At 67.6% G+C, this 57,671-nt stretch carries 36 protein-coding genes and 1 pseudogene (1 of these 37 cut by a window edge); 31 read left to right on the top strand and 6 right to left on the bottom strand.

Features of this window, described 5'->3' with window-relative positions; translation table 11 throughout:
- Positions 1-807, bottom strand: partial view of an acyl-CoA carboxylase subunit beta gene (locus tag ACFVVC_RS13585; protein WP_387453992.1) — the 5' portion only. Its footprint begins 777 nt before the window's first position; the window shows 807 of its 1,584 coding nt (coding positions 1-807); its start codon is at positions 805-807; its stop codon lies off the left edge, out of view.
- Positions 808-1,022: 215 nt separating this feature from the next.
- Between ACFVVC_RS13585 and ACFVVC_RS13580 the strand changes: the two genes are divergently transcribed.
- From ACFVVC_RS13580 to ACFVVC_RS13485, 20 genes and pseudogenes are all read left to right on the top strand, one after another.
- A complete protein-coding gene (locus tag ACFVVC_RS13580; protein WP_387453989.1) occupies positions 1,023-1,910 on the top strand; it encodes an SDR family oxidoreductase in 888 nt (295 codons plus the stop codon).
- 109 nt (positions 1,911-2,019) lie between these two features.
- Positions 2,020-2,928: a biotin--[acetyl-CoA-carboxylase] ligase gene (locus ACFVVC_RS13575; protein ID WP_387453986.1), complete on the top strand. Its 909-nt coding sequence runs from the start codon at positions 2,020-2,022 to the stop codon at positions 2,926-2,928.
- Positions 2,921-3,512: pseudogene (locus ACFVVC_RS13570) on the top strand (PH domain-containing protein). Before ACFVVC_RS13575 ends, ACFVVC_RS13570 begins: the two are co-directional and overlap by 8 nt.
- Complete coding sequence (locus tag ACFVVC_RS13565) at positions 3,502-4,641, top strand: adenylate/guanylate cyclase domain-containing protein (protein WP_387453983.1); 1,140 nt, start codon at positions 3,502-3,504, stop codon at positions 4,639-4,641. Before ACFVVC_RS13570 ends, ACFVVC_RS13565 begins: the two are co-directional and overlap by 11 nt.
- A 143-nt stretch (positions 4,642-4,784) precedes the next feature.
- Positions 4,785-10,958: an Ig-like domain-containing protein gene (locus ACFVVC_RS13560; protein ID WP_387453980.1), complete on the top strand. Its 6,174-nt coding sequence runs from the start codon at positions 4,785-4,787 to the stop codon at positions 10,956-10,958.
- Positions 10,959-11,127: 169 nt separating this feature from the next.
- The gene (locus tag ACFVVC_RS13555) at positions 11,128-17,232 is read left to right on the top strand and encodes an Ig-like domain-containing protein (protein WP_387453977.1); all 6,105 of its coding nucleotides are present in this window, start codon (positions 11,128-11,130) and stop codon (positions 17,230-17,232) included.
- A gap of 81 nt (positions 17,233-17,313) precedes the next feature.
- Positions 17,314-18,285 carry an AAA family ATPase gene (locus ACFVVC_RS13550; protein WP_387453975.1) on the top strand — a complete coding sequence of 324 codons (972 nt, stop codon included), beginning with the start codon at positions 17,314-17,316 and terminating at the stop codon, positions 18,283-18,285.
- A 74-nt stretch (positions 18,286-18,359) separates the two neighbouring features.
- Entirely contained in the window at positions 18,360-19,703 is a 1,344-nt protein-coding gene (locus ACFVVC_RS13545) for a DUF58 domain-containing protein (RefSeq protein ID WP_387453973.1), read from the top strand.
- Complete coding sequence (locus ACFVVC_RS13540; RefSeq protein ID WP_387453971.1) at positions 19,700-22,282, top strand: transglutaminase family protein; 2,583 nt, start codon at positions 19,700-19,702, stop codon at positions 22,280-22,282. The genes ACFVVC_RS13545 and ACFVVC_RS13540 overlap by 4 nt, the downstream gene beginning before the upstream one ends.
- The gene (locus ACFVVC_RS13535) at positions 22,279-23,877 is read left to right on the top strand and encodes an RDD family protein (protein WP_387453969.1); all 1,599 of its coding nucleotides are present in this window, start codon (positions 22,279-22,281) and stop codon (positions 23,875-23,877) included. Before ACFVVC_RS13540 ends, ACFVVC_RS13535 begins: the two co-directional genes overlap by 4 nt.
- Entirely contained in the window at positions 23,874-24,809 is a 936-nt protein-coding gene (locus tag ACFVVC_RS13530) for a PP2C family protein-serine/threonine phosphatase (RefSeq protein WP_387453967.1), read from the top strand. The genes ACFVVC_RS13535 and ACFVVC_RS13530 overlap by 4 nt, the downstream gene beginning before the upstream one ends.
- The gene (locus ACFVVC_RS13525) at positions 24,796-26,853 is read left to right on the top strand and encodes an FHA domain-containing protein (protein ID WP_387453964.1); all 2,058 of its coding nucleotides are present in this window, start codon (positions 24,796-24,798) and stop codon (positions 26,851-26,853) included. The genes ACFVVC_RS13530 and ACFVVC_RS13525 overlap by 14 nt, the downstream gene beginning before the upstream one ends.
- Complete coding sequence (locus tag ACFVVC_RS13520; RefSeq protein ID WP_387453961.1) at positions 26,850-28,604, top strand: serine/threonine-protein kinase; 1,755 nt, start codon at positions 26,850-26,852, stop codon at positions 28,602-28,604. Before ACFVVC_RS13525 ends, ACFVVC_RS13520 begins: the two co-directional genes overlap by 4 nt.
- Positions 28,605-28,692: 88 nt before the next feature.
- Positions 28,693-29,397, top strand: coding sequence for a hypothetical protein (locus ACFVVC_RS13515; RefSeq protein WP_018763009.1), 705 nt, complete (start codon positions 28,693-28,695; stop codon positions 29,395-29,397).
- Positions 29,394-33,839 (top strand): FtsK/SpoIIIE domain-containing protein, encoded by a 4,446-nt coding sequence (locus tag ACFVVC_RS13510; protein ID WP_387453957.1) that lies wholly within the window; start codon positions 29,394-29,396, stop codon positions 33,837-33,839. The genes ACFVVC_RS13515 and ACFVVC_RS13510 overlap by 4 nt, the downstream gene beginning before the upstream one ends.
- A 122-nt stretch (positions 33,840-33,961) precedes the next feature.
- A complete protein-coding gene (locus ACFVVC_RS13505) occupies positions 33,962-34,585 on the top strand; it encodes a hypothetical protein (RefSeq protein ID WP_387453955.1) in 624 nt (207 codons plus the stop codon).
- A 148-nt stretch (positions 34,586-34,733) separates the two neighbouring features.
- Positions 34,734-37,049: an NAD-dependent DNA ligase LigA gene (ligA, locus tag ACFVVC_RS13500; protein ID WP_387454134.1), complete on the top strand. Its 2,316-nt coding sequence runs from the start codon at positions 34,734-34,736 to the stop codon at positions 37,047-37,049.
- Positions 37,046-37,855, top strand: a complete 810-nt coding sequence (locus ACFVVC_RS13495; protein WP_387453952.1) for an inositol monophosphatase family protein — start codon at positions 37,046-37,048, stop codon at positions 37,853-37,855. Before ligA ends, ACFVVC_RS13495 begins: the two co-directional genes overlap by 4 nt.
- Before the next feature lie 134 nt (positions 37,856-37,989).
- The gene (locus ACFVVC_RS13490) at positions 37,990-38,493 is read left to right on the top strand and encodes a GNAT family N-acetyltransferase (protein WP_387453949.1); all 504 of its coding nucleotides are present in this window, start codon (positions 37,990-37,992) and stop codon (positions 38,491-38,493) included.
- A gap of 47 nt (positions 38,494-38,540) precedes the next feature.
- On the top strand, positions 38,541-38,921 hold the full coding sequence (locus ACFVVC_RS13485; RefSeq protein WP_387453946.1) for a RidA family protein: 381 nt from the start codon (positions 38,541-38,543) through the stop codon (positions 38,919-38,921).
- 4 nt (positions 38,922-38,925) lie between these two features.
- On the opposite strand, the gene ACFVVC_RS13480 is transcribed toward ACFVVC_RS13485, so the two are convergent.
- Together ACFVVC_RS13480 and ACFVVC_RS13475 are read right to left on the bottom strand one after the other, a co-directional pair.
- A complete protein-coding gene (locus tag ACFVVC_RS13480; RefSeq protein WP_387453943.1) occupies positions 38,926-39,588 on the bottom strand; it encodes a response regulator in 663 nt (220 codons plus the stop codon).
- Positions 39,581-41,350 (bottom strand): ATP-binding protein, encoded by a 1,770-nt coding sequence (locus ACFVVC_RS13475; RefSeq protein ID WP_387453940.1) that lies wholly within the window; start codon positions 41,348-41,350, stop codon positions 39,581-39,583. Before ACFVVC_RS13475 ends, ACFVVC_RS13480 begins: the two co-directional genes overlap by 8 nt.
- Positions 41,351-41,562: 212 nt before the next feature.
- Here ACFVVC_RS13475 and ACFVVC_RS13470 point away from each other — a divergent pair, with 212 nt between their 5' ends.
- The 5 genes from ACFVVC_RS13470 (at position 41,563) to ACFVVC_RS13450 (ending at position 47,417) form a co-directional block, all read left to right on the top strand.
- Positions 41,563-43,065: an SLC13 family permease gene (locus tag ACFVVC_RS13470; protein WP_387453937.1), complete on the top strand. Its 1,503-nt coding sequence runs from the start codon at positions 41,563-41,565 to the stop codon at positions 43,063-43,065.
- A gap of 145 nt (positions 43,066-43,210) precedes the next feature.
- Positions 43,211-43,507 carry an Asp-tRNA(Asn)/Glu-tRNA(Gln) amidotransferase subunit GatC gene (gene gatC / locus ACFVVC_RS13465; RefSeq protein ID WP_018763018.1) on the top strand — a complete coding sequence of 99 codons (297 nt, stop codon included), beginning with the start codon at positions 43,211-43,213 and terminating at the stop codon, positions 43,505-43,507.
- A 2-nt stretch (positions 43,508-43,509) separates the two neighbouring features.
- Positions 43,510-45,081, top strand: a complete 1,572-nt coding sequence (gene gatA, locus ACFVVC_RS13460) for an Asp-tRNA(Asn)/Glu-tRNA(Gln) amidotransferase subunit GatA (protein ID WP_387453933.1) — start codon at positions 43,510-43,512, stop codon at positions 45,079-45,081.
- Complete coding sequence (gatB, locus tag ACFVVC_RS13455; RefSeq protein WP_387453930.1) at positions 45,081-46,589, top strand: Asp-tRNA(Asn)/Glu-tRNA(Gln) amidotransferase subunit GatB; 1,509 nt, start codon at positions 45,081-45,083, stop codon at positions 46,587-46,589. Before gatA ends, gatB begins: the two co-directional genes overlap by 1 nt.
- 225 nt (positions 46,590-46,814) lie before the next feature.
- Positions 46,815-47,417 carry a hypothetical protein gene (locus ACFVVC_RS13450; RefSeq protein ID WP_387453927.1) on the top strand — a complete coding sequence of 201 codons (603 nt, stop codon included), beginning with the start codon at positions 46,815-46,817 and terminating at the stop codon, positions 47,415-47,417.
- A 44-nt stretch (positions 47,418-47,461) separates the two neighbouring features.
- On the opposite strand, the gene ACFVVC_RS13445 is transcribed toward ACFVVC_RS13450, so the two are convergent.
- Positions 47,462-48,373, bottom strand: a complete 912-nt coding sequence (locus tag ACFVVC_RS13445; protein ID WP_387453924.1) for a LysR family transcriptional regulator — start codon at positions 48,371-48,373, stop codon at positions 47,462-47,464.
- A 132-nt stretch (positions 48,374-48,505) separates the two neighbouring features.
- On the opposite strand from ACFVVC_RS13445, the gene tdh reads away from it, so the two are divergent.
- The 6 genes from tdh (at position 48,506) to ACFVVC_RS13415 (ending at position 54,939) form a co-directional block, all read left to right on the top strand.
- Positions 48,506-49,552, top strand: coding sequence for an L-threonine 3-dehydrogenase (gene tdh, locus ACFVVC_RS13440; protein WP_387453921.1), 1,047 nt, complete (start codon positions 48,506-48,508; stop codon positions 49,550-49,552).
- A 9-nt stretch (positions 49,553-49,561) separates the two neighbouring features.
- The gene (locus ACFVVC_RS13435; RefSeq protein ID WP_387453918.1) at positions 49,562-50,758 is read left to right on the top strand and encodes a glycine C-acetyltransferase; all 1,197 of its coding nucleotides are present in this window, start codon (positions 49,562-49,564) and stop codon (positions 50,756-50,758) included.
- A gap of 41 nt (positions 50,759-50,799) precedes the next feature.
- A complete protein-coding gene (locus ACFVVC_RS13430) occupies positions 50,800-51,915 on the top strand; it encodes an NAD(P)/FAD-dependent oxidoreductase (RefSeq protein ID WP_387453915.1) in 1,116 nt (371 codons plus the stop codon).
- Positions 51,916-51,926: 11 nt separating this feature from the next.
- Entirely contained in the window at positions 51,927-53,138 is a 1,212-nt protein-coding gene (gene hutI / locus ACFVVC_RS13425; RefSeq protein ID WP_387453913.1) for an imidazolonepropionase, read from the top strand.
- Positions 53,139-53,236: 98 nt separating this feature from the next.
- Entirely contained in the window at positions 53,237-54,025 is a 789-nt protein-coding gene (locus ACFVVC_RS13420; RefSeq protein WP_387453911.1) for a DeoR/GlpR family DNA-binding transcription regulator, read from the top strand.
- Between the two features lie 134 nt (positions 54,026-54,159).
- Positions 54,160-54,939: a CPBP family intramembrane glutamic endopeptidase gene (locus ACFVVC_RS13415; RefSeq protein ID WP_387453908.1), complete on the top strand. Its 780-nt coding sequence runs from the start codon at positions 54,160-54,162 to the stop codon at positions 54,937-54,939.
- Positions 54,940-54,982: 43 nt separating this feature from the next.
- Here ACFVVC_RS13415 and ACFVVC_RS13410 read toward each other — a convergent pair whose 3' ends face one another.
- Positions 54,983-56,611 carry a DUF222 domain-containing protein gene (locus tag ACFVVC_RS13410; RefSeq protein ID WP_387453905.1) on the bottom strand — a complete coding sequence of 543 codons (1,629 nt, stop codon included), beginning with the start codon at positions 56,609-56,611 and terminating at the stop codon, positions 54,983-54,985.
- 217 nt (positions 56,612-56,828) lie between these two features.
- Entirely contained in the window at positions 56,829-57,467 is a 639-nt protein-coding gene (locus ACFVVC_RS13405) for a VOC family protein (protein WP_026265047.1), read from the bottom strand.
- Between the last annotated feature and the right edge of the window lie 204 nt (positions 57,468-57,671).

The raw sequence follows: 57,671 nt of genomic DNA, 5'->3' as shown, positions 1-57,671 counted from the left end.
CAACTCCTGCTGGTGTCCCAGCACGGGCGCCTCGGAAAGGTTGTTGGAGGGCAGGAAGTCCAGCAGTTCGCGCACGAATTCGATGGCGTCGGTTTCGTCGGAGGCGAGGTAGGTGGACGTTCCGGTGGTGGCGTTGTGCTGCCGGGCACCGCCCAGGGTTTCCATGTCCACGTCTTCGCCCGTGACGGTCTTGATGACGTCGGGGCCGGTGATGAACATGTGTGAGGTTTTGTCCACCATCACCACATAGTCGGTGAGGGCGGGGGAGTAGGCGGCGCCGCCGGCGGAGGGGCCCATGATGAGCGAGATCTGCGGCACCACGCCGGACGCGTGCACGTTGTTGCGGAAGATGTCCGCGAACATGGCCAGGGACGCCACGCCTTCCTGGATGCGGGCACCGCCGCCATCCAGGATCCCCACGACGGGGCAGCCGTTGCGGAGGGCGAATTCCTGGACCTTGACGATCTTTTCGCCGTTGACCTGGCTCAGCGAGCCGCCGTAGACGCTGAAGTCCTGGCTGTAGACGGCCACCAGCCGGCCGTCCACGGTGCCGTAGCCGGAGACCAGGCCGTCGCCCAGCGGCTTCTTCTTTTCCATGCCGAAGGCGGTGGAGCGGTGGACGGCGAGGGCGTCGAATTCAACAAACGAGTCTTCGTCCAACAGCAACTCGATGCGTTCGCGGGCGGTGTTCTTGCCGCGGGAATGCTGCTTTTCGATGGCCTCGGGGCCGGAGGGCTGTGCGGCACGCGCCTGGCGGTCGCGGAAATCTGCGATCTTTCCCGCTGTCGTTGTCAGATCGTGGCTCATCAAGTGTCTCCGGCTCTGTAGCAAGTCAGTTCTGTTGGCTGGCGGTCCGCATTCGCGGGAGCTTTAAGTAGCATCCACACAAAAGACGAACCCTGGTGGCAAGTCTAGTGACGGTTTGTGCGCCCGCAGCTGTAGGGAACCTACAATTTTCTGCCGTTCCAGCACCCTCTCCGCTATGTTACCCGTCAGTAACTTAGTTGGGCTACAGTGTTTCCATGACTTCAAGCGACGAGGCTTTGCAGGCACCCCGGAGCCCCTACCGGGCAGCCGGTTCCCTGGCAGGACGCACCATGCTCATCTCCGGCGGAAGCCGCGGAATCGGCCTGGCCATCGCCAAGAGGGCGGCCCGGGACGGCGCCAACATAGTGCTCTTGGCCAAGACCGGCACGCCCCACCCCAAACTGGCGGGCACGGTTTTTACCGCCGCCGACGAACTGGTGGAGGCCGGCGGCCAGGCGCTGCCCCTGGTGGGCGACGTCCGCCGGGACGAGGACGTGGCCGGAGCCGTGGCCGCAGCCATGGAGCGCTTCGGCGGCATAGACGCCGTCATCAACAACGCCTCGGCGATCGACCTGTCCACCACGGACGCCGTCGACATGAAAAAGTACGACCTCATGCAGGACATCAACGTCCGCGGAACCTTCCTGCTGTCCAAGCTGGCGCTGCCAGCGCTCCGGGCCTCGACACGTGGCCACATCCTGACGCTGTCCCCGCCGCTGAACCTCCACCCCTCCTGGGCGGGGAAGCATCTCGCCTACACCATGGCGAAGTACGGGATGAGCCTGACCACGCTGGGCCTGGCCGAGGAATTGAAGGCCGACGGCGTCCGGGTGAACTCCCTCTGGCCGTGCACCCTGATCGACACGGCCGCCATCCGCAACATGCCCCACGGCTCAACGATGGTGCTGGCCGCGCGGGGCCCGCAGATCATGGCCGACGCAGCCCACGCCATCCTGACCGGAAGCCACCTTGCCGCCGGAGATGCGGAATCGGGCAACTTCTACACGGACGAGCAGGTCCTGGCGGGCGCGGGCGTCACGGATTTCCGGCCCTACAGCCTTGGTGCGCCCGAGGACCAATTGGTTCCGGACATCTTCCTCTAGGTCCGGGTGGGTCCACCCCACTACGGCCGCACTTTCCAACGGGTGGGGTGGACCCGGGGGGAATCTTTGCTGATGGGTAGTCTCCAGCTTCGCTCGGTAGGATTCAGGTATGGATGACACGCACGTACCGGGCGCCCCGCTGAACAGAGGGGACCTGGCCGACCAGCGCTTCCTCTCCGCTACAGGCATCCCCCGGATCGACGTCGTGGACTCGACGGGCTCCACCAATGCCGACCTCCTGCGCGCCGTCACCGTGGAACCTGCAGCCTGGCCGGACCTCTCAGTCCTGACCGCCGAATACCAGACAGCCGCCCGGGGCCGGCTGGACAGGCGCTGGGAAGCGCCGCCGCTGAGCTCGGTGTCCGTCTCAGTAGTGCTGCGTCCCGTCAACGCGGACGGCCGGCCCCTCCCCACCCAGAGCTACTCCTGGTTGTCCCTCATCGCCGCCCTCGCCCTGCGCGAGACCCTGTTGGACACCGCCGGCATCCCGGCCGAACTCAAATGGCCCAACGACGTCCTGGTGCGAGGACGGAAAATCGCCGGCATCCTGGCACAGCTTGGTCCCATGGCTGACGGCAAGGTGCCCCCGGTGGTCCTGGGCACCGGCCTGAACGTCACTTTGCGTGAACGCGAACTCCCGGTCCCCACCGCCACGTCGGTGGCACTCGAAGGCGCCCGGACGACAGACCGCACAGTCCTGCTGAAGAGCTACCTCACCCACTTCGCCACCCTGTACCGCAGTTTCTGCAACGCCGACGGGGACCCCGCAGCCGGGATGGCCGGCGGCCCCTCCCTGCATAAGCGGGTGGAGGCCGTGATGGTCACGCTGGGCAAGCAGGTGCGTGCACAGTTGCCCGGGGACCACGAGATCATTGGCCACGCCTCCCGGCTGGATGAGTACGGCTCCCTGCTGGTGGTGGACCGCGACGCGCGGGAACACGTGGTCACGGCCGGCGACGTGGTGCACCTGCGGCCGTGGACATCACCGGAAGAGCCCGGCCAAGGCGGTTATGCGTAGGAGCCTCCTTCCCGGGGAACAAGTTATTGTCACCACCCGCCCGCAGCCCAGGAAGCTGGCCGGTGCCGCCGCAGCCTTCGTGCTTGCGCCCGCCCTGGCAGCCTTTGCCAGCGCCTGGATCATCCGCGGCGGCGCCGCCCGGGTGGCACCGGTCCTGAACCGGCAATGGACGTCTTGGCTCGTTGCCGGTTGCGTCCTTGCTGCCGCCGCAGTATGGCTGGGCTACTGCCTGCCGCGGCTGCTCCGCTGGCAAGGCACCCGTTACACCCTGACCAGCCAGCGGATGGTGGCCCGGTACGGCATGCTGAACCGGCGCGACCAACAGGTGAACCTGGTATCGGTGCGTAACCTGACCATCCACGAATCCCTGCTTCAGCGCTTGGTGCGCTCAGGGAATATATCCTTGGAAACCGGGCACCAGGGCGTGGTGACCTTTCCGGACGTGCCCGAGGTTGCCCGGTTCCGCGACTTTATCCTCGACGCCATCGGGGAACTGCCGGACACCGAGGCCCTGCCGGGTGCGACGTACTATCCCGCCGGTGATTTTCCGGAGGACACGAGAAGGTGGACGGGATGACCGATGAGGACCAGCAGGAACGCGTCAACAGCATCGATCCCGGCACCGCCGCCATCGACGCCACCGCGGACAGGCACCCGCCCACCGGCGCCATGTCCGCCGAACGCCTCGCCATGAAGGCCCTGGAAGCACGGCTCCTGGGCGGGGAACGCAAGCTCCGTCGTCGTGAAGTGGCCGCCGGCGCGGGCCTCTCCCTCCTCTCCGCCCGCAAACTCTGGCGCGCCCTCGGGTTCCCGAACTTCGGCGACGAGGACGTTGCCTTCACCGAACGCGACCAGGCAGCCCTGTCCACCGTGGTGGACCTGGTCCGCGCCGGTAAGCTCACCGAGGAAGCAGCCATCTCAGTCACGCGCGCCATCGGCCAAATGACGGACCGGATGGTTGTGTGGCAGATCGAGGCCCTCGTGGAGGACATGGTCCACGAGCAGGGCGTCACGGACGCCGTGGCCCGCAAGCGCCTGGTCAACGAACTTCCCGCCCTGGTGGACGCACTCGAGGAAGTGCTGGTGTACTCCTGGCGCCGCCAGCTCAACGCAGGCGTCCAGCGGCTCGCCGTGCGCGCCGAGGCCGGCCTCCAGGCCAGCGAAGAAGGCCGGGAAGGCGACGAGGACGACGCCCCGCTGCCGCTGGCACGCGCCGTTGGCTTCGCCGACTTGGTGTCCTACACCAGCCTGTCACGGCGGATGAACGAAAAAACGCTGGCCCGCCTGGTCCAGCGGTTCGAAAACAAATGCGCCGAAATCATCTCTGTGGGCGGTGGCAGGCTGGTCAAGACCGTGGGCGACGAAGTCCTCTACATCGCCGAAACCCCCGCCGCCGGTGCCGAGATCTCCCTGGCGCTCGCCGAAGCTTTCACCGCCGACGAAATCCTCCCCGAAGCCAGGGTGGCCATGGTGTGGGGAAGGATCCTGTCCCGCCTCGGCGACATCTACGGCCCCACCGTGAACCTGGCGGCCCGCCTGACCACCCTCGCGGACCCGGGAACCGTGCTGGTGGACTCCATGACCGCCTCCGCCCTGGAGCACGACGAGCGGTTCGTCATGATTCCCCAGGACCCGGAAAATGTCCGCGGTTTCGGCGAAATCAAACCCGTCCGCCTCACCCGCGGACGCGGCAAGGGCCTGGTCCTGGACTAAGATCTCCACCCGGCCGCGGGGGCCGGGGGCTGTCCGAAAACAATTTGTCCACTTGTTGGCGGATAGCGGTATGGTTGTGGTGCCCGGGGTCCAGTGCCACCGGCTGCCGGCAGGGGCAGAGAGCTATCGGGGGATAACACTTCATGAAACGTCGCGACCAAACGCGCGCTGAAAACCCTGGTTCCGCCATGCCCTGGAAGCACCGGCTGCTGCGCTCGCGGTGGTTCGCCGGGGCTGCGTTTGGTGTGGTGGTGGCTGTGGTGGTGACGGGTGCGGTGTTGTATCCGGGGTTCAAGACCACTGAGGTTGAGTTGAATGATGGTGGCGTGTGGGTGGTGTCGAAGTCCAAGAACGCTGTTGGGCGGTTGAATTATCCTTCGCGGGTGCTTGATGGTGCGGTGACGCCGGCGTCCACCACGTTTGATGTGTTGCAGCATGCGGGTGAGGTGTTTGTTGACGACGCGACCGGTTCGACGCTGAACCAGGTGTCCCCGGCGAATATGCGCCTGGGTGGGGATAAGCGGTTGCCGGGTTCTGCGGCGGTGAGTTTTGGGGCGCAGACAATTTCGGTGACGGATCCGGGGTCGGGCAAGGTGTGGGCGGTGTCTCCGTCGACGGTGAATGGTTTTGATGAGGAAGCATCGGAGCCTGTGATGGTGGGTTCTGAGGGGATTGTTTCCGCGGTGGGTTCTGATGACCGGATTTATTCGGCGGACCCGAAGTCCGGGGTGGTGTCGGTGACGGGGGTGGATGCCAATGGTGCGGTGACGTCTTCGGAGTCCGGTACCTGGGAGGGGTTGAAGGGTTCCGGGGATCTGCAGATGACGGTGGTGGGGGATAAGCCGGTGGTGTTGGATGCCGCGGCGGGGAACCTGTTTTTGCCCGGCGGTAAGCGGTTGGTGTTGGAGAATGCGCGGGATGCGAAGTTGCAGCAGGCGGGGCCGGGCAGTGATTTTGTTGCCGTTGCGACGCGGAAGGCGTTGTTGAAGCAGCCTCTGGACGGGGCGGCGGCGAAGACGGTCTCGTTCGATGGTGAGGGCGTTCCTGCGGCTCCGGTGCAGTTGGGTGGGTGTGTGCACGCGGCGTGGTCGGGGGCCAACAAGTACGTCCGGGATTGCACCAATGATGCGGATGATAAGAGTGTTGCGGTGCCGAAGGCGAGTGCGTCGCCGTCGTATGTGTTCCGGGTGAACCGGGACCTGGTGGTTTTGAATGATGTGAATTCGGGCAATGTGTGGCTGGTGAACCAGAACATGCAGCTGGTCAACAACTGGGACGACGTCATCCCACCGCAACAGACCTCGGACGACGCCGACAAGGACTCCGCCGATGAGGTGCAGCAGACCGTCCTGCCGGACCGCACCAAACCCAACAACGCCCCCGTGGCCAAACCGGACACCTTCGGCGTGCGCGCCGGCAAGACCACCGTCCTTCCCGTGCTGGACAACGACTCGGACCCCGACGGCGACGTCCTGACCGTCCGCACGCCCGAGCCCCTGAAGTCAGGCCTGCTCGCGCCGATCTACGGCGCTACCGGGTTCCAGGTCAGCGTCGGCGCCGACAAGACGGGCTCCGAGACGTTCAAATACACGGTGGACGACGGCCGCGGCCTTTCCGCCTCCGCGGACGTTACGTTGAACGTCGTCCCGCCAGGGGAGAACTCGGCACCACGGCAAAAGCCCAACCGCAACACCACCCTGGTGGTGCAGGCAGGCAAGGTGGTCAGCCAAAACATCCTCACCGACTGGATCGACCCCGACGGCGACGACCTCTTCGTGGTCGGCGCCAGCGGCAGCGACCCCCGCGACCAAGTCCGGGTCCGGCCTGACGGCCTGCTCAGCTTCCAGGATTCCGGTGCGGAACCGGGGCGCAAAACCGTCACCGTTACCGTCTCGGACGGCCGGTCCACCACCGAGGGCAAGGTCACCGTTGACGTCCGCGCGCCCGGAGCGCTGCCGCCGATCGCCAACGCGGACCAGGTGGTCGCCGTCGCCGGGGTGGATACGGTGATCGCGCCGCTGAAGAACGATTCAGACCCGCAAGGCGGGGCGCTGCGCCTGGCCCAGGTCACCCCGGACGGTAATTCCACCGCCACCATGGGGGCTGACCAGCAAACCTTCACGTTCAGTTCCACCGCCGAGGGCGCGCACTACGTCACCTACCTGGCCACGAACGGACCGGCCAGCGCCCAGCAACTGGTGCGGGTCGACGTCGTGCCTGGCAGCGGCGACGGCGCCCCCGTGGCCGTGCGCGACACTGCGTTGCTGCCCAGCGGCGGCAACGTGCTGGTGGACGTGCTCGGCAATGACTCCGATCCCTCCGGCGGCGTGCTGGTGGTCCAGTCCGTGTCGGCCGCGGACGGCCTGCCCGTCAGCGTATCCGTGCTGGACCATTCCGTAGTCCGGATCACTGACATCCGTGCCCAGGGCCAGCTCACCGTCAAATACACCATCTCCAACGGCAAAGCCTCGGCCACCGGCGAGATCGCGGTGCTGGTGGTCCCCGCCCCGGCGAAACTCCAAGCCCCCCAGGCCAAGCCGGACGAGGCCACGGTCCGTGCCGGGGACGTCGTCACCATCCCCGTGCTGGCCAACGACACCGACCCCAACGGCGGCGCCCTCACCCTTGACCCGCAGCTGGCCCAGCAGCCGGACCCGGCGGACGGGCGCATCTTCACGGCAGGCGGAGCGGTGCGGTTCATCGCCGGCGACGTGCCCAAGACCGTGTACGCGATCTACAAGGTCACCAACGAATCAGGCCAGTCCGACTCCCAGCAGGTCACCATCCGGATCCGGGCCCGCGACGACCAACTCAATACCCGGCCCGAACCAAAGAACCTCACCGCCCGGGTGGTGGCGGGCATGACAGTCCGCATCCCGGTACCCCTCGACGGCGTAGACAGCGACGGCGACTCGGTCCAGCTGACCGGGGTGGACAAAGCCCCCGCCATGGGTACGGCGGTGGTCAAGGACGGCTACCTCGAATTCACCGCGGCGGGCAACGCGGCAGGCACCGACACCTTCACCTACCGGGTCCGGGACCGCATCGGGGCCGAGAACACTGGAACCGTGATCGTCGGCATCGCACCGGCGGAGGCCACCAACCAGAAACCCATCGCGGTTGACGACGCCGTGGATGTCCGGCCGGGACGCAAGATCGCCGTCGAAGCCCTCGCCAACGACTCAGATCCGGACGGGGACCCGATCACCCTGGTGTCCAACGGCTTCGAAGCCCGCCCGGACCTCACCGTGGAGGCAGCCGACGGCGGCAAGGTGCTGCTCACGGCCCCGAATGCTGCCGGCAACGAAAGCGTCAGCTACAAGATCCAGGACGACAAGAAAGCCCAGTCCGGTGCAGTAATCCGGGTGAAAGCCAGCCCTGATGCCGCGCTGAAGGCTCCGGTTGCCAAGGACGATGTGGTCACCCCGGCCGAGACACTGGGAAAGTCCGCCGTCGACGTCCCGGTCCTGAAGAACGATTCAGACCCCGACGGCGTGGCGTCCGAACTCAAGGTCGGCCTGCCAGACGGCAACCCCAACGCCCGCGTCGCCGGCGACGGCACCGTGCGCGTCACGCTGGGGACGGCGGACCAGCTGGTGCCTTACACCGTCACCGACGTTGACGGCCAAAGCGCGACGGCGGTCATTTGGGTGCCGGGGCAGGGCGAGCAGCATCCCAGCCTGTCCAAGACCGAGCCGGTGGAGATTATGTCCGGTAAGGAAATCACCCTCAACCTGGCGGAATATGTCCGCGTGCGGGAAGGCCGCACACCCCGGATCACACAGGTGGACAAGGTCCGCGTCCTGGGCGCTGAACCGGACAACGTGGTGGCCGGAAACGGCAACTCCCTGCGCTACGCCGCCCTCAAGGACTACGTGGGTCCGGGCTCCATCACTTTCGAAGTGACTGATGGCACAGGACCGGACGACCCCGCCGGCCTCAAGTCAACGCTCAGCATCATCACCAAGGTCATCCCGGACCCCAACGCCAACCATCCGCCCACCTTCAGCGGCGCCACCCTCGACGTTCCCGCCGGCGAGTCCGCCACCCTGGACCTCGGCAACCTGGCCAAGGACGTGGACGCCGGCGACCAGGACAAGCTCACCTTCGCGCTCGACGGCTCCCTCCCCGAGGGCTTCACCGCAACAGTGGACAAGGCAAACCTCAAGGTCACCCCCGATTCGGCCCGGGCCGCCGGCTGGAAGGGCAGCATCCCGCTCAAGGTCACCGACGGCCGCTCAGATCCGGTCCGCGCCACCATCACCGCCAGCGTGGTCGCCTCCAACCGTCCGCTGCCCACAGCCAATGAGGACGTGGTGGACAAGGCGAACGCCGGCAAGTCCGAGACCGTCAACGTCCTCGCCAACGACTTCAACCCCTTCCCGGAGACGCCCCTCCGGATCACCTCCGCCACCGTGGAGACCGGCTCGGCCTCAGGGCAGCCCGCCGTGGCGGGGGACTCGATCACCGTCACCCCGGCCAGCGGGTTCAAAGGCGTGATGGTGGTGCGCTACACGATCATGGACAAAACCGGGGACGTATCCCGGCAGACCGACGGCCGCGTCAGGATCACCGTCCGTGACCGGCCCGACGCGCCCTCCGCGCCCACGGCAACGGATGTCCGGAGCCGGACGGCCGTGCTCAAGTGGACACCGCCGTCGGACAACGGCGCGGCGATCACCAAATACACCGTGCACTCCGCCAGCGGCTTCAGCCAGGAGTGTGCCACCACCACCTGCACGCTGACCGGCCTGACCAACGACGTCAAGTACGTCTTCACCGTCACCGCCACGAACGAGGTCAGGGAATCCGACCCCTCGCCGGCCTCCAACGAGATCCGGCCCGACGAAAAGCCGTCACCGCCGGACGCGCCCGCCGTCAAGGCGGGCGACAAGACCATGGACATCACGTGGCCGGCAGCCAAGACCGAGGGCTCGGCCGTCAAGAACTACAACCTGGAGATCTCGCCGCCGCCCGCGAACGGGGCAGCGGTCAAGAACGGCGTGGCCGGACTGAACTACACCTGGCCGGGGCTGACCAACGGCGTCCGGTACAAGGTGCGCGCCCAGGCAGTCAACGAACTCGGCCCCTCGGACTGGAGCCCCTACTCTGCCGAGGACAACCCTGCCGGCGTTCCCGCCGCACCCGCCGCTCCGACGTCGTCCGTGGCCTCCTCGGTGGGAACCTCCAACCAGCTCAAGGTGGACTGGAACGAGCCAAACACCAACGGTGACGCCATCAGGAACTACTACGTCACCATGAGCGGCGGCGGCGGGGCGGCACAAACCCAGATGGTGGCCGGCACCGTCCGGACGGCCAACTTCACCGCCAACAATTCCGAAGCGTCCTACACCTTCACCGTGCAGGCCGAGAACAAGGCCGGCAAGGGCGCAGTCAGTGCGGCGTCCGCCCCGCGCCGCGCCACGGGCAAGCTCGCACAGGTCTCGGGCGTAAGCGCCACGGAGGCCAACACCGGCGGCGCCGGCCGCTCCGTCACCATCGACTTCCGCGAGCTCACCGCCGCCGAACGCAACGGCTCAACGTATGCCGAAGTCAGCTACACCTACCGGGCCAGCACGGGACAGTCAGGGCCAATCAGGCCAGGGCAGACCGTCGGAGGCTTCGCCAACGGCAGTTCCACATCCATCACCGTGATCGCCAACTCTTCGGTGGCCCCCAGTTCCGACGCCAGCACTCCGGCCACCGCCAACCCGTACGGTTCGCCGGGCACCCCGTCGGCCGCCGGGCAGGACGGCGCCGAGAACCAGAAGAACCTGACCCTAAGCTGGGCGTCCCCGGCAGCGGGCAGCCACGACATCGCCTACACCCAGATCAGGATCGACGGCGGCGGCTGGGAACGCGTTGCAGCCTCCGGCAGCCGCACCATCAACACCGCCGGTTTCAACGAGCGGCATTCGATCGACGTGCAGACGGTCAATTCGCGTGGCACCGGTGGCCCGGTCGCGTCCGCCTCCGCGCAGTCGGGTGCCGCCAAGACACGCTGGACCACGCGGCTGGCCGGCGGGATGGACCGCAGCTGCACCGACCTGCCCGGCGCCACGTCATATGACCCGTCGAGAAATACGTGCGATGGCCAAGGCGGCTACGACCGGCCCTGGATGTCGCACCTGGACACGTTCGATGTCATGTGCTGGAAGCCGCACGGCACCACGTACAGCGGCGACGGCCAGTGGTACTACATCATGCGCGGTTCACCGAACGCCACGCGATGGATCCAGTCGCTGCACACCACCCTGGGCTCTCCCGCGCAGAGCGGCGTACCGCTGTGCACGTTCCCAACAGGGGCGACGCCATAGCCGCCGCGGCACCGGGCTGCGGGGCCGGCGGATGTCCGGCTGGGGATAGAGCTCCCCATCGCGGGGTCTTGCGGGGCTTCGGTAGTCTTGGCCCGGGGAAAGAAAGCCTACTGTCTGTCCCGCGAACCGGACCGTATCTGGCAACACAATCTGAGGGAAAAGTAACGCTGTGACAACTCTGCTGGGGAAGCTTGGGCTGACGAAGCGACACAAGAAGGCCGCTGCCGGGGCTGCGTTTGGTGTGGTGGTGGCTGTGGTGGTGACGGGTGCGGTGTTGTATCCGGGGTTTAAGACCACTGAGGTTGAGTTGAATGATGGTGGCGTGTGGGTGGTGTCGAAGTCCAAGAACGCTGTTGGGCGGTTGAATTATCCTTCGCGGGTGCTTGATGGTGCGGTGACGCCGGCGTCAACGACGTTTGATGTGTTGCAGCATGCGGGTGAGGTGTTTGTTGATGATGCGACTGGTTCGACGCTGAACCAGGTGTCCCCGGCGAATATGCGCCTGGGTGGGGATAAGCGGTTGCCGGGTTCTGCTGCGGTGAGTTTTGGGGCGCAGACAATTTCGGTGACGGATCCGGGGTCGGGCAAGGTCTGGGCGGTTTCTCCGTCGACGGTGAATGGTTTTGATGAGGAAGCATCGGAGCCTGTGATGGTGGGTTCTGAGGGGATTGTTTCCGCGGTGGGTTCTGATGACCGGATTTATTCGGCGGACCCGAAGTCCGGGGTGGTGTCGGTGACGGGGGTGGATGCCAATGGTGCGGTGACGTCTTCGGAGTCCGGTACCTGGGAGGGGTTGAAGGGTTCCGGGGATCTGCAGATGACGGTGGTGGGGGATAAGCCGGTGGTGTTGGATGCCGCGGCGGGGAACCTGTTTTTGCCCGGCGGTAAGCGGCTGGTGTTGGAGAATGCGCGGGATGCGAAGTTGCAGCAGGCGGGGCCGGGCAGTGATTTTGTTGCCGTTGCGACGCGGAAGGCGTTGTTGAAGCAGCCTCTGGACGGGGCGGCGGCGAAGACGGTCTCGTTCGATGGTGAGGGCGTTCCTGCGGCTCCGGTGCAGTTGGGTGGGTGTGTGCACGCGGCGTGGTCGGGGGCCAACAAGTACGTCCGGGATTGCACCAATGATGCTGATGACAAGAATGTTGCGGTGCCGAAGGCGAGTGCGTCGCCGTCGTATGTGTTCCGGGTGAACCGGGACCTGGTGGTTTTGAATGATGTGAATTCGGGCAATGTGTGGCTGGTGAACCAGAACATGCAGCTGGTCAACAACTGGGACGACGTCGTCCCGCCCAAGAACCAGTCCGATGACCAGGACCAGGAATCGGCGGACAACAACACCATCAACGTCCTGCCGGACCGCACTAAACCCAACCGGCCACCGGAGACCAAGCCCGACGCCATCGGCGTCCGACCTGGCCGCACCACGATCCTCAGCGTCCTGGACAATGACTCGGACCCCGACGGCGACGTCCTGACCGCCGCCGTGGCGCCGGAAGCCGCACCCAAATCGGGCACGCTCGAAAGCATCTACGGCGGCACTGCCTTCCAGATCACCGTTCCGGCGGATGCCAAACCTGGCACGGAGACCTTCAACTACAGCGCCTCCGACGGCCGCGGGCTCTCCGCCACCGGGCAGGTCACGCTCAGCGTCGTGGGACCCGACGAAAACAGGCCGCCCAAGTTCAAGCGCGGCGAGGACACCACCATGCTGGTGGAACAGGGCAAGACGGTCAGCCAGAACATCCTGACGGACTGGATCGACCCCGACGGCGACGACCTCGTCCTGCTCGACGCGAAGGCCGACAACGACCAGGACCAGGTCAAGGTCCGGCGCGACGGCCTGCTCACCTTCCAGGATTCCGGCGCGACCGCCGGCAAGAAGAACGTCCAAGTCACCATCTGGGACGGCCGTGCCACGGTCACCGGCAAGGTGGTGGTCAACGTCCAGCCACCCGGCGCCCTGGCGCCGGTGGTCAACGCGGACCATGTCACCGCCGTCGTCGGCCAGGACCTGGTCATCTCGCCCTTGAAGAACGACGTCGACCCGAACGGCGGTGCCTTGCGCCTGGCCCAGGTGGAAGCCAACGGACCGGCCGAACTCGGCCCCGTCACCGACGGCGGCACGTTCACGTTCCGCAGCAGCACCCCCGGGCCGGTGTACCTGACGTACATCGCCAGCAACGGGCCGCAGAGCAGCCAGGGGCTGATCCGCGTGGACGTCGAATCCGGCAACGACGGCGGCGATCCCGTCGCGGTCCACGACGTGGCACTGATGCCCACCGGCGGCAGTGTCCTGCTGGACCCCCTGGCCAACGACTCCGACCCCTCCGGCGGCGTCCTGGTGCTGCAGTCCGTCAAAATCCCGGACAACGCCCCGGTATCGGTCAGCGTGATCAACCACAGCGTCCTGCGGATCACTGACATCCTGGGCACCAAGGACCCCCTGCTGTTCGAATACACCATGTCCAACGGCAAGAAGTCCGCCACGGGGAGTGTCTCGGTGGTGCCCGTCCCGGCACCGGCCGTGCTCGAAGCACCCCACCCCAAACCGGACGAGGTGAACGTCCGCGTCAACGACGTCGTCACCATCCCCGTCCTTGACAACGACACGCACCCGCAGGGGCAGGAACTGACCGTGGACCCCGTCCTGCCGCAGGCCGTGGACCCGGCTGACGGCAAGAGCTTCGTCTCCGAGAACACCCTCCGCTTCATTGCCGGCAGCCAGCCCAAGACGGTACGCGCCATCTATAACGCCGTCGATCCGCAGGGCCAGAAGAGTGCCGCCGCGGTTACCATCCACATCCTTCCGCTGGAAGGCGCGGAGAACTCCCGGCCCCAGCCGCGGAACCTCACCGCCCGGGTGGTGGCTGCCGGGACGGTACGGATCCCGGTTCCCTTGGACGGCATCGACCCCGACGGCGACTCGGTCCAGCTCACGGGCATCGACAGCACCCCTGCCATGGGCACTGCCACGGTGGGCAGTAACTTCATCGATTTCACGGCCGCCGGCGACGGCGCCGGAACGGACACGTTCCGCTACAAGGTGGTTGACCGCCAGGGTGCCGTGAACACCGGCACCGTGACGGTGGGCATCGCCCCGCGCGGAGACGTTAACCAGAAACCCACCCCCGTCGACGACGAAGTCCGGGTCCGCCCCGGCCGCCAGATCGCCGTCGACGCCACCGCGAACGACACCGACCCCGACGGCGACCGCATCCGCATCCTGACCGACGGTATAGAGGCCGATCCCGCACTCCAGGCGACGGTCAGCAGGACCAGCGGCCGCATCATCCTCCTGGCCCCGAACGAGGCAGGAACCGTCAACGTGCGCTACACCATCGCCGACGACCGGGACGCCACGGCCCAGGCCACCATCCGCCTGGTGGTCGATAACAACGTGCCCCTGAAGGCGCCGATCGCCCGTGACGACAGGGTGACCTCAGCCCAGGCAATGGGCAAGACCGCCGTCGACGTCCCGGTCCTGAAGAACGACGAGGACCCGGACGGCGTGGGCGAGAACCTCAAGATCAGCACGGAGGCCACCACCGCCAGGCCTGGCGGCAACGGCAACGTCCTGGTTGACCTGACCAAGGATCCCCAGCTCATCCCGTACACCGTGGAAGACGTGGACGGACTGCAGTCCACCGCGGTCATCTGGGTGCCGGGCCTTGGCCAGCAGGTTCCCACCTTGGCCAAGGATGAGGTCATCGAGGTGGTAGCGGGCCAGTCGGTCGACGTAAACCTCAACGAATGGGTGAAGGTCCGCGAGGGCAGGTCGCCCCGGCTGACCCAGGCGGACCGGATCAAGCTCATCGGCGCCGACGGCGGCAACCCCGTGATTGGCGACGGCACCGGCCTGAAGTACACCGCCGGAGCAGACTACGTGGGCCCAGGGTCCTTGACGTTCGAGGTGACCGACGGGACCGGGCCGGACGATCCTGCCGGACTGAAGTCCACCCTGAGCATCCGCACCAAGGTGCTACCGGACCCCAACAAGAACAACCCGCCCGAGCTGCTCGGCTCGGAAGTGGACGTTCCCAAGGGCGACACTGCCAGCACTGACCTGGGCAAGCTGACCTCCGATCCGGACCAGGGCGACCTCGAAAAGATGAAGTATGAACTGGTGGGCGGATCGCCCGGCGGCTTCACCGTAAGCATCGACGGCAAGACCCTCAAGGCCTCGGCGGCGGACTCCACCGCCACCGGGACCAGGGCCGCCGTGCAGGTCAAGGCGAGGGATCCTCGCGGGCTTGAGGCAACGGCCACTTACCAGCTTTCGGTGACCGCCTCCAACCGGCCCAAGCCGGTGGCGAACGACGACGTACAGGACAACGCCGCCGCGGGCAAGCCCGTCACCATCAACGTGCTCGCCAACGATGCCAACCCGTTCCCCGAGACCCCGCTGAAGATCATTGCCGCAAACACCGAGACGGGCAGCGGCAATGTGGGGGTCAACGGCGACTCGGTGACCGTCACGCCGGCGCCCGGTTTCACCGGGACCATGGTGGTGGCCTACACCGTGGAGGACAAGACCGGTGACGCGTCCCGGCACGCCACGGCGCGCATCCGCCTCACCGTCAAGGACAAGCCGGCGGCCCCGACCACGCCGCAGGCGCAGAGCGTGGGTGACCGTACGGCCCTGCTGAACTGGACCGCCCCGGCGGACAGGGGCTCGCCCATCACCAAGTACACGGTGTATGGCGAGGGCGGGTTCCGCCAGGATTGCCCGGCCAACACCTGCACCCTTAACGGCCTGACCAACAACACCACCTACCACTTCCAGGTGACGGCCACGAATGAGTTCGGTGAGTCCGACCGCTCCCCGGCCTCGGCCGATGTCCGGCCGGACGTGAAGCCCGATACTCCCATGGCGCCCTCGCTGGCCTTCGGCGACAAGCAGCTGACCGTCAACTGGACGCAGCCGGCAAGCAAGGGGTCACCGGTGAAGTCCTACGACCTGGAAATCTCGCCGGCACCGGCCGGCCAGAACGCACAGATCCAGAACCTGACGTCCGTCAGCTACGTCTGGAAGGGACTGCAGAACGGGGTCTCCTACAAGGTCAGGGTCCTGGCACGCAATGATGCCAAGGAACCGTCCGAATGGAGCCCCTACTCGGCAGCCGAGGTCCCCGCGGGTGTTCCGGCCACGCCCACCGCCCCGAATGTGTCCCAGGCAACCCCGTTGGGCTCGCAGAGCCAGCTGCGGGTGGTCTGGTCCGCACCCAACAACAACGGCGACGCCGTCTCCTCCTACACCCTGACCACGCTGCGCGGCGGGGCTCCGGTGGCCAGCCAGCAGGTATCCGGCACCTCGCAGAACGTCACCGTTGACAACTCCGAAACGAACTACACCTTCACGGTGTCTGCCACCAACAAGGCAGGGACCGGCGGTACCAGTCCGCAGTCCGCGGCTATCCGGGCGGCCGGCAAGCCGAGCCCGGTGAGCAGCGGCTCCGTCGCGGAGACCGGCACCAGCGGGCAGCTCAAGGTGACCTTCACACCGTTGAGCGAGTCCCAGCGGAACGGCTCCACGGCCAGCGAGATCACCTACTCGTACAACGCCGACGGCAAGAGCGGCCCGATCGCCGCAGGCGGTGGCACCATCGGCGGCATGACCAACGGCCGGGACATCACGGTGACCATCGTGGCGACGTCCACGAAGAACACCATGTCCAGCGACGCGAAGGCCGTCGGCACGGGCAACCCGTATGGGCCGCCGAATGCGCCGGTGCTGAGCGGACAAAGTTCCAACACGCAGCAGGTCCACTGGACCTGGACTACGCCGGCCAACAATGGTCGTGCTATCGACCGCTATGAGGTCAGCTATGAGGGAGGCGGCTGGACGAGCGTCGGCATGGCCACCCGGTATGACCGTGATACGGGTGCCTGGAGCTCCACGAAGAACCTCAAGGTGCGGGCCTGTACCGTCGTGTGCGGTCCTGCAGATTCGGCCAACGCGACGAGCGGCAAAGACCCAACCCCGCCGCCGCCCACGGACTGGAACGTTACGGCCAGCCCGGTGCGCAGCTGCACGGAACCCCGGAAGGGCACGGACAGCTACGTCCCCGGCAACCCGTCCCAGTGCACCGGCGGAGGCATCTGGCTCGACGCCGGTGCCCCGTCCACGGCCGACCGGTACCAGGTCTGGTACAAGACGTCCAACAACCCGAGCGGCATCTGGTACCACCTGAACTCCGGGATGGCCAACGGCAACTGGCTCCGCTGCGACACGTCCAACGTCGGCTGCAACCCACCGGCAGGTATGCCTAACCGCTAGCACCAACCAGCATCACCACGTGGGCCCGGGACTCCCGGGCCCACACGACAACTTTCGACCCATCAAAAGGAAGCACATTTCATGACCATGACCATGGAGCAGGCCGAGTGGTTTGCCGGTACGTTCGAAAAGCTGGTTGCCAACGTGGGGCAGGCGGTGCTGGGCAAGGAACACGTCATCCGGCTGACCTTCACTGCCATGCTGGCGGAGGGCCACGTCTTGTTCGAGGACGCGCCCGGAACGGGCAAGACCTCCCTGGCCCGGGCCCTCGCGGCCACCGTGCAGGGGTCCAACAACCGAATCCAGTTCACCCCTGACCTGCTTCCTTCCGACGTCACCGGCGTGACCATCTACGACCAGAAGACGCAGAAGTTCGAGTTCCACAAGGGCCCGATCTTCAACAACATCGTCCTGGCCGATGAAATCAACCGCGCATCGCCCAAGACCCAGTCCGCGCTGCTTGAGGTCATGGAGGAATCCAGGGTGACGGTAGACGGCGTCACCTATTCCGCGGGCCGGCCTTTCATGGTCATGGCAACCCAGAACCCGATCGAGCAGGCCGGTACCTACCGCCTCCCCGAAGCCCAGCTGGACCGGTTCCTGATCAAGACTTCCATCGGGTACCCGGACCACGCCTCTACGGTCCGGCTGCTGGGCGGCAACAACCTGAAGGACCGCTCCAAGGAACTGTCCGCCGTGATCACCACCCAGGCAGTGGCGGACATGGCGGACCTGGCCGCCACCGCGCACGTGGACACCGCGGTGCTGGAGTACATTTCGCGGCTGTGCGAGGAGACCCGCAGTGCTCCGGAGACCCGGCTGGGCGTGTCCGTGCGCGGTGCGCTGGCCATGGTCCGCGCCGCCAAGGTCTGGGCTGCCTCGCAGGGACGGAACTTCGTCCTGCCGGATGACATCAAGGAACTGGCGCCCGTGGTGTGGACGCACCGGTTCGTCATGGATCCCGAGGCTGAGTTCTCCGGCGCCACCGCCGAGGCCGTCCTGACCAGGATCCTGTCCGACGTCGCCGCCCCGCAGCAGCGCACCAACGCCTGACCGGCCCGGCGCGCAGCGAACGGCTGCACGCGGGCCTCCGTTCCTTTCCACCGCAACAACGAAGGCACACCCACATGTCCGACGGCACGTCCAGCGGCACCCCGTTGACCCGGCTCGCGGAGCGGATCCAGCTCCTTTTCCACCGGAACGGCCGCCCCACCCGCCTGCACCCGGCAGCAGTGTGGTCTGAAGCCAGCAACACGGTCCTCCTTGCCCTCACCCCGGCCTGGCGGACCATCCGGACCACCTGGCTGAAATACGTTTGGCCGGTGGTGTCCGTGGTCAGCATCCTGGGCTGGTCCGTCCTGGCAGCCTCCGTCCTGCTGTGGATCACCGGCCAGGCGTTCGGCTGGCAGGAAGCCACGGCAGCCGCCATCGCCGCCTTCGCCATGTTCGTGATCGCGGTGGCTTTTATCCTGGGCCAGTCCTCCTACGGCGTGGTCCTGGACCTTGCCCGGACCCGCGTGGCGGTGGGGGACAGCGCCGTCGGAAGCATCGCCGTCTCCAACACCTCCGCCCGGCCGTTGCTGCCCGCTGCCCTGGAACTTCCGGTGGGCAGCACCACCGCCGTGTTCCACCTGCCACGGATGAAGCCGGGCCAGGTCCACGAGGACCTCTTCACCATCCCCACCGCACGGCGCGCCGTCATCGTGGTGGGACCGGTCCGCTCCGTCCGGGCCGACCCGCTGCACCTCCTGCGCCGCCAGGTCCTCTGGACCGAGCCGGAGGACCTGTTCGTGCATCCGCGGACCGTAGCCCTGGCCGGTTCGGCGGCGGGCTTCATCCGCGACCTTGAGGGCATGCCCACCACGGACCTGTCCAGCGCCGACGTCTCCTTCCACGCCCTGCGCGACTACGTGCCCGGGGACGACCGCAGGCACATCCACTGGAAGACCACCGCCCGGACCGGCAAGCTGATGGTGCGCCAGTTCGAGGAGACCCGCCGCGCCCACCTGGCCATCTCGCTGTCCATCAACACAGAGGAATACGCCTCCGAGAACGAATTCGAGCTGGCCATCTCGGTGGCAGGGTCCATCGGCCGGCAGGCCATCCGCGAACAGCGCGAACTGGATGTCCTCACCCAGAAGGGGCCGCTGCGCTGTGAAACCGGCCGCAACCTGCTCGATGACATGACCCGGATCGTCGGCACCCCGATGCGCCGCACCGCCGTCGACCTTGCCCGGACCCTGGCGGACACCGTCCCCAACGCGTCCGTGGTGTTCTTCGTAGTGGGAAGCAACGTGACCGCCACCCAGCTCCGCTCCGCAGCGGCCTCCGTCCCGCCGGGAGTCCGCAGCCTGGCCGTCAGGGTGGAAGCCGGCGCAGCACCCACCCGGGCCAACATCGCGGACCTGACCGTCCTGACCCTCGGCGACTTGGCCGACCTTGCCATCGTGCTGAGAAAGGCCGCCGCATGAGCACCGCACCGGGCCAGTCCCCGAAAACCCGTACCCGCCGCAAAGCCCCAAGTCCGGAGTCGGCCTTCGCCCACGGCCGGCCGTGGCACTTCCTGCTCGACGCCGGGGCCCTGGTTGTCCTCCTGGGGCTGGGCCTGCTCGGCTTCGGGTTGAGCTTCGGCGGTGACCCGTATTACCTGCTGTCCGGATTCGGCGGCATTATCCTTGGCCTGGGCATTGGCGCCGCCAACGCCCACCTGCGCTTGGGCCTGTTGATCACCACGGCCCTGGCACTGGCCGCCTACCTGGTCTTCGGGACCTGGCTGGCGGTGCCGGACGCGGCCATCGCCGGCTTTGTCCCCTCCCTGGATTCCTTGCGGACCCTGCTCCTGGGCGTCGTCTTCGCTTGGAAGGACATGCTCACCGTCGGGGTGCCGGTGGGAACTGCCGGCGGCGTGCTCATCGTGCCCTTCCTCAGCTCGCTCATCACCGCACTGGTGGCCGCGCTCCTGACCTGGCGTGGGCGGAGCCCCTACCTGCCCCTGCTGCCTGTCCTGGTCCTGTTCGTTGCGGGCATCGCCTTCAGCACCAACGCGGCGTTCCTGACCCTGGAACGCGGAATCGGACTGACAGTCCTCGGCATAGCCTGGGCCACGTTCCGCCGGGACATCCTGCGGCAGGACAGCACCCGAAGGGTGGCCGTTAACACCCCGCAGGGCGACAGCGGCACGGCCCGGCGTGCCCGGATCCGGCGCCTGGGCATGGCGGCGGCAGTGATCGCCCTCAGCGTGGGCGTCACGGCCGTGGCCGCGCCCCTGGTCAACGCCGGCGAGGACCGGAAAGTCCTCCGCAACGTGGTGGTCCCGCCGTTCGACCCCAAGGACTATGTCACGCCGCTGGCCAGTTTCCGGACCTACGTCAAGGACAAGAAGGACGACACCCTCTTCGTCGTCAAGGGGCTGCCGCGGGACGGCCGGGTACGGCTGGGTGCCTTGGACGCCTTCAACGGGACCAACTACAACATGGACCCCAACGGTTCCGGCAACTTCAGCAAGGTCGGCGACGCCAAGTCCATCAACACCCTTGCCGATTCGGCCGGGGTAGTGCCCACCAAGGACTACTCGATCAGCATCAACATTGAGGATTACCAGGGCTTCTTCGTCCCCGGCGGGCGGAAGACCACAGGCATCAGCTTTGACCAGTCCGGCTCCACCGCGGCCGCAGGCCTCTACTTCAACCCCGGGACGGACACCGCCGTCACCACCAACGGCCTCACCCGCGGCGATTCGTACAGCGTGCAGGTTTCGGATCCCGTCAAACTTGAGCACGGCCAGCTGACGCAGTACGACTTCGCGAAAGTGTCGCTCCCGGATCCCCTGGAAGTTCCACCCGTCGTGGGCTCCCAGGCCAACGACCTCTCCGCGGACGCCCCCACGGCGATCGACCGGGTCCGCCAGATCGAGGCGCATTTCCAGAAGACCGGTGCCTTCAGCAACGGCCTGGTCAGCGAAGGACAGTTGCCCAGCGTCTCCGGCCATGGCTCGGCCCGGATCCGGAACCTGCTCACCGCCAAGCAGATGCTTGGCGACGATGAGCAGTACGCCGTGGCCATGTCCCTGATGCTCCGGCACCTGGGCATCCCGTCCCGGGTGGTGATGGGGTTCTATCCTGAGCCCACGAGCCCTGAAAACGGTGCCGGCGAAGTAAAGATCACCGGGAAGGACGTCCACGCCTGGGTGGAGGTTGCGTTCGAGCGCGTCGGCTGGGTCAGCTTCGACCCCACCCCGCCCAAAGACAACATCCCCATCCCGCCGGACCCGGAAAGCAAGTCCAAGCCCAAGCCGCAGGTGCTGCAGCCGCCGCCCCCGCCGCAGGAGCCCGCGGACCTGCCGCCGGACTCGTCGCCGGACGCCCTGGACGCTGACCAGAAGAAGGACAATCCGTGGTTGTTCTGGGGCGCACTCCTGGGTGCGTTGGGCGTCGTCGCGATCCCCGTGGTGATTATTGCCTTGCCGTTGTTGCTGATTGCCTTGTTGAAGACACGACGCCGGAAACAGCGTTTCCGCGACGGCCATCCGGCCCAGCGCGTCGGCGGAGGCTGGAGCGAAGTGGTCAGCCTGGCAACGGACATGGGTGCCGCCGTCGACGCGCGGTCGACGCGCCGGGAAAGCGCCGCGGTGCTGGCCGAGGCGTTCCCCGCCAGCCAAGGAACCACGAAACTCCTGGCCCGCCGGGCGGATGCCTCCATCTTCGGTGCCGGCCAGCCCACGGAAGAGGAAGTCAAGGAGTACTGGACCATCGTGGATGGCTCGCTCAAGGAGATGACCGCCACCGTGGGGTTCTGGCGCCGGCAACAGGCGCGGTTCTCGCCCCGTTCCCTGCTCAGCGACGCGCGCACCGCGATGAACTCGGGCAGCGGGCTTTCGCTGCGCCGCCTCCGGGCGGGACGGCCTGCGCTGGCGGCGCTGACCGCCGGCCGCCGGCGGGCAGGCGACGGCGGTACCGACACGCCCGGCACGCGCGCGGGTGATCCACAAGGCACCGGCACGCCGGAGGCCGGCCAGCCGGAAACCAACCAGCAAGGACCAAGCCAGCAGTGACCTCCGACGTCGACCGTTGCCCGCGCTGCCAGCAAACCGTCCGCGCGGGAGCCACCTTCTGCGCGGCCTGCGGTGCGCCGCTGCCCAACCGGGCGGCGCGCCGCACCCGCACCCAGGCGCCCGGCGTGCAGGATGACCAGGCCGGGGCCCGGGACGTGCAGGCCGCGCATGCGCCGGGGATTCCCGGTACTATCCCGGTAGTAAAAAGGCCTCCGGCACCACAGCCGGCGGCCATCGAATATCCGGGTACCGCTCCTGCGGGCACCGATCCGGGCAGTGCCGGCGGTTCCACCAGGGTAGGGGCCGCTCCAGGGGGAGGAACGGGAATGGCAGTAAACCTCGAGCTTGTTCCGGCTGCGGCGGGCAAGCGGCTGGGCGCTGCCGTCATCGACTGGCTGCCCGGCGTGGCAGTGCTGGTGGTGACGTTCGCCATCGGCTTCGCCGGGATCACCCGTACCCGCAGCGGAGGCTTCATTGTCTATGACACCTCGTCCCTGGTGCTGTTCGGCGGCATCGGCCTCGGACTGACCCTCGCCTACCTTTTTGTGGTGATGGGCCTTGAAGCCCGCAGCGGCAAGACCCCCGGCAACCTCCTGATGGGCATTCGCAGCGCGGACCAGGACGGTTACGCGCCCGGGGCCGGCGGCGTTTTCCTGCGGGGAGTGATCACCGGCGCGGGCATCCTGCTGTCCCTGCTGGCTGCCGTCCTGCTGGTGGTGTTCAAGTGGTTTGATGCCGCCCTGTTCATCCTCGGCCCGCTGCTCCTGGTGGGTGCCGTGTGGGCTGTGCTGGTGGTGGTTTCCAGCCAGTGGGACAAGAACGGCGGGCTGCGGGCCTGGAACGACACCGCCGCGAAGACCCTCATGTTCGACGTCAAGGCAGGCCGGGACCCCATCACCACCGGCGGCATCCAGGGCCCCTACAGCTTCGCGCCGCTGGACCTTCCGCCCGTGCAGCAGGTCCTGTCCCCGGTTGCCGGGGCCGCGACGGCCCACGCCACGGCCGCCCCGCAGCCCGCGCCGCGACTCCCGGCACCCCAGGCCCCCCAATTCGCTCCACCCCAAGCCCCGGCACCCCATGCAGCGCCCCAGGCTCCGGCACCGTCCGCCACGATGCCATCGCAGACCAGGCCCTACACCAGTCCTGCCTCCTTCGCGCCGGGGGCTCCGGCATCCACAACTGGCCACCGGGTACCCGGGCCGCACGTTGACGACGACGTCGAACGCACCCAGGTGCGCCCCGGCACCGGCGGGCCGGCTCCCATGGCCGTCCTGCGGGTCCGCCTGGACGACGGCCGCGACTTCCGGCTGGACCGCAGCGTCCTGGTGGGCCGCAACCCCGTAGGCCAGCCCGGGGAACAGCATGCCCAGCTGCTGGCCGTGGACGATCCCGGACGCTCCATCTCCAAAACCCACCTGCATCTGCTCACCGATGGTGCGGGGATCTGGGTGACGGACCGTCAATCGACCAACGGCAGCGCCGTGACCACCCCTGACGGCCTGCGCACCCCCCTCGCGCCGGGCGTCCCAACGTTTGTTACCCCCGGCTCCAGCGTGCATTTTGGAGACCGCACCTTTTACCTAGGACAGGCATGAACCAGCACCCCGCCAGTGTTTCCTCCACCATCCAGCCGGGGCCGGGCCCTAGCCTCACCTACGGCTACGGGACGGACAGGGGACTCCGCCGGGAGCTGAACGAGGATTCCTACATCGCCGCGGATCCCGTCTTCGCGGTGGCCGACGGCATGGGCGGCCACGAGGCCGGCGAGATCGCCAGCGGCCTGTGCGTCAGGGCCTTGGCCGGAATTCCGCAGCTCGCCACCGGGGAGCGGAGCATTACAGCGTCGGTCCTGCAGCAGTACCTGGTGCGGGCGGACAACTCGATCCGTGAGGCCGCAGGAGCCCGCGCGGGCACCACCCTCACCGGCGCGGTGGTGGTGGAACAGATGGGCATGCCGTACTGGCTGGTGCTGAACATCGGCGACTCCCGCACCTACCGGCTCAGCCACGGCCGGTTCGAGCAGATCAGTGTGGACCACTCAGAGGTCCAGGAACTCGTTGATGCGGGCGAGATCACCGCCCTGGAAGCCACCGTGCATCCCCGACGGCACGTGGTCACCCGGGCCCTGGGGACGGGGGATGAGACGGAGGCCGACTACTGGCTCCTGCCAATCGAGGAAGGAGACCGGGTCCTGGTCTGTTCCGACGGGCTGACCGGTGAGCTGGCGGACGAGGACATCCTTCGCATCCTCAGCACCGTGGCCCAACCTCAGGACGCCGTGGACGCCCTGATCCAGGCCGCCCTGCGCAGCGGCGGCAGGGACAACGTCACGGCCATCGTGGTGGACGCCAGGAACGTAACCAACGACGACGGCGCCGGCACCACCGCGCCACGCTACAGCCCGGCGGACCGGGACGAGCAGACGCTGCCGCGTCCGCTGGCCAACGGCGCCGTGACGCAGCCGTTGCCGGAGCAGGCGGAGGCCGGCTCGGACGGCGAGGGGGAGACCGACAATGACCGGCGCTAGCTACATCCCTGGTACCTGGCTTGGTGTCGTCCGGTCCGGCACCGCCGTCCTCTTGGGCCCCGAATCACCGGCCGAACTCGCTGGTGCCCTCTGGGAACTCCTGGCGGCCCGGCCCGAACCGCACGAGGTTTTGGCTGCCGTGACCAGCAGCTCGGGCGGGTCACTGGCCCGCATCCCAGCCTTCGGCATCCTGGACTTCAATGGACCGCTGAGGGTCTTCCTGCGCGGCAACCTCGACCTTCGCGTAGAGCAGCCCGGCGGAGCCGTGGACCTCGACGGCCGTGACGTCACCACCTGGAACGAGCGCCGGTTTGCCGTCCCCGCGATGTGCCGGCTGGATATCGCTGATGGCGGCCAGCGGGACCAGCCCGAGCTGCCGCTCGGTGAAGGGGTGGTGTTGCTGCAGGCACTGACGCTCGGCGTCCCGTCCGGCCCCACCGCCGTTGCAGCCCCCGCTGCCCGGGAATGGGCCGCAACCACGGAAAACCCCCATGCGGCAGATACCCGAGTCGACGTCCACGCCCCGGACCAGGCCGAAGACGCGGTTGTTGTCGAAAGCGCGGTTGCGGTTGACAGCCCGGTCGTTGTCGAAAGTGTCGTTGCGCTGGATTCCCACGGGACGGACGCGGATGCCGTCCCGGAAGCCCGCTCCACCGGTCCCGACTTTGCCGCGCCGGACGACCTGCCCGGCACCCTCCTTCCCGAGCACGGTGCATCTGCAGAGACGGTGCTGGCAGTGCTGGACGAAGACCAGGAGCGGCTCACGGCGGACAGCGGACTCGTCCCGGAAGCCGTGGGGGAAGCCGCCGATCCCGATGCCACGATTGCCCCCGGCGCCATCATCCTGCCTGACCCGGCGGACGCGTCCGGTACGCGGGACGCAGCTGGCACGGGAGACGCAGTTGAGCCAGAGGGCGATGTGCCGCCGGCCGGTGGTTCCGGAGCGGCCGACGCGGCTCCCGCGGTGGAAATGACCACGTCCTACGACCACCTGTGGGACCGTACGGTGATGCGGAATATCGAGGACGCGGCAGTCCGTGAGGACCCCGACGCCGACTCCGGCCTGGTCGCCGCCACCCCGCAGCCTGCGCTGCCGGCGGCCGAACAGCTCCCCGCCCTGGGCGCAGCCGACGACGCGTCCACGGCCGGGCAGCAGTCGCGTTCCGACGCCGTGCCGGGCGCGGGGGCGGACGGTTCAGCAGGCACGGACCCAGCCGCGGGCCCGAATCCGGCCCCTATCCCCGCCCCGGCTCCCGGGCCGGAAGCGCAGGCTCCCGCCGGCGTCCTCATCGATTCCGTACCGTGGCGCACGGGCGGAGAGGCGGCTGTTCCGTCGTCGGCCCCGTCCAGCCCACCCCTGGGGACACCGCCTGCCTTCACCCCGCCGGCTGGCCCTGAAGGTCCCGCGAACCCCGGCCCCGCGCCGGCCTTCCCGGCAAGCCAGGCGCCTGCCGCAGGAACTCAGGACCAGGCACCTGCCGCCGGATTCGATCCTGACCATGACGGCCAGACGGTCATGAAGAGCAGCCTCCCCGGCATGGCTCCGCATCCGGCGGCTCCGGGCCCCGGCCAGGACCCGGCCGATGGACCACTGGTGCTGGCCCGGGTCTGCGCGCATAGCCACGCCAACCCGCCTACCCGCGCCCTGTGCAGCGCCTGCGGGGGCAGCCTGCTGCCGGATGCCGTCCAGGTGGCGCGCCCCAGGCTGGGACGGGTGCGCCTGTCCACCGGCGACCTTCTGGACCTCGACCAGTCGATGGTCATCGGGCGGCAACCGTCGGTATCCCGCGTCCAGGGCGGTGTGATGCCGCGCCTCGTGCAGGTGGCGAGCCCGGGCGGTGACATCTCCAGGTCCCACGTCGAGGTCCGGCTCGAGGGCTGGCACGTCATGCTCTGCGACCTGAAGGCCACCAACGGCACCGTCCTGGTGCGTGAGGGCCAGCCGCCGCGCCGCCTGGCCCAGAACGAGATGGCCATCCTGCTCGACGGCGACATCGCGGAGCTGGGCGACAACATCTCACTGCGTTTTGAGGAGATTCCTTGAGTTCCAAACGGCCCGTAGCGCCGCCGCCCCGGATCCAGGGGTTCACATATATCAGCCTGCTCGGCTCGGGCGGGTTCTCCGACGTCTACCTGTACGAGCAGGACAGGCCGCGCCGGAAAGTCGCCGTGAAGGTGCTGCTCTCCGACTTGAAGACCGAGGGTGCCCGCCGGCGGTTCGAGTCCGAAGCCAACCTGATGGCCCAGCTGTCCTCGCACCCTTACATCGTCACCATTTTCGAAGCGGAAGTGACCGACGACGGGCATTCCTACCTGGCCATGGAGTACTGCTCCCGGCCCAGCCTGGACGTGCGCTACCGGCGGCAGCGCTTCAGCGTCGACGAGGTCCTGGCCGTCGGCATCCAGGTGGCGTCCGCCGTCGAAACCGCGCACCGTGCCGGCATCGCCCACCGCGACATCAAACCCGCCAACATCCTGGTGACGGACTACAACCGCCCGGCCCTGACCGACTTCGGCATTTCCGGAACCCTGGCAGGCGACACGGACGATGACTCGGGGATGTCCATTCCGTGGTCCCCGCCCGAGCAGTTCCGCGACGGCAGCGTTGACGGCGTCATGGTGGACGTGTGGGCCCTCGGCGCCACCCTGTACACCCTGTTGGCCGGCCGCTCGCCCTTCGTCATGCCCGGGGCGGACAACTCCCAACGCGAACTGATCAACAGGATCAGCAACATGGCCCTGCCGCGGCTTGGCCGGGCGGACGTGCCGGAATCCCTGGAACTGGCCCTGTCCACGGCCATGGCCAAGTCCGCGCAGTCCCGCTACAGTTCCGCGCACGCCTTCGCCCTGGCGCTGCAGCGCATCCAGGCCGAACTGAACCTCTCCGTCACGCCGTTCGAAGTGCTGGAGGAACCGCAGCAGGAGGAAAGCCACCTGGACGACGGGACCGAGGAAACCCGTGTCCGCAGCATCGCCGCCATCGATCCTGAACGGACCGGCAGTGCGCCCACATTCCCCGCGCGCACCCGCCCCAGCCAGGCCGGCGGCACTGACGCAACCGGTCCAAGGGGAGGTGCCGCCCCGCCGTCGCACTTCACTCCCGCCACGCCGGGCCTATGGCGGGCCGCCCCGTCCGTACCCCACCTGCCGGCCGGCCCGGCCGCGCCGGAAGCGGCCGACGGCGCCCGGACGGGGGAGTGGGCACAGTCCACCGTGCTGCGGGGCAGCGCCGCGGCACCACACTATGGCGCGCCCGTCACCGGTCCGGCAGGGAGCGGGGAGGATACGGCGTACGCCGCGGACGCAACGGTCCAGCGGGCGGTAAAGACGGCGGAGCCGCAGCCGGCTCCGGAACCAGACCACGGCAAACGCAACCTCTGGCTCGCCCTCGCCGGTGGAACCCTTCTGGCGCTTGCCGCGGTGGTGGGCATCGTGGTGGCGAACTCGGCCACCGGCACCCCCAAGGCCGTCGAAACCCAAAAGGTGAGCAAACCTCCCGCGGACGCCCTGGACAACGGCACCGTGCCCGACGTCGAAGGGCTCAAGGGCAACATCGGGGCCGACGGGGAAGCCACCTTCACCTGGACCAACCCGCAGCCCAAGGACGGGGACACCTACAAGTGGAAGGTGTACACCATCGGCGGCAACAGCGCGGAATTCACGTCCGTCGCGAACCCGCCCGTGAAGATCCGGCCCAATCCCGGCGGACAGACCTGCATCCAGGTGATGATCGTGCGCACCGACGGCGCATTTTCACCCATGGAGGAGGGCTCCATCGCCTGCATCGGCAAATGAGCGGCCTGCACGCACCAGCGGGGCGGCAGCTCCGCACCACCAGCACTGACGGTTACCGCAACACTTCTGCCTTGAGGAGGCACAGATCATGGGGGATCTAGCAATAGATTTCTGTGGCGAATGGTACGAGCCATCCGACGAGGACATCTTCAACATCGGCCGCGAAGGCGACCTTGAAGTGGACGACAACCCGTACCTGCACCGGCAGTTCCTGCAGGTCGCCCGCTACGACGGCATCTGGTGGCTCAGCAACGTGGGCAGCATGCTCTCCGCCACGGTGGCCGACGCCTCCGGCGGCATGCAGGCGTGGCTTTCCCCCGGCGCCCGGATCCCGCTGGTGTTCAGCCACACCAACATTATTTTCACGGCGGGCCCGACCACCTATGAGTTCGCCGTGCACCTGAAAACGCCGTCCTTCCGGCAGGAAGCCCGTGAGGACAGCAGCGGCGGCGACACGACGATCGGACCGGTGGTCTTCACCGATGCCCAGAAGGCCCTGATCGTGGCGCTCGCCGAGCCGGTCCTCCGGCGCGAAGGCACCGGCTTCAGCACCATTCCGTCCTCGGCCGCCGCGGCCAAGACGCTGGGTTGGGCGCTGACCCGCTTCAACCGGAAACTGGACAACGTTTGCGACAAGCTGGACCGGGTGGGCGTTGTGGGGCTGCGCGGGGGCGGCGGCAAACTGGCCACCAACCGCCGCGCCCGGCTGGTGGAGCACGCCGTCACCACCCACCTGGTAACACCCGATGACCTGTACCTGCTGGAAAAGATGAGGGGCGTGGACGAAGGATGAGGATCCGCCTGACACTCCGCCGCGAGCCCGCCGACGCCAAGGACCTGGCCGTCACGGTGGACGGCCTGGCCACCGTGGCCGACATCGCCACCGTGCTGTGGGCTGCTGATCCGGACCGGAAGGGAACGCCTCCGCCGGAGAACCTCTCGCTGCGCATCGACGAAGCCTTCGTGGGCGCAGGCATCAGCGGAAATGTCCTGGCCCGGCAGGACAACCTGCTCGAATCGGGCCTCCGCCCCGGCTCGGTGGTATCGCTGGCCCAGGTCAGCGAGCAGTTCCACGAGCCCGGTGCCGGCCGCGGACCGGCAGCGGCCACCTTGCGTGTCTTGTCAGGGCCCGACGTCGGCCGGGAATTTTCGCTGCCCACCGGCACCAGCTACATCGGCCGGGACCGGGACGTCGACATCCGCCTCACGGACCCCCTCACCTCCAAGCGGCATGCCCGGATCACCGTGGCGGAGGGCATCGAGATCGTGGACACGAACTCCGCCAACGGCCTGCTGATGGACGGACTTCCCGTCACACGCGCAACCCTGAACTCTTCCGACACGGTGACACTGGGGGACACCACAGTCACCGTGGTTCCGCTGGGCCACAACCATGCGGCAGCGCCGACGTCGCCCCTGGTCGACTTCAACCGTTCCCCGCGGGTGGTGCCCCGGTTCGAGGTGCCCAAGCGCGTCCTGCCTGCAGGTCCCAAACGGCCCGAAGACCACCCGTTCCCGTACATCATGCTGGTGGCGCCCCTGATGATGGGCGCCGTGATCTTCGCGGTCACGCAGAACGTTCTCTCCATGGTGTTCATGCTGATGATGCCGTTGTTCATCGTGGGCCATTACGTGGACCAGAAGATGCGGACCAGGAAACAGCAGAAGGAACAACTCAAGCAGTTCAGGGCGTCCATGGCGGCGTTCCGGCAGGACCTGACGGAACTGCAGCAGGTGGAACGGGCTGTCCGGCTGCAGGAAGCGCCGTCGGTCAGCGACACCGTGGACGCCATCTACAAGCTGGGGCCGCTGCTGTGGACCCACCGCCCGGAGCATTCCTCGTTCCTGGGCCTCCGGTTCGGGCTGGGCACGGCGCCGTCCCGCGTTCCGCTGGAGGAACCCTCCAGTAACGACACCGAAGTCCAGTACAGCCGCGAAATCCAGGATTGCATCAAGCAGTTCAGCCAGATCGAGGGCGTTCCCGTGGTCTCCCAGCTGCGGACCTCCGGTGCCCTGGGCATCGCCGGCGCCCGCGGCCTGGTGGACGATGTGGCCCGCGGTATGGTGTTGCAACTGGTGGGCCTGCATTCCCCGGCCGAGGTTGTCCTCACCGCCATCACGTCCGCCCAGTCGCGCGGACGCTGGGACTGGCTGCAATGGCTGCCGCACGTCGGCTCGGGCCACAGCCCGCTGGGCGGGGACCACCTCGCAGCCGGCTCGGCCGGCGGGTCCTCCCTGCTGGCCCGGCTTGAAGACCTGGTGGATGTCCGCGAAGCCGCGGCCAAGAGGTCCGGCCCGGAGCTGCGCCCGGGCATCGACCCCGCCAAGCACGACCTGGAAGAGCCCGTCCTGCCCGCGGTGCTGGTCATCGTGGAGGATGACGCGCCCGTTGACCGCGGCCGCCTGACCCGGCTGGCCGAGCGGGGACCCGATTCCGGCGTCCACGTCCTGTGGGTGGCCACCGACATCCAGGCGCTGCCGGCCGCGTGCCGCGACTTCATGGTGGTGGACGGCGACCACGGCACCACCACCGGACAGGTGCGCCTGGGCCGGCACACCTACCCCGTCAGCTGCGAGAGCGTTGACGCGGAGCTTGCGGCCCAGCTCGCCCGGATGCTGGCCCCTGTGGTGGATGTGGGCAAGCCGGTGAACGACGACTCCGACCTGCCGCGGGCCGTGTCCTATGCGACCCTGATCGGCAAGGATTTCCTGGACAACCCGCAGGCTGTGGCCGAGCGCTGGACCGAAAACAACTCCGTGCACGCCACCGCCGTGGCTAACCGCAAGGACAACGGCACCCTCCGCGCCCTTGTGGGTTCCAAGGGCATCGAACCGCTCTACCTCGACCTGAAGAATGAGGGCCCTCACGCCCTGGTGGGCGGCACCACCGGTGCAGGCAAATCCGAGTTCCTGCAGTCCTGGGTGATGGGCATGGCCGCCGCCTACAGCCCGGACCGGGTGAGCTTCCTGTTCGTCGACTACAAGGGCGGTGCCGCGTTCGCGGACTGCATCAACCTGCCGCACACGGTGGGACTGGTCACCGACCTTTCCCCGCACCTGGTGCGCCGTGCCCTTACGTCCCTGCGCGCCGAGCTGCACTACCGGGAACAGCTGCTGAACCGGAAGAAAGCCAAGGACCTGCTGGCCCTGCAGCGGGAAGCGGACCCGGACGCACCGCCCTACTTGATCATCATCGTGGACGAGTTCGCCGCCCTGGCCAACGAGGTTCCCGAGTTCGTGGACGGCGTGGTGGACGTGGCCGCCCGCGGCCGGTCCCTGGGCCTGCACCTCATCCTGGCCACCCAGCGGCCGGCCGGCGTCATCAAGGACAACCTCCGCGCCAACACCAACCTTCGCGTGGCCCTGCGCATGGCCGATGAGGAGGACGCCACGGACATCCTCGGCGTCCCGGACGCAGCCTATTTCGACCCCGCCATCCCCGGACGCGGCGCAGCCAAGACGGGCCCGGGCAGGATCCAGGGGTTCCAGACCGGCTACGCCGGCGGCTGGACCACCGACAAGCCGCAGCGGCCGCAGATCGACATCGTGGAGATGGCCTTCGGTTCCGGTCCCAGCTGGGAGGCGCCCGCGCCCGACAAGCCCGCCGCGCCGGAGCCCGCCGGCCCCAACGACATCGCACGGATGACGTCCACGATCATGCACGCGGCTGACTCGCTGGATATCAGGCCGCCGCGCAAGCCGTGGCTGGATGAGCTGGCCAAGACCTACGACTTCTCCAAGCTGCCCAACCCCCGCACGGACGAACAGCTGCTGCTGGGCGTTGCCGACGACCCCGTCCACCAGGACCAGCCCACCGTGTTCTACGAACCGGACCGGGACGGAAACATGGCCATTTACGGTACGGGCGGCTCCGGCAAGTCAGCCGCACTGCGGGGCATCGCGATCGCCGCTGCCGTGACTCCGCGCGGCGGACCGGTCCACGTCTACGGCATCGATTGCGGTTCCGCCGGATTGCGGATGCTCGAGGAGCTTCCGCACGTCGGCGAAATCATCAATGGCGACGACGTCGAACGCGTGGGGCGGCTGCTGCGGCTCCTGCGGGACATCGCCGAGCTGCGTTCAGCCCAGTTCGCCGAGGTACGGGCGTCCACCATCGTTGAATACCGGAAGTTGGCGAACAGGCCGGACGAGAAACGGATTTTCGTGCTGGTGGACGGCATGTCGGCGTTCCGCGAGGCGTACGAACACAGCAAGCTCTCCGGGCTCTGGGACATCTTCCTCCAGCTGGCCACCGACGGCCGCACCCTGGGCATCCACCTGGTGGTGACGGGCGACCGGCCCAACGCCGTGCCCGCCTCCCTGCTGGCCTCGATCCAGCGCAGGCTGGTCCTGCGCCTGTCCTCCGAGGACGACTACATCTCCCTGGACGTGCCGAGGGACGTCCTGACCGCCACCTCGCCACCGGGCCGCGGGCTCCTCGACGGGCTCGAAGTCCAGCTGGCAGTCCTGGGCGGCAACTCGAACCTTGCCCTGCAGGCCCGCGAAGTCCACAAGCTCAGCGAAGCCATGCAGCGCCAGGGCCTGGACACCGCTCCCGGAATCGAACGGCTCCCGGACCAGGTGGACCTGGACGTCCTGCCCGCCGGCAGCCCGGACCTGCCCGTCATCGGCGTGGACGACGAATCGTTGCAGCCGGCCGAGGTCATGGCACGCGGCCCGCTGCTGCTGGCAGGCCCGCCGGGCTCCGGGCGTACCGTTGCGCTGGTCACCCTGGCCTACGCGCTGCGCCGGTCCAACCCGGCCACCGAGCTGATCTACCTCGGCTCCCGCCGCTCCGCCGTCGCCTCGCTGCCCATCTGGAACCGTTCCGTGGTGGGACCGGACGACCTCGCCGAGGTGGTGGAGGACCTGGTGGAGCACTCCACCGGCAATCCCGGATCGGTGGCCATTTTCATCGAAGGCCTCACCGAGTTCACCGACACCATCGCGGAATCCGGCATTGCGCAGCTGGTCACGGCGTCGCTGAAGGCAGACCAGTGGGTGATCGGCGAGTCCGAGTCCTCCACCTGGTCCTCGGCCTGGCAGCTCGCCCAGCCCTTCAAATCCGGCCGCCGGGGGCTGCTGCTCAACCCGGGGGACATCGAAGGCGACAGCCTGCTCAACACCTCCCTGGGCCGGGTCAGCCCCGACTTCATTCCCGGCCGCGGCTACGTGGTGGGACGCGGCAAGGCACGGAAGATCCAGGTGGCATTGCCGCCAGAAAACCGGGACTGAACAGTCCGGAGATCTGCGGGGCTGTTGCAGCCGCGGATTTGCGGCCCCGCAGGGCGCTGTAGAAGACTACCGGGGACACCAGAAAGCCGCGGTGGGGGGACTGCGCGCAGCGAAAGGTAGCAATGGCCCCGTCCGCACCGGTTCTCCGCACTGTTTCGACGACGGCAACAGCAGCTGTCATGGCCCTGGCCTTCGGCATCTTCCCGGCCGGCCCGGCGGCCGCCGCCACCCCGCAGCCCTCACCCACCCAGGCCTCGGGGACCCAAACGACGACAGACTGCGGGCTGCTCTGCCTGCCCGTCCTTGCCAGCAGCCCGGACACCGGCCAAGCGGGGCGGCCGCGCAAATCCAAGGACCCCGTGCCGCCTCCCGCCCAGCCGGCGCCTCCCGCCGGAGAAGCGCCGGTCCAGCCGCCGCAGCCTGCCGGCCCCCCGGCCGCCACCGCGCCACCGGCCGACGCTTCGGCCCCGCCCGGAGACGCGGAGGCAGCCCCTGACGGCGCGGCAACCGCAACCCCATCGGCCGGCGCCGGGTATCGGCCGCCCACCGGTCCGTCCAGCGGGCAGGACTGGAACAGCCCGGTTACCCGATCCGCGGCGCCCACCCAGCTGGCAGCCGTTTCCCCCGCCCGGGGAGAGGGACCCGGCGGCCCGGCGCTCCTGCCCATCGCCTTGGGAACGGTGCTGTTGGCCATAGCGGCCGGCGCCTTCGCCTGGTGGAACCGCAACCGGCTCCGGTCGCACTGACGCCGGCTCCCCACTGTCCTGGCCCGCGCCGTGCCGCCCTGCCAAGGAAATCGTCGGAGGGGTAGGGCAAGATAGGTCTGTGAGTACAGGACCAGGAACCGCAGAACAGACCGCCACCCGGACCGCGGCCCCACACGAGCCCGAGGCCATCCCCACCGAAGCACTCCGCGAGGAATACGAAAACCTCGCGGACCTGGTGCGGAAGTACCGGTTCGCCTACTACCAGGAGGACGCGCCCCTGGTGTCGGACGCCGAGTTCGACACCCTCTTCCGCCGCCTGGAAGAGATCGAGGCACTGCACCCGGAACTGGTGGCCAACGACTCGCCCACCCAGGAAGTGGGCGGCGAAGTTTCCGCCGCGTTCGCCCCGGTGGAGCACCTGCAGCGGATGTACAGCCTGGAGGACGTCTTCTCGCTGGAGGAACTCGAAGCGTGGCTCAACCGGGCGGAGGCGAGTATCGCGAAGATCGGGGACGGCGGAACCACGGCCGCGTGGCTGACCGAACTCAAGATCGACGGCCTCGCCGTCAACCTCCTGTACCGGGACGGAAAACTGGTGCGCGCGGCCACCCGGGGCGACGGTACCACCGGCGAGGACATCACCCACAACCTGCTCACGATCAAGGAAATCCCGCAGGAACTGCACGGCAGCGGCTTTCCCGCCGAGATGGAAATCCGCGGCGAAGTCTTCATTCCCTCCAAGGCGTTCGCCGAATTCAACGAAGCCCTGATCGAAGCCGGCAAGGCCCCGCTGGCGAACCCCCGCAACGCCGCGGCGGGTTCGTTACGGCAGAAGGATCCTGCCGAAACAGCCAAGCGGCCCTTGAAGATGTTCGTGCACGGCATCGGCGCCCGCGAGGGGCTTGAAGCCCGCGGCCAGTCGGAAACCTACCGTCAGCTCAAGGACTGGGGCCTGCCCGTCAGCCCCTACTTCGAGGTGCTGGCGGCCCGCGACGACGTCCTGGGCTTCATCCAGCGGTACGGGGACCAGCGCCACAAGCTGCTCCACGAAATCGACGGCATCGTCATCAAAGTGGACGATTTCGCCACCCAGCGGGCCTTGGGCAACACCACCCGCGTTCCCCGCTGGGCCGTGGCCTACAAGTACCCTCCCGAAGAAGTCCACACCAAGCTGCTGGACATCCAGGTCAACGTGGGCCGCACGGGCCGCGTGACACCTTTCGGCGTAATGGAGCCGGTCAAGGTGGCCGGCTCCACCGTGGAGATGGCCACCCTGCACAACCAGGATGTGGTCAAGGCCAAGGGCGTCAAGATCGGCGACATCGTCATCCTGCGGAAGGCAGGGGACGTCATCCCCGAAATTGTTGGCCCGGTCCTGGCTCTCCGCGACCAGCAGGATCCGCCGGTCCGGGACTTCGTGATGCCCACCAGCTGCCCCTCTTGCGGAACCCCGCTGGCCCCCGCCAAGGAGGGCGACGTGGACGTCCGCTGCCCCAACTCCAAGTCCTGCCCGTCCCAGCTCCGCGAGCGGGTATTCCACGTGGCCGGCAGGGGGGCGTTCGATATTGAGGCCCTGGGCTGGGAAGCGGCCATCGCCCTGACCCAGCCGGCCGAACCTGAGGTGCCGCCGCTGACGTCCGAAGCGCGGCTGTTCGACCTCACGCCAGAGGACCTGGCTGAGGTGCGGATCCGCCGGGAAAAGAAAACCAAGGGCGTCCCCACCGGGGAGTTCGAGCTGGTGCCGTACTTTTACAGCAAGGGCACCGCAAAGTCGCCATCCAAGCCCACCGCCAACACCCGGAAACTCTTCACGGAACTGGAAAAGGCCAAGACGCAGCCCCTCTGGCGGGTCCTGGTGGCGCTGTCCATCCGGCACGTCGGCCCCCGGGCGTCACGGGCCCTGGCCCAGGCCTTCGGCACCATGGACCGCATCCGGGCAGCCAGCGAGGAGGAGCTCGCCCACGTGGACGGCGTGGGACCCACCATCGCCGCCGCGCTCAAGGAGTGGTTCGCCGAAGATTGGCACGTGGAGATCGTGGACCGATGGGCGGCCGCAGGCGTGCGCATGGAGGACGAACGGGACGAGTCCATGCCGCGTACCCTTGAAGGCCTCACCGTGGTGGTGACGGGCTCATTGCCGAACTTCAGCCGCGACGAAGCCAAGGAAGCCATCCTGCTGCGCGGCGGCAAGGCCGCGGGCTCCGTTTCCAAGAACACCAGCTACGTGGTGGCGGGAGAAAGCGCCGGGAGCAAGCTGGACAAGGCAGAGCAACTGGGGGTCCGGGTACTGGATGAGGACGGGTTCAGGCAATTGCTCGACGGCGGGCCGGCAGCCCTGGGCGACGCCGCACCCGACGGGACCACACCGGGCGCCGACGCCGCGGAGCAAGCCAGGGCGGACCAAGACAGCCCGGACCAAGGCAGCGCCGGCCAACACAGCGCTGCCCAAGACAGCGCCGGCGACAACACGCTCAACGACACCACTGCGGAGGAAATCGCATGACGTCCCCTTCCGAGCTGCTGGACGTTGCCCGGCGGGCCGCCGCGGCTGGCGCGCAGGTACTGTCCGGCCGTGACGGCAACGCCCTGGATCCCAGCAACAAGGGTGCCGCCGGGGACTGGGTCACTGCCTTCGACGTCGCTGCCGAGGACGCGGTGCGCGCCGTGATCGCCGCCGCCCGTCCCGGCGACATCGTCACCGGCGAGGAGCAGGGAACCACCCGGCCCGCCGAACCCACCGGGTACCGCTGGTCCATCGACCCCCTGGACGGCACCACCAACTTCATCCGCAACATCGTCTACTACGCCACCTCCGTGGCGGTGGCCGATGCCGACGGCGTCTGGCAGGCCGGCGTCGTCAACGCCCCGGCCCTGGGACGGGTGTACTACGCCGCGCGCGGCCATGGTGCCTGGCTGGAGGAACGGGGAACGCTCACCCGGCTCGAAGGGCCGGTGTCCGGCCGCACCGGACAGATCCTCGCCACCGGGTTCAGCTACGAGCCGGCCGTCCGCTCCGAGCAGGCGGCAGCGTTCGCCACCCTGATGGACGGCTTCGCCGACGTCCGGCGGCTCGGCTCCGCTGCCCTTGACCTGTGCATGGTGGCGGACGGAACCCACGACGCCTACGGCGAACGCGGCCTGAACGAGCACGATTTCTCGGCCGGTGCACTGATCGCCGAAGAAGCAGGCTGCTGGGTGCGCCGGCCGCGGCTGACCAGCCCGCTCGACGGAGGTCCCTCCGACGACGAACGACTGGACGCCTGGACCTGCGCGGCCGGGCTGGAACTGTCAGGGAAGTTTCCGCTCTAGGTGTACCGAGCCGGGCGTGCTTCCCGCCGGCTGGCCGGCTCGGCGCTGCGGGAACCAGTACCGGTACTGATAGTTCGATCACGGAAAGCCCCGTTTGGGCCCGCAGGGACCCCCACCGCCACTACCATTGATGGGTGCAGCCGCAGCTAACCATCCGTCCCGCCGTCGAAGCCGACTTCGGCGCCGTCGCCCGCATCACTGGCGACTCCTACCTCGCCGCAGGGTATTTCGACGACGCCGCCCACCCGTACATGGTCAAAGTCATGGACGTTGCGGCGCGTGCCGAACAAGCCACCATCTGGGTTGCCGAACGGGAGGGGACCGTCATCGGCTCGGTCACCCTTGCACTCGCCGGCGAACCCTACGCGGACATTGCCCTGCCGGACGAACTGGAATTCCGGATGCTGGTGGTGGACCCTGCCGTCCAGCGCAGCGGTGCCGGCCGCGCCATGGTGGAAGCCATCATCGGCTACGCCCGGACGCTGCCGGGCATCGGCGCGGTGGCGCTGACCACGGGGAAAGACTGGGAAAGCGCGCACGGCCTGTACCGCAGGACCGGCTTCCACCGGGTGCCCGAACGGGACTGGTTCGTTCCCGGAACCGACACAAAGCTGCTGGTTTACCGGCGCGACCTGTAGCGGCCCTACAGTGGTGGCGACCCATTCCAGCTTTGAAAGGCCCACCCATGCGTAAAACCTTCGGCTCCGGCTCCGTCTGGGAGCAGACGCTCGGCTATTCCCGCGCCGTCCAGGTGGACAACACCCTTTACATCTCCGCCACCGCTGCCAGCGGCGAAGACGGCATCGTGGGAGACGACTTCTACACGCAGACCCAGTACATCCTGCAGAAACTCGGCAAGGTCCTGGCCGACGCCGGCTTCGCTTACGAGGACGTGGTGCAGTCCAAGCTGTACCTGACGGACATCAGCAAATGGGAAGAGGCCGGCCGGGCACATGGCGAAGTCTTCGGCGAGATCCGCCCCACCCTGTCCCTGGTGCATGTGCTGCCGTTCCTGGACCCTAACATGCTCGTCGAGATCGAACTGGTCGCCCAGAAGAGCGCGTAATTTCCTACCGCCCTGGCAGGCCGTAGCGGTGTTCCGGCCTGCCCGTGGTGCCGTAGCGCAGCTGGATGTCCACCGCGCCGTCGTCGGCCAGCGACGACAGGTAGCGCTGTGCCGTGGCGCGGGAGACGCCCACCCGGGCGGCCACCTCGGCGGCGGAATACTGTTCGCCCGGAGCCAGTGAATCCAGCACCGCGGCTTCGGTTGCCGAGCGGGGTTTCGACGACGACGTGACGTCCCCCGGGATCAGCGACCGTTTTGCGCGCTCCACCGCCTCCTGGTCCAGGGCTCCGGCCTGGCCCAGGAGGCGCCGGTACCTGGCATAGGAGCGAAGCTGCTGGGACAGCGACTCAGCGGTGAAGGGCTTGAGCAAATACCCCAAAGCGCCTCGACGGAACGCCACCCGGACGGAGGCGGCATCGGAGGCGGCGCTGAGGATGATCGTGTCCACATCGAGCTGCTGCAGCAGGTCCAGGCCGGACGCATCGGGCAGGTAGACATCCAGCAGCACCACATCCGGGCGCAGGCTGTGGATGGCCTGCAGCGCGAGCGAGGCCGTGCCAACGGGGGCCAGGGCCAGGAACCCGGCCACCGAGTCCACGTAGGCTGCGTGCAGCTTGGCCACATGGAAGTCGTCGTCCACGATCAGGACCCGAAAATCATCAGCCATTGTTGTCCTTTCCGGCTGCCCCGGAGGTCTTCGCGGCAGGTTTTCCCGCCGTCGTATGCGGGAGGACCGCCATGAACACGGCGCCCGGGCCGCCGGCGGTGCCACGGTCCAACACTTTGACGTCGCCGCCCCGGCGGCGTGCCAGCTGCCGGGCCAAGGCCAGGCCGAAGCCCTGCCCGCCACCGGCACGGACCGGGCCGGCGGCGGTGGTAAAACCTTCGGCGAACACGCCTTCGCGATCGGTTCCCTCCGCCAGCCCGTCACCTGAATCTGCCACCACGATGTGCAGCGTCCCGCCGTCGTCGCCGGGCTCATCCAGCACCTCCAGCTCAACCCAGCGGTCGGTCGAGGACCCTGCCACGGCGGCATTGACGGCGTTGTCGATCAGGTTTCCCAGCACCGTGGTCACATCCTGGGCGTCTGTGACCTGGCCGCGGACCAGGGTTTCGGGCCCGATGCGGAGGGCGACGCCGCGCTCGTCCGCTTCCACGCCCTTGGCCCCCACAAACGCCTGCAGGTAGGGGTCCTGGAGCAGTTCGGCCTGGTCTACCGGGAACTTCAGCGGACCGGTGGCGGCCAGCCCGGCCAGGTAGTCACGCGCCTCCTGGTGCTGCCCGATGCCCAGGAAACCGGCCAAGGTATGCAACTGGTTGGCGAACTCGTGCCGCTGGGCGCGCAGCGCCGTGGACATGGTGCCCACGGCGTCCAGCTGCCGCGTGAGCTCCTGCAGCTCGGTACGGTCCCGGAGCATGATCACCCAGCCAAGGTCCTCGCGCCGGTGCAGCGCTTTGCGGGCATTTACCACCAGGACCCGGCCGCCCGCCACCAATTCCAGGGCATCCGGCCCTGTGGCATTACCCTCCGGCCCGGCGGAAGCCAACCGGGGAGCGGCGGCCACGGGGACGGGGCCGGTGAGGGACTTCAGCTGCGCAGGAACGGGGGCGTCCTCCCAGCGCGTCCCGGACAGGTCGGGCAATCCGAGCAGCCGCTGCGCTGCTGCGTTGAACACGCTGACCCGGCCGTCGGCACTGACGCCGATGACGCCGTCGTCCACGCCCTGCAGCACCGCCACCTGGTCGTGGACCAGCGTGCTGATCTCTTCCGGTTCCAGGCCCAGCGTGAGCCGCTGGAGGCGGCGGCGCAGCAGGAAAGATCCCAGCACCCCGGCCAGCAGGGCGCCGGCGGCGGTCAGGGCCACCGGGCCGATGTCGCGGCCCACGCTTTGGGCCACCGTTGCCATGGAGTAGCCCACGCTCACCTCACCCACCACTGTGGCGGTTCCGGGCGCGTAGACCGGGACTTTCGCTCCGGCGGAAGGGCCCAGTGTTCCTGTGTTCCGGGTGGTGATTTCCTGCCCGGACAACGCCTCGGACGGGTCCGTGCTCACCTTTTCGCCGAGCCGCAGCGGATCCGGGTGGGCCAGCCGGATACCGGTTTCGTCGGTGACCACCACGAACAGCGCCCCGGTCCTGGTCCGGGCGGCCTCTGCGGAGGCCTGCAGCGGGCCGGCAAGGAGCTCGGCCGGCGGGGGAGTGCCGGGCTGTTCGCTGATGGCCAGCACGTCTGCCCTGACCTCCGGATCGGATGCGACGGTCCGGGCCAGCGTCAGCGCCTGGTTCTCCGCATCGCTTCCCACCCGGTCGTACGTCAGCCAGGCATGCACCGTGGCGCTCAGGAGGACCACCAGGAGGACGACGGCCACCTGCAGCAAGAGTGTCTGGGTGGAAAAGCGCAGCGGCTGCCGGGGCGCGGGACGCTGCATTCATCCTCCTTGACGGGCGTGGCGTGACGGGTATGGCTCAACCGTATCGGCTGTCGCCGGGCGCCGAAACAGCGTGAGCACAATGAGCAAAATGCTCCCAATAAGCAGTATGCCAATCAATTGAGCCAAAGGCATCGCCGTGACGGACGCCACCCTACAGTCTGTAGCACGCGTCACACCGCTGTGCCGCTGTTCACAAGAAGGAGCCGGCTGTGCTGGTAATACTTGGATTCGCCATGATCGCGGTTTTCATGGTGCTGATCATGACGAAGAAGTTGACGCCAGTGCTGGCGTTGATCATTGTCCCCACCGTTTTTGGCCTCTTTGCCGGCGCCGGCCTGGGCATCGGCGACATGGTCATGGACTCCATGAAGTCCATGACCTCCACCGCGGCCCTGCTGATGTTCGCCATCATCTACTTCGGCCTGATGATCGACGTCGGGCTCTTTGACCCGCTGGTGAAGTTCATCCTCCGCAAGCTTGGCAACGACCCCGCCAAGGTGGTCCTGGGCACCGCCATCCTCGCGGCCGCCGTGTCGCTGGACGGCGACGGGTCCACCACCTTCATCCTCACCACCGCCGCCATGCTGCCGGTCTACCTGCGCCTGAAGATGAGCCCCGTCGTCCTCACCTGCGTGGCCGGCCTCGCCAACGGCACCATGAACATCCTGCCGTGGGGCGGCCCCACCGCCCGCGCCGCCACCGCCCTGAAGATTGACGTCAACGACGTCTTCGTCCCCATGATCCCGTCCCTGGTGGCCGGCCTGGTCGTGGTGTTCGCCTTCGCTTGGCTCCTGGGACTGCAGGAGCGCAACCGCCTCCGTGCCACCGCTCCGGAAATCTGGGGAACACCGTCTTCGGCAGAGCCCTTCACCGAGGAAGGGTTCGACGGCGGAACCACCGCCGGCGGTTCCCGCACCGGCGGCACGGCGTCCGGCGCCGGACGCAAGGGCGGCAACCCTGGCGGGGCAGCCCCCGCCGTCGGTGGCTCCACGGCGGGATCCTCCGTGGGCGTGCTGGAGCGCACCGACACCCTGCTTGAAGACAGCGGCGCCGGATTGACCGACACCGCCTTGGATCCGAACCGCAGCACCCTGCGTCCCAAGCTGTTCTGGTTCAACCTGGCCCTGACCGTTGCCGTCATGGTGGTCCTCGTGGCAAACGTCATCCCGCTGCCGTTCGTGTTCATGGTGGGCGCCGCGATCGCCCTGCTGGTCAACTTCCCCAAGGTCAAGGACCAGGGCGCCCAGCTGATTGCGCACGCACCGTCCATCGTGGCCGTGGTCAGCATGGTCATGGCCGCCGCCGTACTCACCGGCGTCCTCAAGGGCACCGGCATGGTCGAAGCGATGTCCGCCTGGCTGGTCCAGATCATCCCGTCCTCCATGGGCCCGTTCATGGCCGTCATCACCGGTGTGCTGAGCATCCCCATGACGTTCTTCATGAGCAACGACGCCTTCTACTTCGGTGTCCTGCCCGTCCTCAGCGAGACGGCCGCGCACTACGGAGTGGGCGCGGCTGACATGGCCCGGGCCTCCATCACCGGCCAGCCGTTCCACCTGCAGAGCCCGCTGGTTCCGGCGATCCTGCTGCTGGTTTCGCTGGCCAAGGTGGACCTGGGCGACCACCACAAGAAAGTCCTCTGGCGCACCGCCGTCATCTCCGTGGTCATGCTTGGTGTCGGGATGCTGACCGGAGCCATCGGAATCGGTTAGTCTGTAGCTGCCTGTGCTCCTGTCCCCGAGGCAGGGCCCGGCACGAAGGTGCCCGTCTGACGCCCGCTGGGGGATGTCAGACGGGCATCGGCGTTTCCCCACTAGACTGGATCGGAAAACAATTCGAACTTTGCAGGGGAGATCCATGGCTGCGATCAACCGTGACGACGTCGCGCATCTCGCGCGGCTCGCTCACATCGAGATGAGTGCCGAAGAGCTGGACAGGATGGCCGGCGAACTTGCCGTCATCGTCGATTCGGTCAAGTCCGTCAGCGAGGCCGCAGGGGATGACGTCCCGGCGACCTCCCACCCCATCCCGCTGACCAACGTCTTCCGCGACGACGTCGTGGGACACACCTTCACGGCTGAACAGGCACTCTCCGGCGCCCCGGATTCCGATGACAACCGTTTCAAGGTCCCGGCCATCCTGGATGAGGCATAACCATGACTGAACAGAACTCCACCGGCGTCAGCGCCGAAACCCTGATCCGCCTTTCCGCCGCGCAGCTCGCTGAGAAGCTGGCTGCCGGCGAGGTCACCGCCGTCCAGGCCACCCAGGCTTACCTTGACCGCATCGCCGCCGTGGACGGACAGGTCCACGCGTTCCTGCACGTTAACGCGGAGGAAGCGCTGGCCGTCGCCGCCGAGGTGGACGCCATCCGCGCCGCAGGCGGCGCTGAGGCAGAAGCCCTGCACGTCCTGGCCGGCGTCCCCATCGCCGTCAAGGACCTCATCGTCACCATCGGCCAACCCACCACTGCCGGTTCCAAGATCCTAGAAGGCTGGCACAGCCCGTACGACGCCACCGTCGTCGAGCGCCTGCGCGCGGCCAAGATGCCGATCCTTGGCAAGACCAACCTGGACGAGTTCGCCATGGGCTCCTCCACCGAGCACTCCGCCTATGGACCCACACGCAACCCTTGGGACCTGGACCGGATCCCGGGCGGCTCCGGCGGCGGTTCGGCTGCGGCCGTTGCCGCCTTCGAGGCCCCGCTGGCGCTCGGCACGGACACCGGCGGATCCATCCGCCAGCCCGGCGCCGTCACCGGCACGGTCGGCGTCAAGCCCACCTACGGCAGTGTCTCCCGCTACGGTGCCATCGCCATGGCGTCCTCCCTGGACCAGATCGGCCCCGTGACCCGCACCGTCCTGGACTCCGCCCTGCTGCACCAGGTCATCGGCGGCCATGACCCCCGCGACTCCACCTCCCTGCCGGAACCGCTGGCTGACCTCGTTGCCGCGGCGAAGACCGGCAACGTCGAGGGCCTGCGGATCGGCATCATCAAGGAACTGCACGGCGAGGGCTACCAGGCCGGCGTCGAGAACCGTTTCAACGATGCCCTGGAGCTGCTGAAGGATGCCGGCGCCGAGATCGTGGAGGTCTCCTGCCCCAACTTCCAGTACGCCTTGGGGGCCTACTACCTGATCATGCCGTCCGAGGCCTCCTCCAACCTGGCCAAGTTCGACGGCGTCCGGTACGGCCTGCGGGTCCTCCCGGAGGACGGTCCCATGACCATTGAACGCGTCATGGGCGCCACCCGCGCCGCCGGCTTCGGCGACGAGGTCAAGCGCCGCATCATCCTGGGCACGTACGCCCTTTCCGCCGGCTACTACGACGCCTACTACGGCTCCGCCCAGAAGGTTCGCACGCTGGTCCAGCGGGATTTCGAGGCTGCGTTCGAGCAGGCCGACGTCCTGATCTCGCCCACCGCCCCCACCACGGCCTTCCCGCTCGGCGAAAAACTGGACGACCCCCTGGCCATGTACCTCAACGACGTCGCCACCATCCCGGCGAACCTCGCCGGCGTTCCGGGACTGTCCCTGCCCGGCGGCCTGGCAGACGAGGACGGCCTGCCCGTGGGCATCCAGCTGCTGGCCCCCGCCCGCGAGGACGCCCGCCTCTACCGGGTGGGTGCTGTCCTGGAATCCCTGCTGGAAGCCAAGTGGGGCGGCCCGCTGCTGGCCCAGGCTCCCGCGCTGGGCGCTGAATCCCTCGAAACCCAGGAGGCAAAATAATGAGCACCGACGAAATCCTGAGCTTCGAAGAGGCCATGGACAAATACGATCCCGTCCTGGGGTTCGAGGTCCACGTGGAGCTCAACACCAAGACCAAGATGTTCTCCTCCGCGCCCAACGCCTTCGGTGACGAGCCGAACACCAACGTCAACGAGGTGGACCTGGGTATGCCCGGCGTCCTGCCCGTTGTGAACCGGACGGCCATCGAGTCCTCCATTAAGATCGGCCTGGCACTGAACTGCACGATCGCCGAATCCTGCCGGTTCGCCCGGAAGAACTACTTCTACCCGGATACGCCCAAGAACTTCCAGACCTCGCAGTATGACGAGCCCATCGCGTACGACGGCTACCTGGATATCGAACTCGAAGACGGCACGGTGTTCCGCGTGGAGATCGAGCGCGCGCACATGGAAGAGGACGCCGGAAAGCTGACGCACATGGGCGGCGCCACCGGCCGCATCCAGGGCGCCGACTTCTCCCTGGTGGACTACAACCGTGCAGGCGTGCCGCTGGTGGAAATTGTCACCAAGCCCATCGAGGGTGCTGGCTCCCGCGCCCCCGAGCTCGCCAAGGCTTACGTGGCCGCCATCCGCGAGATCGTCAAGAACCTCGGTGTCTCAGATGCAAAGATGGAACGCGGCAACGTCCGTTGCGACGCCAACGTCTCGCTCCGCCCGCACGGCCGCGAACGCTTCGGCATCCGCTCCGAAACCAAGAACGTGAACTCGCTGCGCGCCGTGGAACACGCCGTGCGCTACGAGATCCAGCGCCACGCCGCCGTCCTGGACGCAGGAATCCCGGTGGTCCAGGAAACCCGCCACTGGCACGAGGACACCCGAACCACCACCTCGGGCCGGCCCAAGTCCGACGCCGACGACTACCGCTACTTCCCGGAACCGGACCTGGTTCCTGTGGTTGCTTCGCGGGAATGGGTTGAGGAACTCCGTGCCACGCTGCCCGAGCCGCCGGCTGAACGCCGGAAGCGGCTCAAGGCCGACTGGGGCTACTCGGACCTGGAATTCCGCGACGTCGTCAACGCCGGCGTCATGGACGAGATCGAGGAGACCATCGCCGCCGGGGCTTCCGCCTCCGTTGCCCGCAAGTGGTGGATGGGCGAGATCGTCGGCCGCGCCAAGGCAGCCGATGTCGACCCCGGCCAGCTGGGCGTCGAGGCCGGCACCGTGGTGGAGCTGAGCCGCATGGTGGAGGCCGGCAAGATCAACAACAAGATGGCCTCCCAGGTGCTGGACGGCGTGCTCGCCGGCGAAGGCACCCCGGAAGAGATCGTCGAAAAGCGCGGCCTCGCCGTTGTGTCCGACGACGGACCCCTCCTGGAAGCCATCGACGCCGCACTGGCCGCACAGCCCGACGTCGCGGACAAGATCCGCGCCGGCAAGGTCCAGGCCGTCGGCGCGATCGTGGGCGGGGTCATGAAGGCCACCCGCGGCCAGGCCGACGCCGGCCGCGTCAAGGAACTGATCCTGGAGCGCCTCGGCGTCGAGGGCTAAGTCTCCCTGATTTAACCCAACTGGGTCGCAATAGATGTCGTTTTGAGCGCCCATAACGACATTAACTGCGACCCAGTTGGGCTTTAAGTACTCAGGTGCCACCGGCCGCAAAGTACCCGTGGCTGCGCGGGCGGGGCGGAATTACACTGGAGCCCACAGGGCACGGGTGGGAGATGCCCTGGCAGTGCTGCGGAAGGAACAAGCATGGTCCGGGACCCATTAAAAATGCGCAAGGCAATGCTGGCCGGGGCGGTGGCCTTGGCCCTTTCCGGAACCGGGGCGGCCCTCGCCTGGTCGGCCACCGGGACGCCAACGCCGTCCCCCTCACAGGCGGCGCCCACCCCCTCCCAGGCCGCACCGGGCAAGCAGAAGGCACCGGGGCAGCAAAAAGCGCCCGGCCAACAGAAGGCACCCGGGCAGCAGAAGTCCCAGCGTGCCCAGCCGCTGCACGGTGAGGCAGTGGTCAAGCAGCCCGATGGAACCTTCCAAACCGTCCTTGAACAGCGCGGAACATTGGAGTCCGTCAGCGACTCCGCCATCACCGTCAAGAGCGAGGACGGCTTCATCCAGTCCTACACCGTCAACTCGGACACCAAGATCACCAAACTTCCCGCGGCTGACGATGGTGTGGGCCGCAAGCCGGCAGACGGAACGACGGCGGACATCGCCACCGGCGACACCGTGCGCGTGGCCGGCGTAAAGGACGGGGACAAAGCCACCGCCAAGCGGATCGTCGACGGTGCCGGTGACGGGCCGGGCTTGGGGCGTGGTCATGGCATGGGCCACAAGATGGGTGCGGGCAACCAGCAGGATGGCGAGGGGGCGTAGCTGCGCCGGTCCGGCCAAACCTGCCTCGGGCCGATGGCGGCTGCCTACCCCTGCTTCACCAGCCCGGCCATGATGTCCTCCAGGGCCTCACAGACCAGCACTACGGCCCGCCGCTTGAGGTTTTCCGGCCTGGCCAGCAGGTCGATCCGCCGGCGCGTGCTGATGCCTTCGAGCGGGCGCAGGACAATGTCCGGATTCAGGACCGGCCCGGCGGTGTACCTGGGCAGCAGCCCCACCACGCCGCCCGCGGCCACCAGGGCAGCCACCGTGGAGTAGTCGTTGATGCGGTGGACGATGTTCGGTTCCCGGCTGGAGACGGCCGCGACGGCGGAGAGCACGTCGGCGGGGGAGTAGCCGGGGTGGCTGGTCACCCAGGCTTCGGCGCCGACGTCGTGCACCGTGACGGTGTCCTGCCGGGCCAGGGGGTGCCCGGCAGGGAGTGCCACGTCCAGCGGCTCGTGGGCCAGCGGGATCACGGCGACGCGCTCGGTGGGCCAGCGGGGGCTGTGGTCCATGCGGTGCGCCAGTACGAGGTCGTACCGGGCGGTGAGGGCCGGGAAGTCCTGCTGGGCAACATCCTCGTCGGAGAGCTCGATCCGCGGATGTCCGGGCTGGTCCAGTATTCGTGCCAGCGGGCCAAAGAGGGCCTGCCCCGCGCTGTGGAACCCACTGATGGTGACCCGGCCGGCGGGTGAACCGTGGTAGGTGCCAAGCGCCCCACGGGCATCGGCCATGGCGCTGACGACGGCGGCGCCGGCGTCGGCGAGGACCTGGCCGGCTTCGGTCAGTACCAGGTTCCGGCCCTCCTTGCGCGTCAACGGTACGTCCACCGTCCGTTGCAGGTGCGCCAGTTGTTGCGATACCGCCGACGGGGTGACCATGAGGGTGTCGGCCACCGCCTTCACGCTTCCCAGCGCCCCGAGTTCGCGGAGGATTTCCAGCTGATGTATTTCCACTCCGCCAGTGTATCCATTAGGAAAATCTAAATCGTCGATTGAGAAGATTCCTGTTGTGCTAATGCTTTTCCGGGGCTTCAATGAGGAGGAGACCAACCCCGCTGATCTGAATGTCAAGAAGTAAGGACGCCAATGAAGGCCCTGTACAAGGCCGGCCCGCATGCCGGTTTCGAACTCGTCGACCGGCCGGAACCCACGGCGGGTCCGGCCGACGTCAAGATCCGCGTGATGACCACCGGGATCTGTGGAACCGACCTCCACATCCAGTCCTGGGACGCCTGGGCGCAGGGCATGATCGAGGCTCCGCTCATCGCCGGCCACGAGTTCTATGGTGAGGTGGTGGAGGTGGGCGAGGACGTCCGCGAGGTCAAGGTGGGAGACCGTGTCTCCGGCGAAGGACATGTGGTCTGCGGTATCTGCCGCAACTGCCGTGCCGGGCGCCGGCAGATGTGCATCCACACGGTCAGCGTGGGAGTCCAGCGGGACGGCGCCTTCGCGGAATACGTGGTTATTCCGGAGACCAACGTCTGGGTCCACCATGACCCCTCGGTCACTCCCGAGCTCGGCGCCATCTTCGACCCTTTCGGCAACGCCGTCCACACCGCGCTGAGCTTCCCCCTGGTGGGCGAAGACGTGCTCATCACCGGCGCAGGTCCCATCGGCCTGATGGCCATCGCTGTCGCCCGCCACGCCGGCGCGCGCAAGATCGCCATCACGGATGTCTCCGTGCCGCGGCTGGAACTGGCCAAGAAGCTGGGCGCCGACCTCGCCATCGATGTCTCCACCACCCGCGTCCGCGATGCCCAACGTGAGCTGGGCATGCGGGAGGGGTTCGACATCGGAATGGAAATGTCCGGCCACCCCTCCGCCCTGCCTGAGATGATCGACAACATGAACCACGGCGGCCGGATCGCCATGCTGGGCCTGCCCAGCCAGGACATCACCATCGACTGGGGCAAGGTGGTCACCCACATGCTCACGCTCAAAGGCATCTACGGCCGCGAGATGTACGAAACCTGGTACGCCATGAGCGCCATGCTCTCCTCCAACCCGGTGCTGCACGCCGGAATCTCCGCCGTGGTCACGGACACGCTGGCTGCCACGGACTGGGAAAAGGGCTTCGACATTGCCCGCAGCGGCGTGGGCGGAAAAGTTGTCCTCGACTGGACCCGACTGTAAGGAACCCCCATGTACACCTCCATCAAGGACCAGCTCCGCGGCGAGCTGGACGATATCCGCACCGCGGGGCTCTACAAGACCGAACGCACCATCAGCTCCCCGCAGTCCAGCCACATCACCGCGGGGCAGATCGGCGCTCCGGGTACCGACGTGCTGAACTTCTGTGCCAACAACTACCTGGGCCTCGCCGACCATCCGGACATCATCAGCGCGGCCAAGGCCGCCATGGATGAGCGCGGGTTCGGCATGGCCAGCGTCCGGTTCATCTGCGGCACCCAGGACCTGCACCTTGACCTCGAAGCCAGGGTCTCGGCATTCCTCGGGACCGAGGACACCATCTTGTTCTCCAGCTGCTTCGACGCCAACGGCGGCGTCTTCGAGTCCCTCCTCGGCCCGGACGACGCTGTCATTTCAGACGCCCTCAACCACGCCTCCATCATCGACGGCATCCGCCTGTGCAAGGCCCGCCGCTACCGTTACGCCAACCAGGACATGGCCGAGCTCGAGGCCCGCCTCCAGGAGGCCCAGGACGCGCGGCGGACGCTGATCGTCACCGACGGCGTGTTCTCCATGGACGGTTTCCTCGCCCCGCTCGAGGCAATCTGCGACCTCGCCGAAAAATACGGTGCCATGGTGATGGTGGACGATTCCCATGCGGTGGGCTTCATGGGGGCAACCGGCGCGGGCACACCGGAGCATGCAGGAGTTTCGGACCGGGTGGACATCTACACGGGAACCTTCGGCAAGGCCCTTGGCGGCGCGTCCGGTGGTTACGTTTCCGGCCGCGGCGAGATCGTGGCCATGCTGCGGCAAAAAGCACGCCCGTACCTGTTCTCCAACTCGCTGGCGCCCGCCATTGTGGCCGCGACGCTCACAGCGCTTGACCTCGTGGAGAATTCCGCGGAGCTGCGGCGCCGGTTGTTCGAGAACGCCGCGCAGTTCCGCCGCAGGATGACCGAGGAAGGCTTCGACCTGCTCCCGGGCGAGCACGCGATCGTGCCCGTCATGTTTGGTGACGCAGTGGTGGCGGCCAAGGTGGCGGACCGGATGCTGCAGCACGGCGTCTTCGTCACCGCGTTCAGCTTTCCAGTGGTCCCGCGGGGTGCCGCCCGGATCCGGGTGCAGTTGTCCGCCGCGCATTCAGCGGACGACGTCGAAGCGTGCGTCCGTGCGTTCGTCGCCAGCCGTGCCGAGGCGGCAGCCTAAAGGGCAGCGCCGCCGGGCATGAACTCTGCGAGGATGGACCAATGGCAGCACATTACGATGTCCTGATCGTGGGCGGCGGCATTGCCGGCCTGTCCTTGGCGTCCGCGCTGGCGGGGCGTTGCAGCGTTGCGCTGGTGGAGGCGGAGCAGGAGTTGGCGTACCACACGTCCTCCCGCTCCGCCCGCCAGCTCATTCCCAGTTACGGGCCTCCCGTGGTGCAGGAACTCACCGTCCGGACCCTCGAACTCCTTGCTGCCCGCGATAGGGACCTGCCGGAGCCGGTCCTGACGCCGCGCAGTTTCTTGCTGATCGGCTCGGAGTCCGAGGTGGCGTCCGAGGCGAGCGGACACATGCAGCCGATCACGGTGGACCGTGCCCTCGAACTGTGTCCGGCGCTCCTGCCGGGAACCTTTACCGCCGCCGGACTGGATACTGGTTCCTTCGGCTGCAACGCGCCGGTCCTGTTGGAGGACCACCGCAAGAGGGCGCTCGCCGCCGGGGCGGACATCATCACGGGCGCCCGCGTCCATTCGGCCCAGCGGCTGGGTTCGGGGTGGCAGGTCGGTGCCGGAACCGAGGGTTTTGAGGCCGGCGTCCTGGTCAACGCGGCCGGTGCCTGGGCGGACGAGTTCGCCGTGCTTAGCGGCGTTGAAAAGCTCGGCCTGCAGCCGTACCGGCGCACTGCGGCGATCGCCGCCGTCGAACGCCCCCTGCCTGAACGCAGCCCCATGGTGGCTGCGGCAGACAACTCGTTCTACTTCCGCCGCGACGGCGGAGACGTGCTGATTTCCCCCTCCGAATCGGTGCCGAGTGGCCCCGAGGATGCGCGTCCGCGGCCGGGCGACGTGGAACGACTGGTGGAGACGCTCAACGCCTTCACCAGCTTGGGGATCACGGCAATCCGGCGGGCTTGGACTGGCCTGCGCACCGAAGCGGCCGACGGGGTGCCGGTGGCGGGCTTCGACGCCGAAGCGCCAGGGTTCTATTGGCTCGCGGGGCAGGGCGGCTACGGATTCCAGACCTCCGCAGCCATGGCGGAGCTGGCGGCTGAGCAGATTCTCGCCGGGCAAGCCGATCGCGGCGACGCGGGCAGGGCGGGTCCGGCATCCCGGACAGCGCAGGCACTGGCTGCCACCCGCTGGTCCATTCGACGCTGAAGAATGGTTCCATGAGCACCCTGATCACCAATATCGCCGAGCTGATGACGCAGGACCTTGATCACCGGGTCCTGAAGGACGCCGCCGTGGTGGTTGAAGGGGAACGGATCTCATGGATCGGCGCGGCAGCGGATGCACCCGCCGCGGACGACGCGGTCGATGCCGGCGGGCGGGCCATGCTGCCGGGATGGGTGGACTCCCACAGCCACTTGCTGTTTGCCGGTGACCGCACGGCCGAATTCGAAGCCCGTATGGCCGGTGAGGCCTACGCGGCCGGGGGCATCGCCGTCACCATGGATGCCACCAGGGCCACCTCCGATTTTGACCTCACGCGCCTGGCCATGGGCCGGGTGGGTGAGGCCGTCTCGCAGGGGACCACCTACCTGGAGACGAAGACCGGGTACGGCCTGGACATTGACAATGAGGCCAGGAGCGCCCGGATCGCGTCCACAGTGGCAGACCAGGTGACTTACCTTGGTGCACATCTGGTTCCTTCCGGCCAGGATGCCGAAGCCTACACCGACCTTGTCTGCGGGCCGATGCTGGACGCCGTCCTCCCGTACGTCCAGTGGGCCGACGTGTTCTGCGAAGAGGGCGCGTTTACGGCTGAACAGTCCCGCCGCGTGCTGACGGCCTGCCGCGACGCCGGACTGGGCCTGCGCGTGCACGGCAACCAGTTGGGCGAAGGTCCGGGCGTGCAACTTGCCGTCGAGCTGGGCGCCGCCAGCGTGGACCACGTGAACTACCTCTCCGGGCAGGACGTGAAGTCCCTTGCTGCTTCATGGTCCGGGTGGGACCCCGCCACCGGCACAGGTGAGCGGGGCACTGTGGCCACCTGCCTCCCCGCGTGCGACCTGTCCACCCGCCAGCCGCTGGCACCTGCCCGGGCCCTCCTGGATGCGGGCGTCCAGGTGGCGTTGGCCTCCAACTGCAATCCGGGCACGTCCTACACCAGCTCCATGGCGTTTTGCGTGACCACTGCCGTTCTCCAGATGCACCTGAGCGTGCACGAGGCCGTCCGCGCTGCTACCTACGGCGGTGCCTTGGCGCTGCACCGGGAGGCGGGGCGTGACGCCGATGGCGGACGGGCCGTGGGATCGATCGCCGTCGGCCACCGGGCCGACCTCCACCTGCTCAACGCACCCTCCGCCACCCACCTCGCTTACCGCCCCGGCATGCCGCTGACGTACGCTGTGTGGCGGGCCGGAGTGCGGGCGAGGTAAACATCGCCGGAAATTTGATTGTTCTTGATTGTTTACCCCGGGTTATAATCAGAAAACGTCATCCGGTGGGGTGGCTGGTGTACTGAAAGGTCCCCTGCATGACGCGAACTGATCGGCTGACGGCGATTCTTGACCTCCTGGCCAAGACCGGCCAAGTGGAAGTTGACGAGATCGTCAGCACGCTAAATGTTTCTCCGGCCACTGCCCGCCGCGACCTGGACAGCCTTGCCAAGCGCCGGCTGCTTACCCGGACCCGCGGCGGCGCCACCACGGGTGCATTGGCGTACGACCTGCCCGGACGCTACAACCGTGACGACCACGCGGAGGCCAAGGAACAAATCGCGCAATGTGCGTCCGCCCTGATCCGGCCGGGAGCGGTTATTGGCCTGTGCGGGGGGACTACCAGCACAGCCCTGGCGCAGATTCTGGCGACGCGAGAGGACCTGAACGCCCCGTCCAACCAGCCAACCCTCACCGTGGTCACCAACGCCATCAACATTGCCGGCCAACTGGCAGTGCGGCCCAACATCAAGGTGATGGTCACCGGGGGCATCCTCAACCCGCGCTCCTACGAGCTGGTGGGACCCTATACGGACATCATTATGCAAAAAGTGGTGCTCGACATCGCCTTCATCGGCGTCAACGGCATCGACCCCGAAGTGGGACCCACCAACACCGGCGAAGGGGAGGCTTCGGTCAACGCGCTGCTCGCCAGCCGGGCCCGGGTCTCCTACGTCCTGGCCGACTCCTCGAAAGTGGGTGTCCGGGCCTTCGCCACCATGGACGGCTACGACTTCACCCGGCTCATCACCGATTCCGGCATCTCCGCGCGCGACAAGGCGGCCTTCGAAGCCCGGGGCACGGAAGTGATTATCGCTCCCGCCTGACACCCCCCCATCTGGTGTGCGCGCGGCTCGCCCGGCTTCTGATGTCCTGCCTGGATCCTTGGCGTCGCCCAGGCTTGTGGTCCACACGGCCGCTCCATCAGCCCGGATCCAGAAACTGAGGGCAAGATGGGAACATGCTGGTTCCCTCCCGCCGTCGCCTGCGGCTCGAAGTCTGGATCGTCCTGGGCCTGTCCCTCGGCCAGTCGGCTGTCTACTCTGTGGTGCAGCTGCTGGACAAAATGACCCGTGCGCCGCTGGCGGAGGGTACCTCCACGCTGAACCGGTCGCAGAGTACGCGGGAGTACTTCGACCTGACCTACCAGTTGCTGGACATCATCTTTGCGCTGGTTCCCGTGCTGCTGGTCCTCTACTTCCTCACGGACCAGCGGCAGGCTGCCCCGGGCGACGCCGGTCAATCAGGTTCGGCATTCCGGAAACTTGGGTTTAACTTCGCGCGGCCCGGAACGGACCTGCTCCAGGGCCTGGGGCTGGCGGCCCTGATCGGGATCCCGTCGCTGGGGCTGTACGCCGCCGGCCGTGCGTTGGGAATCACGACCGCGATCATCCCCAGCGCGCTCGACGCCTACTGGTGGACGGTGCCGGTCCTGATCCTGTCCGCGATAAGGCACGCGGTCCTTGAAGAAGTTATTGTGGTGGGCTACCTCTTGGACCGCTTCGGCAAGTTCGGTTGGAGCACACCTCTCGCCATCGCCGTCAGTTCTTTGCTCCGCGGCAGCTATCACCTCTACCAGGGCTTCGGGCCATTTATTGGCAACGCCATTATGGGGGTGGTTTTCGCCTGGCTGTATACCCGAACGCGACGGGTCATGCCATTGGTCATTGCCCATGCGCTGCTGGACATCGTGGCGTTCGTCGGCTTCAGCCTCTTTGGCAAGGCTGTGGGGCTGGGCTAGGAGTGGGGCATTAGCCTCGGCGGCTCAACCAGTACATGTGCTGTCACATCAGCGACAACAGCAACGGCCACTCTGCTTGCGGGTCCGGTGGCAACACGAACGGTTCCGCGTGGAAGTCGTCCCAGAGGGAGTCAGTAGCGCAAAGGTCGTCCGGATCCAGCAGGTTGTCCCCGTCAGGCTCCTGTGTTTCCGGATCATCCATTTCCAGATCCGGCCACGCCGGAACTTCGGCAAGCGGCAGGGTTCCTGGTGGCCAGTGGGTTGGTTGGGGGTCGGGTTGTTCGGGTTTGTAGTGTCGGCCGGTGGGTGAGGTCCAGCCGGGTGGTTCATATTTGGTGGCTGGGTCGGGGGTCCAGGCGCTGCGGTGTTTGAGCCGGTGGTGCCTCGGGCACAGTTGGGCCAGGTTCTGGGCGTCGGTGGTGCCGCCGTGGTGCCAGGCGGTGAGGTGGTCGGTGTCGTTGTCGGGGGTGTGGTTGGTGCAGCCGGGGAAGGTGCATTTGGCGTCCCGCAGCCGGATCCATTTCTTGATGGTTTCGGGGAGCCGGTAGCGGGTGCGGCCGATCTCCAGGGGCGCCCCGTCGCGCGGGTCCACCAGGACCCGGTAGAACGATTCCGCCCCGCCGGCGACGAGCCTCCGGGCCATGGACGCCGGGACTGGCCCGAATCCGTCCAGCAGCGCGGGTTCCTCGGTGAGGCCGAGCAGGGAGAACACCGGGACCGTGACCAGGACATCGGCCCGGGGTGTGGGGATCTTGCCGATGTCAGTGGAAGCACATCCCGGACCTGCGTCATTACCGGCACCAGCAGCCGCGACGGCGGGGTTGACGGCGGGCTGCAGCCCGGCGCCGAGGAGCAGGGACGCGGCGACGTCGGCGCGCAGCTGGGTGAGGGTCCGGGGCTCGTCGGGGTTTTGGAGGCCGCGGGCGGTGGCGGTGCTGCGGTTCCAGATCGCGCATGCGGTGTCCCCGGGCAGGTAGAGCGACACCCAGGCCATGCCGTCCCGGCCCGGAGCGTAATCCATCCGCCGGTCCGCCACCCCCTTCACATGCCGTTTCTCCAAGGACTCAGGGTGGTGGCGTTCCCGCCAGGCCCGGACCTTCGCCCGGAACCTGGACGGGACAAGGTCACCGGGCGCGGCACCCCGGGCCGGGTTGGGCACGTCGGGGTCGAAGAAATGCGCCACCAACCCAGCCGCCACGGCAGGGCCCAAACCCTCGGTCTCGTCCGCCACAATCCGCGCGTGCAGCCACGACACCGCACCCGCAGCCAAGGCCTCAAACACAAGTGGCAGCGAACAGACCCGCCGCGACTGCTCCACCAACGCCCCCGCCGCCCCCGAACTAATGGTCAGGACCGCGGCGATCTCCTCCACCGCGGACATCTCCGCAAACGTGCACTCATAAACCGGAGCATCCGGCGGAAGCAGAGCATGCTGCAACCCGACGCAGTCCGCCACATCCCGCGCCTTCACCGCCGCCAGCTGCGCCTCCAACCGGGCCACGAGCTCCAGCCGCTCCAAACACAACCCGTACCGGCGCTGCAACACATCCACGCCAGCACCAACATGAGCGCCGGAAGCGAGGGAAGCGTCCTCGAGAACCAGCCCGCTCAGGGCAGCAACAGAGGCAGAAACACCCTCCATCACCACCGCCAGATCCGCACCGATTCCCATAAAACCATCATCCAGCGAGGGTCTGACATTTATGGATGAGGCCTGTGGTTCACTGCCCCTTGCGGAAAATTCAGCGGTCCTCCCCGGTGACTTTTAAATGAATTCGGCCGCCATCGGGTGGTGACGCCGTTGTCACCACCCGATGGCGGCCGAAGCTGTTTGGGCGCAGGCCCGTAGGACCCCTCTTCGGAGATAAGCCGGAGAGCGGGAGGGAGAATCAGATAGTGACGGCCCCGTTTGCGGTTTCAAACGTGACGGACAGAATGCCGGGAGTTCCGTGCGGGGCCACCCACTCGACCGCAACGTCCTCAAGCGGCTTCTCGACCGGCTCGCCCAGCCACTCGGTTACCCGGGACGCGGAGCCGGCAATGGTCAGGCAGCTCATCTTGAGGTTGCTCTCGTAGGCGTTGGAGGGGTGCAGGGACGGGTCGCCTTCCCATTTGAGCATGTAGGGGACCTGGGGGTCTGCAATAAGGCCCAGGATGCCAATCTGCTTCCAAACGAGTTCACGGCCGTCCGGGAACTTGCGGTTGCCGTTCACGGCAGCGCGGCCCAGGCGTTCCTCGAACGGGGCAAGGTCGTCCACTTCAACGCACCAGCCCATCCAGCCGCCGCCCGCAGCGGAACGGGCACGCACTGCCTGTCCGAATGGTGCCTTATCCGAAGCCGGGTGGTCCAGGACCTCCACAACTTCGAGGTACTTGTGCCCGGCGAGGGGAATGATCATATTCCGGGTGCCGAACCGGGGGTGGACCCCGCCCTTCACTGCCTCAACGCCGAGGGCAGTTGAAATACGTTCGGTAGTGGCCGCGAGGCCATCGTGTTCACAGGCGTAAGAGACGTGATCCATGCGCATGGCAACATCTTGGCACTTTGTGATCGGGCTCTCAGCTAAGGGTACCCTTACTTGGATTTTAGCGGCCGGCCGTGGTCAAAGTCCGGCCCGGCAGCCCGGCCTAACCGCCGATGTAGTAGCCGGAGGTGTCGGCGATGAGGTGGACGGTGCCGTTGGAGTTGTTGGTCAGGGCGATGGTTCCGTCGGCGGCGACGGGGGTGATGA

This window comes from Pseudarthrobacter sp. NPDC058196, assembly GCF_042882685.1.
In the GTDB taxonomy this organism is placed as follows: domain Bacteria; phylum Actinomycetota; class Actinomycetes; order Actinomycetales; family Micrococcaceae; genus Arthrobacter.
The sequence above is the reverse complement of the archived record's forward strand: the minus strand, read 5'-3'. Positions and strand labels throughout refer to the sequence as shown.

Excerpts from the sequence above, each read along its gene's own strand:
- ACFVVC_RS13580 (WP_387453989.1), top strand. The coding sequence starts at position 1,023 with ATGACTTCAAGCGACGAGGCTTTGCAGGCACCCCGGAGCCCCTACCGG.
- ACFVVC_RS13575 (WP_387453986.1), top strand. The coding sequence starts at position 2,020 with ATGGATGACACGCACGTACCGGGCGCCCCGCTGAACAGAGGGGACCTG.
- ACFVVC_RS13565 (WP_387453983.1), top strand. The coding sequence starts at position 3,502 with ATGACCGATGAGGACCAGCAGGAACGCGTCAACAGCATCGATCCCGGC.
- ACFVVC_RS13560 (WP_387453980.1), top strand. The coding sequence starts at position 4,785 with ATGAAACGTCGCGACCAAACGCGCGCTGAAAACCCTGGTTCCGCCATG.
- ACFVVC_RS13550 (WP_387453975.1), top strand. The coding sequence starts at position 17,314 with ATGACCATGACCATGGAGCAGGCCGAGTGGTTTGCCGGTACGTTCGAA.
- ACFVVC_RS13545 (WP_387453973.1), top strand. The coding sequence starts at position 18,360 with ATGTCCGACGGCACGTCCAGCGGCACCCCGTTGACCCGGCTCGCGGAG.
- ACFVVC_RS13540 (WP_387453971.1), top strand. The coding sequence starts at position 19,700 with ATGAGCACCGCACCGGGCCAGTCCCCGAAAACCCGTACCCGCCGCAAA.
- ACFVVC_RS13530 (WP_387453967.1), top strand. The coding sequence starts at position 23,874 with ATGAACCAGCACCCCGCCAGTGTTTCCTCCACCATCCAGCCGGGGCCG.
- ACFVVC_RS13525 (WP_387453964.1), top strand. The coding sequence starts at position 24,796 with ATGACCGGCGCTAGCTACATCCCTGGTACCTGGCTTGGTGTCGTCCGG.
- ACFVVC_RS13515 (WP_018763009.1), top strand. The coding sequence starts at position 28,693 with ATGGGGGATCTAGCAATAGATTTCTGTGGCGAATGGTACGAGCCATCC.
- ACFVVC_RS13510 (WP_387453957.1), top strand. The coding sequence starts at position 29,394 with ATGAGGATCCGCCTGACACTCCGCCGCGAGCCCGCCGACGCCAAGGAC.
- ACFVVC_RS13505 (WP_387453955.1), top strand. The coding sequence starts at position 33,962 with ATGGCCCCGTCCGCACCGGTTCTCCGCACTGTTTCGACGACGGCAACA.
- ACFVVC_RS13495 (WP_387453952.1), top strand. The coding sequence starts at position 37,046 with ATGACGTCCCCTTCCGAGCTGCTGGACGTTGCCCGGCGGGCCGCCGCG.
- ACFVVC_RS13485 (WP_387453946.1), top strand. The coding sequence starts at position 38,541 with ATGCGTAAAACCTTCGGCTCCGGCTCCGTCTGGGAGCAGACGCTCGGC.
- ACFVVC_RS13480 (WP_387453943.1), bottom strand. The coding sequence starts at position 39,588 with ATGGCTGATGATTTTCGGGTCCTGATCGTGGACGACGACTTCCATGTG.
- ACFVVC_RS13475 (WP_387453940.1), bottom strand. The coding sequence starts at position 41,350 with ATGCAGCGTCCCGCGCCCCGGCAGCCGCTGCGCTTTTCCACCCAGACA.
- gatC (WP_018763018.1), top strand. The coding sequence starts at position 43,211 with ATGGCTGCGATCAACCGTGACGACGTCGCGCATCTCGCGCGGCTCGCT.
- gatA (WP_387453933.1), top strand. The coding sequence starts at position 43,510 with ATGACTGAACAGAACTCCACCGGCGTCAGCGCCGAAACCCTGATCCGC.
- gatB (WP_387453930.1), top strand. The coding sequence starts at position 45,081 with ATGAGCACCGACGAAATCCTGAGCTTCGAAGAGGCCATGGACAAATAC.
- ACFVVC_RS13450 (WP_387453927.1), top strand. The coding sequence starts at position 46,815 with ATGCGCAAGGCAATGCTGGCCGGGGCGGTGGCCTTGGCCCTTTCCGGA.
- tdh (WP_387453921.1), top strand. The coding sequence starts at position 48,506 with ATGAAGGCCCTGTACAAGGCCGGCCCGCATGCCGGTTTCGAACTCGTC.
- ACFVVC_RS13435 (WP_387453918.1), top strand. The coding sequence starts at position 49,562 with ATGTACACCTCCATCAAGGACCAGCTCCGCGGCGAGCTGGACGATATC.
- ACFVVC_RS13430 (WP_387453915.1), top strand. The coding sequence starts at position 50,800 with ATGGCAGCACATTACGATGTCCTGATCGTGGGCGGCGGCATTGCCGGC.
- hutI (WP_387453913.1), top strand. The coding sequence starts at position 51,927 with ATGAGCACCCTGATCACCAATATCGCCGAGCTGATGACGCAGGACCTT.
- ACFVVC_RS13420 (WP_387453911.1), top strand. The coding sequence starts at position 53,237 with ATGACGCGAACTGATCGGCTGACGGCGATTCTTGACCTCCTGGCCAAG.
- ACFVVC_RS13415 (WP_387453908.1), top strand. The coding sequence starts at position 54,160 with ATGCTGGTTCCCTCCCGCCGTCGCCTGCGGCTCGAAGTCTGGATCGTC.
- ACFVVC_RS13410 (WP_387453905.1), bottom strand. The coding sequence starts at position 56,611 with ATGGGAATCGGTGCGGATCTGGCGGTGGTGATGGAGGGTGTTTCTGCC.
- ACFVVC_RS13405 (WP_026265047.1), bottom strand. The coding sequence starts at position 57,467 with ATGCGCATGGATCACGTCTCTTACGCCTGTGAACACGATGGCCTCGCG.